We start from the raw sequence: 57,671 nt of genomic DNA, 5'->3' as shown, positions 1-57,671 counted from the left end.
ACGCACAATATGCAAATTGGTTCGCTCATTATTACCGCCAATATTGTAGACTTCGCCATCACGCCCTTGATGAATGACAAGGTCAATCGCACTGCAATGATCCTCCACATAAAGCCAATCGCGAATATTGAGACCATCCCCATACACAGGCAACGCTTCATCCGCAAGGGCTCTGGATATCATTAATGGGATTAACTTCTCCGGGAATTGATAAGGGCCGTAGTTATTGGAACATCGTGTGATATTTACAGGAAGTCCGAAGGTCTCATGATAAGCACGAACGAGCAAATCCCCGCCAGCTTTACTTGCCGAATAAGGACTGTTCGGAGCAAGCGGCGTCTCTTCTGTGAACAATCCCGTTTCCCCCAACGTTCCATAAACCTCATCGGTAGAGACTTGAACGAACTTTTTGACCCCGTGCTTTTTCGCCGCATCAAGCAAAACTTGCGTCCCCAGTACATTCGTTTTCACAAAAATATCCGGTTCCAAGATACTGCGATCCACGTGCGACTCTGCCGCAAAGTTAACGATAACGTCAACGCCTTGGCCAATTAAAGCGTCCATGGCCTTAGCTTCTGTAATGTCCGCTTTAATAAACTTATGATTGGGATTGCCTTCCACCGACTTCAGATTCTCCAGGTTCCCCGCATAAGTCAGTGCATCTACATTAATAATCTGGTAATTTGGATGCTGTTTCAGCATATATAAGACAAAGTTGCTGCCGATGAAGCCGGCACCGCCTGTAACGAGAAGTTTCATCTGAAGGAATCCTCCAATTATCTATTTTAAAAGTTAATTTCTGCGTTTTTGAATAAAGGGTGATTTTGATCCTTAGTGGAAAGAATTGGATTAGTTGTTGGCCAAGCAATACTCAACTCTGGATCATTCCATAATATGCCACGGTCATGATCTGGGGAGTAGTATTCGTCCACTTTATAAAAAACTTGGGTGTTTGGACTCAATGTACAAAATCCATGAGCAAACCCCTTAGGAATTAAGAGTTGTCGATTATTGTGTTCACTTAGAATTGTCCCAACCCACTGCCCAAAAGTAGGAGACTGTTTGCGAATATCCAAGACAACATCATAAATGGCACCGCGAATAACCCAAATAAGCTTGGTTTGCGCTTTTGGGTTTAATTGATAATGTAATCCGCGAATTACCCCAGCATCTTTGGATAAAGAATGATTATCCTGTACAAATTTATGTCTAATTCCATTATCAATCATAACGGATTCATTATAACTTTCCATGAAAAAGCCTCGTTGATCTATATGAACATCCGGCTCTAAAATCATTACTCCGTCTAGATACAACGGTGTTACTTTCATTTAGAAAACCTCCTCCAAATAATTGTACCAAGCTGATTATTTGCCCTTTATAATGAATTTTGAGAGCAAATAAGTTATCGGCAGGCTCACTACAATTACAATTAAGGGAACAATCTCAGCCGGCATATTAATATATTCAACAAGTATATGAAGAATTACCACGTTAATTAGATATTGGGCTAGGTAAACAACTGGAAATTTCAGGAATTTCAGCAATGTTATTTTTTCCCTAAATACAAACTTAGTATTAAAATAATAGGAGAAGAGAATTCCTAAAATATATGATATAGAATAAGAAATTTTATATTCAAAACACAAGAGAAGCAAGAGATAGGCTCCGTACGTTATGGCTGTATTTAGACCACCAACTATAACAAACTTTAGAAATGAGCTATTTAAATATCTCGTCCACAATGTAGGCCGGTCTTCCTCTACTTTCATCAAGTATCCTCCAAAGGTATTCTCCTATAATTCCAAGCATGGTCATAATAATTCCAAGCAAAAATGTTATCAAAGCAATAATGGTAGTCCAACCTTGGAGTTGAATCAATCCAAACAATGTGCTGATAACAACAAAAATCCCATATAAAAAACTAATTATGGCAGTCACTAATCCAATCAAGGACATTATTCGTATCGGCATATATGAAAAACTAACAAAGGAGTCTACAAACAGCTTCACTTTTTTTGAGACAGTCCATCTGGACTTCCCCAACTTCCTTTCTTGTCGGGTATAAGGTAGTAGATCCCGCTCATGTCCCAACCAATAGATCAAACTCATAATATTAGTGTTTTTTTCTTTAATATCTAAAATTTCTCTTACTACTTGTTTATCAATTAAAACAAAATCAAAGCCACCTCTAGGGTACCCTTTGAGTGCAAACTTCTCTAATAAGAAATAATAAGAGTTTGAAAATACTCGTTGAGAAAAGGACTCTTCCCGTTGAGCTCTAGTGGCAAGGACAACCTTCTTTCCAGATTTCCATTGGCAAATCATTTGTTCAAACAACTCAGGGGGATCCTGTAAATCAGCTGAGATTATTCCAACACAGTCACCAGTCGCATGTTCGAGTCCAGCTTGTATCGCAGCCATAGAGCCAAAATTGCGGCTTAATTTAATTACCTTAATACGAGGGTCTGTTTTTTTTGCCTCAAGTAATAACTTTAATGAAGCATCTTTAGAACCGTCATCTACAAAGACAAACTCCATATCGCAATCAGGTATTAGATCCTGAAGGCTTTGTAATTTGGGAACAGTGTACGGTATGTTTAGCTCATTATAATAGATCGGGACAACTATCGAAAATTTAAATCTATCGATACTCATTTATTGCCTCCACCACATGATTTGCATCGCTCATCTCAAGCACTGGACTAATGGGTATGCTAACGATTTCCGAGTGAATTTGTTCGGATACAGGGAAATTCAATTGTCCCCACTCCTTGTATGCTTCTTGCTTATGAGGAGGAATAGGGTAATGAATTAGTGTTTGAATCCCTTTATCTGTCATGTATTGCATAAACTTCTCACGTTCCTTCACCCTAACAGCAAACACATGCCAAACATGCGATTCTTCACCGTTCTCAACAATTGGCAAGACCAAATTGCTATTAGAAATATTATTAAGATAAAAACTTGCTATTTCTCTCCGGTAGGTATTATCTGCATCTAAAAATTTTAGTTTTTCCTTTAAAATAGGCGCTTGAATTTCATCTAAACGACTATTAAATCCTTTATAAATATTATGATATTTTTTATTAGAACCATAATTTCTTAATGCAAACAATTTTTTCTGTAACTCTTCATCATTTGTAGTAATTGCTCCAGCATCACCTAATGCTCCTAAATTTTTTCCAGGGTAGAAACTAAAAGCTGCTGCATCCCCCAAATTCCCCGTTCTCTTCCCTTTATATATAGCTCCGTGCGCTTGTGCACAGTCTTCAATAACCTTCAAATTGTACGTTCGAGCTATATCCATAATTGGGTCCATATTACAAGTTTGGCCATACAAATGAACAACCAAGATTGCTTTTGTTCTTGAAGTGATTTTCTCCTCAATTTTTGAAGGATCAATATTGTAAGTAAATAAATCGGGTTCAACCAATACGGGAGTCGCCCCATTGGCCGATACTGACAGAATGGATGCAATATAGGTATTAGATGGAACGATTACTTCATCTCCTTCTCCAATACCATACCCGTGAATAATTAGCTCGAGTGCGTCTAATCCATTTGCGACCCCTATACAGTACTTTGTCCCACAAAAGTCAGCAAATTTATTTTCAAAATCCTTAACCTCTTGCCCCAGGATGTACCAGCCAGAATGAAGAACCTCTCTCATACCGTGTAATATGGCTTCTTCGTGACGTAAGTTAATCTTTTTCAAATCAAGAAAAGGAATCACATCAACTCACCTGATTTCGTTGTTATTTTACTTCTTGCAATTTATTTTCCTCTACTACAAATTTTCTTCCGCATGCGTTACAAGAGAGCTGTTCGTCTAACTTTTCGCCACAGTTACAAATATAAGCTTTAAATCTGGCAGGGTTTCCATACCATAAAGTATTATTTGGAACATCACATGTAACCACCGAACCAGCCCCTATCATTGCATATTTACCAATTCTATTTCCAGCAATAATTGTTGCATTAGCGCCGATAGATACCCACTCTTCCAAAACCGTAGTTAGGAAGGTTTCGGGATACTGCTTGGATCTTGGCCTTAGGTCATTAGTAAAAGTTACATTTGGTCCAATGAACACATTATCAGCAATTCTTACTCCATCCCAGATATAGACTCCTGATTTCACAGTTACGTTATTTCCTAACACTACATCATTTTCGATAAATGTGTGGTCATTAATATTGCAATTATTACCTATTTTTGCTCCTGGTAGTACATGAGCAAACGCCCAAATACGTGTATTCTCACCTATTTGGTCTGATTCAACAATAGCATGAGTATGAGCAAAATAATTATTTTTCATCAGCCATATACCTCTACAAATTTTGAATAGTCTCTTATATAGTCTTCACTGTCATATAAATGAGATGCAAGAACTAACAAAACACAATCTGGTGTGAAATTGTACATTTCATGCCAATCATTAGGTTCTAACAGGAGGGCCTTTGAAGGACTGTCTAATACCACTTCTTTTTTTCGTTTAGTATCATCCAATGAAATGGTACAACTTCCAGAAACCGAGACAAGCAATTGCCTAGTCTTGTAATGTGCATGAAGCCCCCGATTTACACCATTAGCAGTTCCATAGATATAAAACACCCTCTTTATTTCAAAGGGAATTGTATTACTTCCTTCTACCACAGTTAATAGTCCTCGTTCATCACCAAACTCAGTGAGTTGAATAATCCTACTCTCATTTGCATTGTTATTCAATGTCATAAAGCACCTCAACTTGTATTTTTGATCATCTCGAGCCACGACCGTAAGGAACTACGCTAATAAACAAAGAAAACTATTCAATTAAAGATACTAAATATTTCCCATATTCACTATTAATCATTTTTCGACCAAGTTCTGCAACTCGGTCCTTTCCAATGAAACCCATAGAGTACGCAATTTCCTCTAGACAAGCAACTTTAAAACCTTGCCTTTTTTCTATTGTCTCCACGAAGTGCGAGGCCTGAAGTAATGATTCATGGGTACCCGTATCTAACCAAGCGAAACCTCTTCCAAATATTTCAACCTTTAGTTCTCCTCTTCTTAGATAAGCGTTATTAATATCAGTTATTTCGAGTTCTCCACGTTTAGAGGGTGATATACCTTTAGCTATCTGAATCACATCATTATCATAGAAATATAAACCGGTCACCGCATATTTTGACTTAGGTACCTCAGGTTTTTCTTCTATAGACACAACATTATGATTTTCGTCAAATTCTATAACACCAAACCGGGATGGGTCTTTGACTTTATAGCCGAATATAGTTGCACCTTTTTCGACTCGCGCTGCCTTTAATAACATCTCGGAAAATCCCTGACCATAGAAGATATTATCCCCTAATACAAGGGCTACACGATCATCTCCAATGAAATCCTCACCGATAATAAACGCTTGAGCCAGTCCATCCGGCGATGGTTGAACTGCGTACTTTATGGATATTCCTAAATCCTGACCATCACCTAACAGTTGTTCAAATCTACCTGTATCTTCAGGAGTTGATATAATGAGTATCTCTCTGATTCCTGCTAACATAAGAACAGATAATGGGTAATAGATCATAGGTTTGTCGTATATTGGAAGTAACTGCTTTGAAACCGATTTAGTTAATGGATAAAGTCTAGTCCCACTACCTCCTGCTAATACAATCCCTTTCATACTTAGCACACCCTTAATATAAATTTCATCAATAAAAACCAAACAAAAAACTACAGGAAACATTTATTCAGAAACTATTAGACTAAAATTGTCTATTCTAAAATAGAGATTCCTAGGATCATTAGGGGCATTCAAGCGTTCTGCATTTGATTCCAATGTTATAGTTGTTTCTCCTGGTTGTACTTCTATAGATTTCGAGTAAAGAAGTGGGACCGAGTTAATTTCAATTACTTCACTGAATGTAGCACTATTTATAACTAAAGTTGACTTTTTCTCTGTACTAGTAGATATATACCCTGAAAATGTTATTTTTTGGGGGCTATCGGAGGTATTGATGAAATCAATCTTACCTCCTTTATCACTCCATCTCCAGCTCGAATAATTGTCTTCTTCGACATCATAAAATCCGTCGTAAAAATTTGTGAGTACTGGGTGTAAAACAGCGTTGTGCTTATTTTCCCAGTCCCCTTTTATTTTCAAAATGTTCTTGTAGTCTCTGATGTCATAGAATGCTAACTTCCCATCAGTACTTACTATCGGGCTGATACCCAATAAACCTGATATCTCCTGCTCGAGTTTATTATCAGAATATCCATCCCTATTAAACATAATTCCACTAAAATCAGCATAAGCTATTGATTCTAGCAATCTATTCGCAGGCTCATTAGAAATTTCTCGAATAACTAAATCCTCCTTCGACCCTTTCATAGCGCCAAAGCTCCACCTAAGTTGACTTGTATGAAGATACGCTCTTAAGTGATCGTAATTTCCCATATTATTAACAGTAGGATGCTCAGGAAAGGGAATGTACGGAAGTTGAAAAACTGAATCGCCTTTATCTAGAATTTTCTCAATATGATTATAAAAATCCTTATCTATATTATATCTCTCTTTAAGAGACGAATAGTTTGGCACAAACTGTGGAGAGGTTTGGTCCCAAACAGCAAACAACAAAATCATTACTTGCATACATATTGAAAAAATCCGTTTTCTTTTCCCTATCTTATTTAATAAAAATTGGATTATAATTATTACAGTGTATATCGACATAAATCCAATAAAGGGTATGATTCGGTTATAACCTCTAATTGAGGGAGTAATAACAGCTGCAAAAACATAACTAAATCCACCTATTGTGGCAATCAAAACAGAGGCTATATTTAGTAAAGACATGTTACTAATATTGTTATTAATTTTTGGGGGACTATAGAATAGAACGGCAATCAAAATGATAAAGCCAAGACTCCCAATTATCCCAAGTGAAACAGTATGGTTTTCATTTACTAAGGGTGCTGATGCAGCATATTTCTGGGAAATATCACTAAATACATCCCATCGATGTCCTTGTATCGGCATTAATATCTGGTCAATTTTGAGTCCATATATTTCTGACTCTACTGAATGTCTGATTGATGCCTCATTATTTGGGCCATTAGATAGTTTGAATATAATTGAGGGCGCTAAATTAATGATAAGCGAGATAAGAATTAAGAAAACAGCTAAACAACCACTAATTAGAGTATTTGCTTTTTTGTTTTTTAAGAAACTTATAATAGAAGCCAAGAACCAAAAAAGACCTGCAAAAAAAGCATAATATGTTCCAGTAGAACCGAGTAATATGGAGATAAAAATAACTGCAATATTTTTTCGCTTATAGTCATTATTACTATAATTCAATAAATTAAAATTACTACTAAAAATCCAAAAAGAAACCAATATGGCAAAGGGTATCATAAAATAAAAAGAAAGAAAAATATGTCCGCCATTAGCTCTAAAAAAGTGATAAGGCATAAAGGCAAACATTATGCTTCCGATAAAACTCAAAGAGTACTGGATTTTTAGTTTTCTTAATACCAAATATGCAGATAAGTAAGTTAAATAGAATGATACCAAGTAAAATAAATTACTAACAATAGCATAATCGTTAGTGAATAATGATAAAACTTTTACAATCAGGAAATTAAAATTATCCCCACCTAAAGGATAATCATTCATATTTAAAGAGAATGGAGCACCTAACGATGGATTATTTATATACCAACCAAAATCCACTACCGATTTAATGAAACTACTAGCTGAAAGATAGTCTCCATCATATCCAAATGGAATATAAAAATCAGCTTTCCATAACTTCAATATCGCAAAAAGAAATAAACTGAAAAATACTAACCCACCAAGAAAGTTCCAAAAGTCTCTTCTGTTGTATAGCAATAATAACTACCACCTTAAGATTAATAAGATTTTGATCAAAAACCACAACCCACAAAACTAAACAAAGATCTCTAGATATGAATCTCTTGATGAGTTATACGTTCAAAAATAATAAAAAATTTTGTTCAAACTTTATTAGATATCTCACACAGCCAATCCATAATAATAGTTTTCACAAAGTGTAATAAATAGTAAGGTAACAATAAATGAAATAAATACAGTTATAAGTTGGATTATTCTTCTATAGTATTTAAATCATTTTAAGAAACTCATAGTTATCTTACTCAAGCAAGAATCAAGTATAACATCCATTTCTTTTTTTTGTAGATACTGTTTAGAAATAATTTGCCCAAACAACTCTAGATATATCTTAATCCCGATATTCATATTGACAACCTCACCACTTGCTACCCTGTCTATAAACTCTTTATATCCGTTGACGCATGCCAACATAGTATTATTCTCAGTCGTATAATTCAATATTTTTCCCATTAAACTTTTGGGCACTTGGTTATTAAATAGTTTTAGGATGATATCCCTAACTTCTTCGATCTCTTTATTATTGATTCCCACCTTAAAAACCAAGCTATCGGGAAACTCAGCAAAACTCCCTATATTAGTGGTTATAACTGGCTTCCCATGCCCCATGATCTTAAGCAAACTAGCGGAATTCTCCCCTTGCGTTGGATACCTCAAATTAATACACATATCTGAAGCGGAAATATATTTATCAAAATCTTTAAGGTCAACGTATCCAGTAAAAACAACTTGATTCTCGAGTTTGTACTTTTTAACAAGATCCTTTATTCCATATGAAGGTGAAACTTCTCCAACAACATAAAATTTCAGTTTTTTTATAATTTGCTTAGACTTGATAATCGAGAGGGCTTCAATAATCTTATCTATTCTCTTTGTGGGATTAGCATAACCCAGTGAACTAATCACAAAATCTCCTTGATCAATACCAAGTTCTTCCCGAGCCTCTTTTTTTTCTTTCTCCAAATCCTCAAACTTACTAATATGTGGTGCAGGAATAGGAACAACTTCAATAGGGACATAACTCGCTTGTTTTCTCAACAAATCTTTAGCAAACCTCGAATGGACTATTATGCCCGCAGAATGATCCAGAATTCTTAAATTAAGGGGGAACTGCAGCGAATTATTCTCCCAAATCGGACCTATTTCGCCATTCAAAAAGCGGTTAGCCTCATCAAGCCCTTCTTTCCCATGACAATATAACATTTCATCACGGTATCCATCTAAATTGCCTTGCTCCAATGTCTTAGCCGCAAAGAAATGATGAAGTGAATAGTCATGTAATACAACGATTCCAGGATATCTTAGTATAAATTCATAAATTTCCTTGTGTGCTGCATAGTTGTTTCCCATGTGATAAAGAACAGCACTATATTGCTTCTCGTTATATCTTCTAGGAAATTCAGAAAACTCTCTTATAACGAAGTTCTTTATAATATTGGTGTTTTCTACTTGAAATCCATTTTCGACGTATACTTCTATATCATAAAACTTAGACAACTCCGGTAATAAGTCTTCACTATAGTCAGAAATCCCTGATCGAATTGGGTTTAACGGCGAGAAAAAAGCTATCTTTTTTTTCAATTTTTATTAACCTACCTTATTGTTTCCGTTAGTCGATCTATAACACAATCCCAAGATATATCTTTAACCCCTTGATAGCCAACACGTCCTAAGTCCTTCGCTACTTGTTTGTGCTGATGTAAATAATCAATTTTTGATGAAAGTTCCTGGAGATTTGACAAAACAAACCCGCTTTCCCCATCCTTCACAAATTCCAAAACACCACCGGTATCATCCAAGGTAATAACAGGCTTTTGGGATAGATATGCTTCTAAAGTTACGTATCCATAATCTTCGTCATACGGTGCGAAATAAACGGCTAAACAATTGGCATATAACTCTAATAGTTGTTTGTCTTCCACAAACCCAAGAAATTTGACTCTATCGGTTAAACCAAGTTTGGAAGATAATCTCTCTAAATTCTCTCGTTCCGGTCCTTGGCCGGCAATTAGACATTTTATATCGGGATCCGTATCACTTAATGCCTCTAGTAACAAATCCACTCTCTTTAATTTGTCTAATCTCCCAACAGACAAGATATAATTATCAAACTCGTCGCAATGGTAAAAACCTACATGCTTTGGGGGATGATACAATACCTCCGACTCGATTTGATTAAATCTTTTCAATCGCTCTGTAGTATTCTGGGCTATCGTAAAAATTCGTTTCGATTCTGTAAGAGTATTGTGATCGTATCTACGAATTAGTTCCTTTATTGATAAGCTTTCAGGTGAATAATCATATTGACTATATTCTGTTCCAAACAAATCATAAACTTGTCTATACTGATGAACCAGCCAAGTCACCTTATTCACATGACTTATCCCGTATGACGGAAATTTAGTGCCGATAACCAAATCTATTTTTTCACCATTACTTTCGGATAAATCTATAAACTTCCAATTCATCATACTTTGAATTAGTTGTTCGTTAGGATACCATTTAAAGGGAAGAGCAATTATTTCCGCATTGTAATTTCTCTTCCGCAACTCATCCAACAGGGATTCAACCAGCAATTCTGCTCCCCCACGGACAAAAGGGACCTGTGAGTGACAAATAGCAATCTTTTTCTTCATCTTTTATACCGCCCGTCTTTTCCTAAAACATACGATTCTCGATAATGGAAGATGGTCAGAGACTCTGCCAGGATTCAAAAATTCTCCAACCTCAATTTGATCTAAAACCTCAAAACCATGATCATGAAGCTCATCAATTAATTCAAATTGATGCCAAAACACATCGTAAACATTAAAATCAGACCATTGGAGTGATGAGCGCAACTGCGTTTCTGCTTGAGTATTGGGAAAATCCGCAATAATTATTCCATCATCCGCAAGAAGGTCGTAAATTTTCTTGAATATTACTTTTCTATCTATAAAATCGAAGTGTCTGATGAACCTGAATACAGTAATAATATCGAACTTCTTTTCAGTATTAAAATCAAAAAAATCCTTCTTTACATAGGACACAGCCGTGGACAACTTATTTACGGAAGTAGCTATCATAAAAGATGAATTTTCAACCGCAGTAATTTCGCCCAATCCACTTAAAGTTCTAAGTATTCTCCCATCCCCAGATGCTATATCCAAAATATTATTACCGATCGTTCTAGGTGCGAAAACATCAATAAGCATTTGGATAGCTTTTCTTTCAAGCCTGTCATAGGTTCTCATAGGAAACTCAGCGAATCTTGACTCATCATAGTTAGCAGCAATAAACGAATCATTGTAATACTGGGTCATCCCCTCATGTCCCATTACCAAGAACTTACCTGCCTCATTAAGTTCATGTTGCCACTGCTTCAATGTTGGTGAGGGTAGTTGATATGACAATTCATCATATATCTTTAGGTAACTATTATCATATTGTAGATAACTAATATCAAAGAGCTCTTTACCCAATTCTTGGACGTTTCTTTTATAAGAATCATAATCTTTCACTAACAAGTTAAGACTTGATATCATATCAGAACAATCCGACAAGGAAACAACACCGAACTGGTAATTCTTAATGATATTTTTTAATCCAACATGCTCCGTGACTAGTACGGGAATTCCAAGAACTACGGATTCAACAATGGAGAGAGGACATGCATGGTTATTTTCTTTTGATGTATAAGGTGCAATCATAACATCAATATCACTATAGAATTGGGCCATATCCAAATGCCCATTATAAACCTCAATATTTTCGATAGAATTCTGTTGGATCAATTCTATCAATTCTTCATAACCTTCATATCTCCAAGCTAGTTTAAATCGATAATTCTTAAGTTGCTCGGCTACCGACAAAAGCAAATATACTCCCCGATCTTCCCAAATTTCTTTGGTAAGAGGAGAGGAAGCAAATCCTATAGTAAAACGGGAATCCTTCCTATTCATCTTTGCTGAACTAGAAATACTTTTGACTTTAGGTAGCATTAAATGAGATTGGAGACCTAGCTTCTCAAGCTCACACTTCGTATGAGTAGACTCAACAAACAAATATAAGTTTCCAATATCAATAGCATGTCTCAAGTGGACAAGATATCCTTCATTAGGATTCTGGAACCCCTTCATCCCCGTCATGGTGTATAAAGTTACAAACGATGATGACATGTAATTTCTTTCGAATAGATAATAGCCCTCTAAGCTGTCAGCAAATATGTGTATAATATCAGGCTTTTCCTTAAGCAAAAGATCCGAGAAATTCTTTCCCCAGTAATATACATCGTTCAGCTCATCATACACTTCTTCATTATCATCCAATTCTTCTTCCAAGGAGATAAACTTAAAAGTTTGCTCCTGATTAATGCTTTTAAAAGCTTGATAGTAAGCTTTTACTTCTTTTTTTATAGCTTCAATATCTTTTTCCTTTTTATAGGAAAAACAAAAAAAATAAACCTTTGGGTGACTTAAAATCACTTTGTTATTCGACATCGATTTTAACCCCCGCATTTATATTCATATTAACAAGTCCAATTGATTTAAAATCGTTTAGTACTCTAAAGAAGGTAACATCAATCATTCGATCAATGGTAACAGTCTCATTTGTCGATTGATCAGTTATCCCTAAAGTTAAGAAATAAGAACCTTCATTCAAAAAGTTAGGGAGGTTAAGTTCTGTTTTGATGACATTTCCCGCATCAATCTCTCCGACTTGTGCACCTAAAATCTTTGTGTTCGTGCCAAACACTTCAATTCCGTTTATCGTCTTAATAATCACCCCAAAGACTGGAGACGTTATTCTTTCATGAACCTCAGTTCTAATGAAAATCGTAAAGTTTTCCCCACTGAGAAAAACGTTAGATTCTTCCCCCTTATGATCTATCAATGCAAACTCAACTATTTTGGCCTTCCCGTTACCGTACCTTAGCTCTTCGGCCCTTTTTTCTGTCTGAGCTATGATTTGCATGTTCGCAGTCAGGGACATTTTTTGATAATAGTTCACGACTTCATTGGAACTGCCCTCGAATATTAGGCTTCCATCATAAATGATGCCTACCCGATCACAAAGTGCCCTCACGGCATTTAAATCGTGTGTTACGAGGATAATCGTTTTACCCAAGGCCTTAAATTCTTCGAACTTTGCATAGCATTTTCTTTGAAACACCTCGTCACCAACAGCAAGTGCTTCATCTATAATTAGTACATCCGGATCCACATGAATAGCGAGGGAAAAAGCCAACCTAACGTACATACCACTTGAATAGCTTTTCACGGGCTTATCGAAAAACTCCCCAATATCAGCAAACTCTTTGATCGATTCCATCTTGCTCTCGATTTCATGTCCTGGAATATTGTATAAATAACTATTATAAATCACATTTTGTCTACCCGTTAATTCAGGGTGGAAACCTGCTCCAAGTTCTAGCAACGCTGCTATTCTTCCATTAACATGAAATACTCCCTGAGTGTGATGCTTTGTTTGTGCAAGTATACTAAGAAGTGTGCTTTTACCCGATCCATTAAATCCGATAATCCCGTAGGTTTCCCCTTTGTTGACCTTGAATGAAATATTTTTAAGTGCCCAGAAATCTTGATGTTTTTTTATGATTCCTGCTGAAATTAATTCGGTCAACTTTGAACTATTCCGAGAGTATAGTTTAAACTTCTTAGATAATCCTTCACAAATTATCGCAACTTCATCATTAATCTCTTGGACGCTCTTGGATTTTTTGGCAATATTTATCTTCGTTATAAGCACTTTTGACCCATAGTTCTTAAACCAAGCGTCTCCCTCTCGCACCAAATCCCATTCAATATCAAGTTCTTTAAGTTTGGAATATATAATAAAGTTACACTTTAGCAGTACGCTCTCTCCAGGAGCAATGTTATAAGGAAGTTTCGTTCGAATCCCTTCCACTACTTCCCCCTTCTCATTCATGTAATGATATCCCATCAACACAGGATGATCCTTGCTATAGGCATACCAAACCTCATCACCTATATTAGTTACCATCAATGAAATAGAGCTCATTTTTCCTGAACTCGTATTAACTCGCGACTCTAGATGAAGGGGAACTATTCTTGCATTATATTTGGCCATTAGTTTTCAACCTACTTATGTTCATTCTTTCAAAGGCTTCGAGAACTTCCTTTTCCAGTTCCAAGTTATTCGGATCTTCCCTTAACGCAAGCAAAAGCAGATGATACTTCTCAATTTCGTTATAGTGATTGCCTGCGAAAAAGGCTAAATCCCTATAAACATTACTTTTCAATTCCACATTCAATTGTGATTTTAACATCTGCACCTGATCATGCAATTGTGATTTTAACATCTCCACGTGATCATGAATCTGTAAGTCCACCTTAGACTGCAGTTCATTCTCATAATACCGACGGATACTTTCTGCGTTAGAAGCAACAACTTCTTGAAGTGAACCCTTTAACTCGTCAATTATTTCATCAACAGTTTCCTCAGCTATCCTCTTAAAGGTTCCCTTTACAGTTTCAATTGTGTCTGATAAGTTGTGATCCACAATATAAAAATGATCAATAACTTTTTGATTGAAGTGAATCTGTCTCATAAAAATTGGACGTAAAAGTTTTCTTAAACCTTTTTTTACCATAATAATAAACTTCCCCAAGAACTTTCGGTGTGAGAAGTACTCCACTTCCAAAATATTATGGAACTCTATTAGTGGTTTCAACTGAGAAGTATTAGAGTTACTTGATCTGGTATCATTTTCAAGAAAATGATGGTCTACTTTATATAATATCCTTTCCTTGATGCGCTTCTTTAATTGCTCCTCATCAAAATTAAGATTTTCCATGGTTTACCTCCTACTTAAATCAGATCGGATATTTCATTTATCATTCTTTTATAAACAATCCAGCCAAATAGGAAGGTTACTAATGAAATCAATAACATAGCCATGATATTCACAATATCTCCACGCAACACTAAAGATTGATACGATTCAATAAAATAATAAAGAGGATTGAATGACATCGTCTTCTTCAATCCATCCGGTAGAATATCTAAAACATATACGATCGGCGTAAGCCAAAACCACACTTGGATAAAAATTGATGTGATCTGGTTCAGGTCTCTAAAGTGCACGTTAAATACGGATAGTATCAATCCAATGCCTGTGCAAAACACTTGTTGTAAAAGAATAATTAAAAAAACAACAATATAGTTTAGATGCAAATCATACCCTATACCAACGAGAACTAATAGTAATAAGGAATAATTAATAATCAGTTCTATAATGGATGAAACAGTTATGGAAAATACCAATATTGTTTTGGGGAAGTATATCTTCTTTACGATGTTTGCATTGTCAACAAAAACATTCTGAAACCTGGTTAGTGTATTATTAAAAATTGTCCAAGCGAGTATGCCCGAACTTAAATAAACGCTATAGTCAAATGTATTCGTCATACCGGGTAATTTGGCAGCCATGATTTGAGAGAAAACGGTAGTATAAATAAGAATATAAGCGATAGGAAGAATTAGGTTCCATAGCAAGCCAAATACCGAGCCTGCATATTTATTACGAAAATCCCTCTTTACCATATCCCAGATCATATAAAGGGTCCCACTATTCATAAGTTTTCTGACCATGCTTCTTTTCTAATCTCCTCAAGAACATCTTCCAGACTCTGAGTTAACTCAATGCTCCTTGCCCAAGAAGTATGCTCTATAATCTTTTTGTTACTCCCATAATATATGGGAATATCGATCGGTCGTAGTTTGCCGGGATCTACTTCGATTGTAATTTGTTTCGAAGATAATGAAATTAAGATTTCTAATAAATCAGAAATAACCACAGGTTTTCCAGAACATATATTATAGGTTTGTCCTTTCAAACCTTTACTAGCGATCAACTCATAACCTTTCACTATATCTCTAACATCTGTAAAGTCCCTTTTAGATGATAGATTACCTACAGAAATAACTGGCTTTTGGATTCCTTTTTCAATCATCGCGACTTGATAAGCGAAGTCAGGAACTACGAAGCCTCGTTTTTGTCCAGGTCCGATGTGATTGAATGGTCTAACATGGATAATATCCATATCAAATGCCTCATAAAATTGCCGAGCAAGCAATGCAACGCTGTGTTTCGATACCCCGTATGGATTGCTCGGATGGGGGTAAGATTCTTCTTTTATTGGAAATTCCATTTCGTTATAGAAGCCATACTCTTCCGAAGATCCTATACTAACTATCCGAATGTTTTTAGAAACATGCTTAACAGCTTCAAACAAGTACAACGCAGTCATAGTATTAGATAGAAAGGCGAGACTAGGTTGCTCCCAAGCAACTTTCACATTACTTTGTGAAGCCAGATGAAATATTACATCTGGCTTCACTTCATTTATTACTCGAACCCAATTATCTTTATTATCTAGATGTGTAACAACCAAGCCATCGATCATGTTAGTTGGCATAATAATATCAGAAGCTCTCGTTGTTCCAAATACTTTATAGTTTTTACTTTTTAGTAATCGAGCAAGGTGACGCCCCGCGAAACCGTTTACTCCAGTAATTAATGCCGTTTGCATAATAGGCTCCTTACTGCTTGTTTAATCTATCCAAATCACTATCCACCATCATTTTAACCAAATCCTCAAAGCCAACCTCCAGTTTCCATCCTAATGCTTTTTGGGCTTTAGAACTGTCTCCTAGAAGCAAGTCAACTTCAGCCGGACGAACAAATTTGGGATCAATGACCACATAATCTCTCCAATTCAACCCCGCATGACCAAAAGCGATTTCAACTAATTCTTGAACGGTGTGTGTTTCGCCTGTCGAAATGACGTAATCATCCGGTTTATCTTGCTGCAGCATAAGCCACATGGCTTTCACATAGTCACCGGCAAAACCCCAGTCACGTTTCGCATCAAGGTTCCCCATTCTAAGCTCACTTTGGAGACCAAGCTTAATTCTCGCAACCGCGTCCGTAACTTTACGGGTAACGAATTCAACACCTCGACGAGGCGATTCATGGTTAAAAAGAATGCCAGAACATGCAAACATGTCATAGCTTTCACGATAATTCACAGTGATCCAATGGCCGTACACTTTCGCTACGCCATATGGACTCCGTGGGTAAAAAGGGGTCGTTTCCTTTTGAGGAGTTTCAATAACTTTACCAAACATTTCGCTGCTTGAAGCTTGGTAGAACTTAGCTTCTGGCTTTGTTAATCTAACCGCTTCAAGGATATTCGTAACACCAAGAGCTGTCACTTGTCCGGTTAGGATAGGCTGCTCCCAAGACGTAGCCACGAAGGATTGGGCCGCTAAATTGTACACTTCATCCGGATTCGCTTTCTTTACTGCGTTAATCAGCGAACCTTGGTCCAGCAGATCTCCTTCAATAAACTCAATCTCATTTTTAATATGTTCGATATTCTCCATCATCGGTGTGCTGGTTCTACGGCGAAGACCGTATACTTTATAGCCCTTCTCAAGAAGCAGCTCGGCCAAGTAAGATCCGTCTTGTCCAGTAATCCCCGTAATCAGCGCGTTTTTAGCCATGTTTGATTATCTCTCCATTCAACGTGATTAATATAAATTATAAGTACTGCTCTAACTTCTGCATACGAAGTTCCTTAAGCAGCAATTTAACTTCTTGTGCTTTATCCTTACTACATATTAAAGTTACATCCTCTGTATCGACAATAATCAGATCTTCAATCCCTAACGTAGCGATTAATTTTCCATTACTTTCTATAATGCAACGCTTAGTGTCTAGATTCAATATATTTCCTTTAATCACATTCCCATTTTCGTCTAGTTCGTTGATTCGCTCCAACGCTGTCCAACTGCCAACATCATCCCATCCAAAGATACAAGGTATTACATAAATGTCTTTAACTTTCTCCATGATGCCATAATCTATCGATTGGTCCGGCATCTTGGCAAATTCGGATTCGATGACTTCTGACTGTTTGGAGGTACCGAACGCTGTTCGCATCGTTTCCAGAATATCATGCATATCCGGCATAAGTTTTTGGATATATTTTCGTATAACCTCAGTTTTCCAAACAAAAATACCACTATTCCAGTAATAGTTCCCTGAGCGCAAGTAGGACTCTGCCGTAGACAGATCTGGCTTTTCAACAAATTTATTTACTTTAAGGACATCTAACTCATTGATGACTTGCTTATCTTCAGAACTTTCTATATAACCATATCCCGTCTCAGGATACGTTGGTTGAATCCCCAATGTCACCAGACTCTTATTGTCCTGTGCAACCTCAACAGCTGTTTTCAATATTTTTACAAAACCCTCTTCGTTCTCAATAATATGATCCGAAGGCAGCACGATCATGGTGCTATCTGGAAACTTTTCTTCGATTAGAATAGACGCCAACCCGATACAAGGAGCTGTATTTCTCCCAACAGGTTCAATTATGATATTGTCATGAGGTAAATGTGGGATTTGAGCCTTTATAAGTTCAGCATATAAGCCGTTGGTTACAATAAACACCTGACTGATATCAACCAACTTTTCTAATCGAGCTATAGATTGTTGAATCATTGACTTATTCCCGGAAATGTTTAAAAACTGTTTAGGAAGGTTGGTTCTGCTTTTTGGCCAAAACCGTTCTCCCTTTCCCCCAGCCATTATTACACAAGTAATAGTCATGTTAACCTCCAAATTTCCATAAGTGGATATAGTCAAGTCTTTGCTGAATCAGCTTGCCGATCGCTTCTGGCGAGAAATTCTCTTTAATATATCTCTCACCATTGATTGCGATCTTCTGATAATAGTTCTTATCATTTACTAGCTTCTTCATGAAACTAGCGGCATGTTCAACACTCGGTTCAGCCCACTTTTGATAAGCCTTATATGGCCCTTGATCTTTTCCTACCTGAATCAACTCATAGTCAACTAAACAAGAATTTTGATGATTCATAAAATCAGTATTTGACGACCAATTTGTTCCAATTACAGGCTTTCCTAAATACATCGCCTCGGCTAACCCAAGACCAAAACCTTCGCTGCGATGCAATGATACAAAGCAATCTGTTAAGGAGAGAAGAGCATTCACATCGTTACGACTGATGGTTTCTTTTATTAAGTATATATTTTCATAGTTTGCTTTAAGTACGTCTAGATTCGCCAAGTCGTTCAGAGTGCTTTTATAGCAGTTCACTTTAATAACGAGCCCAACATTCATATCATCCGGCTGAAATGCAGCTTTAAATGCGTTAATCGCAGCTTCTGGGTTCTTACGATCCTGATAACTCTTCACATCATACATTGACAAAAACAAAAAAGTGTTATCAGGCAAGCCAAAATACTCCCGGTTGCGCGACTCCACAACTTTAACCTCAATAGAATGTGGGATCTTGACTACGGGAACCGGGCTTTTCATGGCAATGGAATCTGCGACAAAGGAGGAAGGAACCCATACTTCATCCACAAGGTTAAAACTTTCAAGCCATTCGTCGGGGAAGTCAGGAAGTTCCCAATGCCAGTACCCGATGTTATATCTTCCATTAAAAAGCGAGTTACCGAAATATGCGTAGATCTCCATCATCTGTTCCGCGTTAATATGAAATAAGTTAACATTGAATTCAGGTTGCACAATCTCCTTATGAGACCACGTAAGATCTGACATTCTCGCATTATTCGTACCTGTAAAATTAATAATCCCATAAGGAATATCTACAGCACTTAAATTCCTAGCTGCAATTCTACAAGACTCTCCGATCCCCATCTCTGCTCTGGCATATCCCACCAAATTAACCCCAACGGGAAAACTGGAATCCATTCGTCGTGAAGACTGGCTATCAATCGGAAAAGCTTTTTTCAGTAATAATCTTTTAACCTGCTGCCTAACGCCTGAAGGTAATAGGAACATTACTAATGGCTTAAAGAATACTGCGATTCTATACAATACGCGAAAAAACATATTTTTGATTTTAAACACCACCAAAATGTTAACAATTAGCATAAAGATGGAAATCTAGCTCCACATCTAACAATATGCTAAAATAATTGTCGTATCTATTCGCAAAGGAGATAAACACGTGTCGAAACCAGTATACGGGAAAATGGCCGCAGCGTCGAGAAATCGGGAAAAGTTACCTGCGGCGTTGTTGGTGTTGATGATTGGGTTGATTTTGTTCCTGGTTTGGGCGCCGTTCCAAGCAGGATTATTTAACGGGCTTGTCCTAGACTTCGAGAGACCCATCTATTGGGCGGTGCTTGTGGGAAGTCTACTCATGCTAGGCTGGGTCGCCGCCTTTTTCAAAAGTCTCAAGCTGGAAGATCAGCGGGATTGGACGACTCTGTTCGTTCTGCTTATTCCCATAACTTATATTATCGCACTGATTTCGGCAGCAAGCCAGTACTTCGCTTCCAATATGGTGCTGATTCAGTCGCTTTATGCCTTTATGTTTGTCATTTCATTGTATTTGCTGCAAAACCGCAAGTCGAACCTTGTCATTGAAACGACGGTAATCACCGTTGGATATATCATTGTGCTTTTTGGCTTATTCAACTGGCTGGGACAAGGAAGAACAGTATCGGCCATCGTTGGCTGGTTTTCAGGTACAGTCGCAAACGGGCAATATACCCAAGCCATTTGGGTGGATGCGAATGGCCCACGGCTCGCTTCCGTATTCCAATACCCGAATACATATGCGGCGTTTTTGATGGCATTTTTCTTTGTTGCTGTCTTCGCGATTACACGATCAAAAAAATGGTATAGCCAAGCTATTCATGCATTCATGCTTGTGCCGATGGCCCTCTCGATTCTACTCACGTTATCCCGGGGCGGCTTGGTTTTCTTGCCGATCGTATTTATCATCTTACTGTTGTTCTTGAAACCAGCTAAGCAGATTCTCTGGATCGTCTACTGTCTCATTGCCGGAGTGGGCACGCTGGTCATTGCCAAGCCTGTCACAGAGCTGGGGCAACAATTCCATCTGGGACAAATCGGCGACCCGGCCAAGGGCTGGTTTTACGTCCTGGCCGCTTCCATCGTGTTGGCTGCCATCGCTTGCTTGATTCAACGCTTTGTCGCTCCTCGATTGGAGAATGGAACAAGCAAATGGGCAGGCAAGAAGCTTGCCAGCTTGTGGCTGCCTCTGGTTTCGGTACTTGCGGTTGCTGTTTTAGCTGCGTTATTCCTCGGGACGAACCTGAAGCATATCTTGCCGGGGAACATCGGGGAACGTCTGGAGAACCTTAACCTGCAGCAGCACAGCTTCCTGGAACGGATGACTTTCTATAAGGATGCAGCGAAGGTTGTCAAAGACTATCCGATTATTGGGGCCGGCGGCGGCGCCTGGGCATCGATCTATGAAAAATACCAGAACAACCCATACACCAGTCGTCAAGCACACAGCTTTGTGATGCAGTACCTGGTTGAGGTAGGCCTCTTAGGCTTCCTTGTGTTGATCGCATTTTTGGCTTTTATTTTCTATAAGTATATTCGCGGATATATTCAAGCAGATGAGCAGAAACAAGAATCCTATTTCGTTTACTTTATCATTGTCCTCTCGATCCTGATGCATAGCTTGATGGACTTTAACATGAGTTATGTTTTCCTGGGCATCTTAGTTTTCCTTGGACTTGCTGGGATGGCAGCAGCGATGGACAACCAACCGGTCAAAAAATTCACCGTTAACCCGGGAACAATGCGAGGGTTGTACAGCACGATTATGGTGGTTGCTTCCCTGATTTTGATCTTTGTATCGATCCGGAATATTCAAGCTGTCAGTGCTGCAGCCAAGGGCAAAGAACTAATTACGACCAGCCAGGATTTCCAAGAGATTAAAGCTCCTTTGGATAAAGCGCTCAAAAAGCGCAGCGGCCAACCCGATGCGGTACTGTACTTAAGTTCTTTGTTGCAAGCTGGGTTTGATCAGACGAAAGACGAATCATTCTACAATCAGGAGTTGTCTCTCCTTACGAATGCGCTGAAAAAGGAGCCTTTCAACAAGGACATGTACAAACAACTGATTAAGCTGTACCAGTCCAAAGGCGAATACGACAAGGCTTATGAAGTATACCGTGATAATGCGGATCGATATGTATATGATATGAGTTGGTACGAAACCCTGATCGTTCAATCGTATGAGCTCGGATATCAAAAGCTGGGTGAGCAAGATGTCGCTCAGAAGGAGCAATATTTCCAAACCGGATTAGCCGCCTATCAGCATGTTGTCGATGGTGTAGAGCATCTGAAGACGTTGCCTAAGGGGCAAATGCAGGGAAATCCGTTTGAGATTACGCAGCCGATGGTCCTAAATGCTGGTAAAATGCAATTTATGATGAATGAACCGGCCAAGGCAGCTGAAATCTTCAAAGTTGGAATTAAGGATGATTTGTCCGATAGTACAAACCGCGAAATTGCCCGTTGGTACCTAGCTGCTTTGCAGAAGACAGGAGCTACCGACCAAGCGGTGTACGACCGATTGCTGAAGGTTGATCCATCCGAAAAGGCATCGATTGAGCAGTTAGCTAACCTAACATTCTAAATACTTACAGCAAAAAACCGGTCTCTCCTTAAGGAAAGGCCGGCTTTTTGTTAGTTTAAGCTATCCAAGATAATCTCTGACATATATTTAATTAACTCATCGCGAAGCTCCGGATTTTCGAGGGCGTAGTGGATCGAAGTCTTGATGAAGCCCAACTTCTCGCCGACATCGTGGCGGGTGCCTTCGAAGTGGTAGGCCAATACTCGTTCAGTTTCGCCGAGCCGTGAAATGGCGTCGGTTAATTGGATTTCTCCGTTAACTCCAATGCGCTGGTTGTCCAGGATGTCAAAAATCGCAGGTGTTAAAATATAACGTCCCATAATCGCCAGATTGGATGGGGCTTGGCCAACCTCTGGCTTTTCCACCAGTTGCTTCGCCTCGTAGACGCGATCCCGAACCGCCGCCGGATCAACGATCCCGTAACGGGATACCTCATCCCAGCTCACCGGTTGAACCCCTACGATGGAAGCCTGATGTTCACTATATACATCGATCATCTGCTTCAGGCAAGGGACTTCCGACTCCACAATATCATCGCCAAGCAATACCGCGAAGGGCTCGTCGCCGACGAACTTGCGCGCACACCAAATGGCATGTCCAAGACCTTTGGGTTCCTTCTGACGAATGTAATGAATATCCGCCATTTCCGATGATTTGCGGACCTCTTCAAGCAATTGGTACTTGCCCTTCTCGTTAAGGTTATATTCCAGCTCAAAAGAGGTGTCGAAATGGTCCTCGATTGCCCGCTTGCCTTTCCCTGTTACGATAATAATATCCTCAATCCCGGAAGCCACGGCTTCCTCCACAATATATTGAATCGTCGGCTTGTCGACGATGGGCAGCATTTCTTTGGGCATGGCTTTCGTGGCAGGTAAGAATCGCGTTCCCAGCCCGGCTGCGGGAATAATGGCTTTCCGGATTTTCATGAAATAATGGCTCCCTCGTACATAAATGATTTAACTAGTGTCATTATACCATATCCCAAATAGACCGTTAGCAAAAAGGACCCAGGGATTCCCCCGAGTCCAACTTAAGTTATACGAATATTGATTGTTGCAGATTTTAGTATGGAATTATTGGATCCAAAATTTCCGCCATGCGAAGCGCTGAGGAAGTTGTTCCTCGTTGCGGATGCGATTGCCCGGCTCCGGGGTGTGCAGGAGACGTTCGGTGCCGAACTCGATTTTGCGGTATTCGTGTTCGCCGTCGATTTCCAATTGTCCGTGTACACGAGTCACGACCGACTGCATCTCGAGGAAACCTTCAAACATCACTTTCACCCTCCTAAAGGTTTGTGAAAACTACGGCACAAGCGAGATTTAGACGGGGTTCAACTTACAATCGTCTAGTTTTTCAACGCGATCTGAACATCGCTAAAACCCGCTCTACAACTCGCTTGTTTACGCTTTCATTATAGCATATCGACAAGATTTTTATAAGCGATAAAGAAGGGTTATCGCCTCTTTGAACAGCGAATTCACAAACGTTCCACAAGTTGTATTTGATAGGAAAACAGATGTCTTTGCAGGGTGTTTTTCTTCAAGATTCTGGAATTTTTAGGATTGACTTTTTGTGTCACAAAATATTATATTTATTGTGTGGCACAGAAAGTGAGGTGGGTAAACTGAGCCCACGAACAGGGCGGCCAAAAGCGGAAAGTCCCAAGAAATACATTATCAAGGCACGTTTTGATGAAGAAACTTATAACGCCTTAATCGCTTACTGTGACAAGCATCAACTTACCGTCACCGAGGCGATACGGCTGGGGATCAAGAAGCTTTTGTCCGAACAAAAGTAAAGGGAAGCGGCGCAATCTCGCAAAAGAACCCGCCACTTCCCCCCAGAGGCAACCCTCCAAAGGAAGGCCGCATAAATATGCTACCATGTGCTGCCCTCCCTTTCAAGGCGCTGCCTCTCTATCAATAAGGAGGATGCGTATGCGTAGTCTGATTGAAGAGCTTTATACCGGGCATATTTTGCCGGACGAAATGATTGTCTCCCGAGATCCGAAGTATCGTCCTCTATGCCGGCAAATCTCGGAGCTTACGGAATCATGGCGTAAGAAGCTGACCGAAGAAGAATTTAGCGAACTGGAATACCTGATGGATCTGCAGGCACAAGCTAACGACATGCATTCGATGGCAGTGTTTAAATACGGTTTCAGGCTTGGCGCCTCCCTCCTCACGGAAGTACTCACCGGTACAGATGAGCTTGTCCGACATCCTTCCACCCCTTAAATCTCGAGCAAACCTTGGAAGATAGGAGCGAATCGGATGAGTACGAGTAATGTTGGGCTCCTCTGCAAAATAAGTTCGCAAACGTGTATATTTTGTATCGATTGTGATACAATGAAAGTAATTATTTAGGAGCCGTGCTTACAGGGCACGGCTCCGGGCAATAGCCGCTTTTAAGGGCGGCAGGCTGTGTAGGATCTCAGTACAAATAGACCGATTCCTTTGCCGAGGGCGGTCTATTTGTGTTTATGGAAGGAAAGTATCAGGACCATTAATGTCGCGAATGAGATCATTAGCGTTAATGCTTGATAAACTTCCATTTGGCATCCCTCCCTTCCTAGAGAATGAGAGGTAGCCGACCGCCCTTGCAAGCCTATTCTATTGCTTATCTAATATTATACCATACTTGTTAAGTAATGGTATTTTCTCGTGTTACAGCAAAAAGGGAGCCCCCTACGGTATAACTACCGCGAACTACGGGGACTCCCTTCGTTTTTTATTTTACCAACTGTCCGCGCGTGACACCAAGCTGGTTGGTCGCTTTGAGGGTTTTCCATACCTGGGTGCCGCTGATTTCTCCACGCAACGCTTTGTTGTAGAGGTCGATGACCTCATGCACCTGCTCCGGCGTTTCTTCGAGGAACTCAACACGGTATTTGGACACGCCCAGCTCGAGAAAATGATTCAGATACTCCGCGCCCGACTGTTCGATGGCGTTGTACACCGTGTTGCGGCAGCCTTCGTCCACGCGGACAGGGTGGGACATGCCGATCCGGTCCTGCAGGGAAGCGCGGTGCTTTTCACACGGGCGGCCGCAGTTGGTGTAGTCCGTTCCTTCACTGAGGAAGGTGCAGTACACGCAGTGCTCCGTATGGAACATCGGCAGATGCTGATGGATAACGATCTCCATGTCGGCCGTGGGGCTGACCCGGAGCAGATCGACCATCTGCTGGATGTTCAAGTCGTAGGACGGCGTCACCACGTCGCAGCCGACCTCCAGGAACAGCTCGGCCGTCAGGTGGTTGGCGATGTTCAGCGAAAAATCGCCGATCAACCGCGGATGCACGGCCGACGGGTTCTCTTGCCGGTGGCGCAGGTAGTAATACAGCGCCCCGGTGTTACGCACCAGCACCGCGTCGGGTTGGAGACGCAGGATGTTGTTGTGGTAGCCGTTTTCGCCCGGCATGTGGATGCGCGGCGTCGCCAGCGCAATCTGAGCGCCGGCTGCGCGAACGGCTTCAACGGCTGCCGGGAATTGCTTGATAAACTCGAAGTCGGCGTAGATGAACGATACGCCGGCTTCCAAGGCAGCCTGCACCTGCGGCAGGCTGCGGCACAGCGCGGCGAGCTGCGCTTCGCCGTGCTTCACCGGCGCCGCGGGCCCGCGGCCCTGCGCCTGCTGCGGTTGCCCCGCAACCGCAGCGGCTGCCGCCGCCGGCGCCAGCGGCGCCATCGACGCCCCGCCCACGGCTGGGGCGTCCAACACCCCCGCCGCCCGTGTGCGCGTCCACACGGGCGGCTTCGGCCGCTCGGCGGCGAGCAGCTCCACCGCCCGCCGGCGGATGCTGTTCAGCTCTCGGATCGGCAGGATGACGTCGCCATGCAGCTCCGCATCCAGCTTCTCGAGCTGAAACACCGTGCCGCCGAGACGCCCGAACTGCTCTTCGAGCAGGGCGGCGTCCATCGGCCGTTTTTGCGCGACCTCGAGCTCCAGCTCCGAGTCGACTTGCACCGTCGTTCCCTTCTGGACATCCGTCCAGAAGGTGTTCAGCAGCCCGCCGGCGTGGCCCACGGCCCGCACATGCACCGGGAAGACGCGGTACGGCTTCTCGGTCTCGTACGTCTGGCGCAGCCGCTTGTCGAGCGCCGGGTCGTTCGTCTTCCAGATGCGATCCCCGACGTGCACGCGGCGCAAATCCACGTCATTACGTCCCGGCACGATATCGACGATCCAACCCTCTCCGGCTTCGCCTTCCTGCTTCACGCCTTGACGGCGCAGGTCGTAGACGCGGCCGCCTTCTTCTTTTTGCGTCGGATCCCCGGCATCAAACACGATCCCGTCCCCACGCTTCAGCGGCGCCTCCAGCTTGCAGACGACGCCGTCGCGCAGCACCTTCTCTACGCGGCCCAGGTACACGCCCCGGCTTTTCGGGAACGTCCCGTCGACCAGCTTCTTATTGTTCGTCCCCTCCAGGAAGCCATGCGTAAAGCCGCGCGAAAAGCTCTGCTGCAGCTCACGGATCTCCTCCTTCGACGGACGCGTATCGTCCCCGTCAAAATAACGGTCAATCGCCTTCCGATATTTGCTCACCACGTTGGCAACGTACTCTGGACTTTTCAGCCGTCCTTCGATCTTAAAGGAGGTCACGCCCGCCTCAATCAGCTCCGGCATGATGTCGATCGCCGCCAAATCCTTTGGCGACAACAGGTAGGCGACATCGCCCATCGGCTTCTGCTCCCCATCGACGATCAGGTCGTACGGCAACCGGCACGCCTGCGCGCATTCGCCGCGGTTGGCCGAGCGCCCGCCCCACATTTCTGACGTCAGACATTGGCCAGAGTAAGACACGCATAGTGCCCCGTGCACGAACACCTCCATCGGCAGCTTCGCCTGTTCCCCGATGACTTTGATTTGCTTGAGGTTATTTTCCCGGCCCAGCACCACGCGCTCCAAATTCCACGGCTTCACGAACTCCACCGCTTCCGGCGAAGTAATCGTCATCTGCGTCGAGCCATGAATCGGAAAATCCGGCGACAACTCGCGGATCAGCTTCACCAACCCGAGGTCCTGCACAATAACCGCATCCACCCCCGCGTTGATGCACGCCTCAACCAACTCTTGCGCATCCCGCAGCTCGTCCTCGAACACAAGAATATTGAAGGTCAGGAACCCCTTCACCCCATAGCTATGCAAAAAAGCCATAATCTCCGGCAGCTCGTCCATCCGGAAATTGTTCGCCCGCGCCCGGGCATTAAACTTCTCTACGCCAAAAAAGATCGCGTCCGCCCCGTTCGCCACCGCCGCCCGCATGCAATCCCAATCGCCGGCCGGCGCCAGCAGCTCCACATCCTGCCGCGTTAACGTCGTCTTGCTCATGTATGTCCTCCCAATCCGGCCGCAGCCGGCGTCTATTCTACTTGATTGCAAAAATTCAAAATTTAAGCGAATTATCAACTTATATATTCTAGCAGACATTGCCCGTGCACTCTAGCTTTTCCATCCATTCGCAAGGAAAAACATGGCGCCCGCCTTCAGAGCCTTTATCCCCCTTCTGACGCCCCTTTTACACCATTATCCCTTTCGTTCAGAAAGAGGGATATCAGGGGAGGGAGTGACATGAGGAAGCCAGGTTCGCAAGCAATCTATTCTTTGAACGCAAGCATTCTCTGTCCCTAAGCTCTGACGTAACGGGATAATCATCAAAAAGCCCCCTCCAAACGCACCTCTCCTATCCGAAGCCAAGCCCACCCTTGTCTCACCAAAAAAAGAAGCCAACAGAAGACTCAGCTCCCATTGACCTCATGATATATATTTAACCGTTGCGCTTCGCCCGCGACGCATGAATGATTTCTGCCGCTTGGCGGATAATTTCGTCCAACGACGCTTCATCTGTGGCATCGTACTCATCGATATTCAGCCGCAGCACCGGGCAGGCATCAAACTCCTCGATCCACTTCGCGTACCGTTCATGCATATGCTCCCAGTAGGAGACGTCCGTCTGAATCTCCATTTCCCGACCCCGCAACTGGATCCGATTCAGAATGGAGGACAGATTCCCTTCCAGATAAATGAGCACGTCCGGATGCGGAAAATACGGCGTCATCACCATCGCCTCAAACAGACTCGTGTACGTCTCGTAATCTGTCTTGGACATCGTGCCTTGATCGGCATGCATTTTGGCGAAAATCCCGGTGTCCTCGTAAATCGAACGGTCCTGAACAAACCCGCCGCCCGCTTCAACGATTGCCTTCTGCTCTTTAAACCGCTCCGCCAGAAAATAAATCTGCAGATGAAAGCTCCAGCGCTCGAAATCCTGATAGAACTTCTCCAGATACGGATTGTTATCGACCTTCTCCATCGAAGTGCGAAAGCCAAGCCGGGCAGCCAGCGCAGTGGTCAACGTGGATTTACCAACGCCGACGGTACCTGCTACCGTGATTAAGGCGTCTTTAGGGATGTGCAATTCATGACTCATCTTTTATAAGTGCTCCTTTATCTTCGCAACGATCTGCTCAAAATGCTCCGGATGCTCCACAAAATCCAGCATATTGCCATCAATCGTAATCACGACCGTCTCCGGTTCACGCGCTTTAATCTGTGTAATCGCCGTTTCATAATCCTCGATCAACCGCTCCAGGTAGCCGGGATCGATGTCCTGCTCAAAGCTGCGGCCGCGTTTTTCGATTCTCTTTAACAAGGTCGCCAGTTCCGCCTGGATATACACAATTACATTCGGTTTTGGCAGATCGTCGGTCAGCAGATGATAAATCTGCCGGTACTTCTCCCGTTTGTCCCCTTGCAGCGTCCGCTGGGCAAAAATCCAGTTTTTATAAATATGATAGTCCGACACGACCGGCATCCCTCGGGACACGTAGTTTTTTACCGTATCCTCCAATTGCTTGTACCGGTTGCACAAAAAGAACATTTCCAGCTGAAACGCCCATTCCTCGATATTTTGATAAAACTTGTCCAGGAACGGATTCTCCTCCACGATCTCCTTCAACAGCGGAAAGTTAAACCGCTCCGCGAGCATCGTGGCCAGCGTGGTTTTTCCGGCTCCGATGGCGCCTTCTACGGCGATAAACGGGCATGGCTTCTTCACTTCATGGTCCTCCCACATCTCACTTGCCTGAAAATAGACTAGAATATTGTATCATAGATTAACCTAAATCGTGGGTAGAACTTGCCGAAAATAAGAGAACCGTGAAGCTCTGCATCGAAAAAACCGTTCGATCTCAGAGCAACCCGGCTCCCTAACTCATTATCCCATCAGCTAATGCGTCACCAATGGTCTGAAATCATCCCGACTCGACAGGTCCGCATGGTAAAACGCCACATCCCCATCCTTCAACGTGAAGCGCCGACCGTATGGGTCTACCACACTCCGCGCAAAACCTTCCATGCCCGTCCACTGGTTCATCAGCGGCGCGTGAATGTATTGAAGATACGGCTTCCCCAGCTCCCCGTTTCGCACCGTCTCGATGTTGAAGTTCACCACGATATAACCTTTTTTCAAAAAGATCTCCGACCGATCTGTCAACCCGCCATGCGTCCGTCCATACTCCGCTACGTTCGTCCCCGCCGGGACCGCGTATAACTCGGCTGGCAGGCTGTACTCGCCGTACCATCGTTGTACTGCGGCATTCACCCGAGCAGGGTCAACGCCTGCAGGGATTCCTGACTTCGGGCCGATCAGCGTGCGAACGCCTTCCGGTAACCGCAGCAGGCTCAGGCTGCCGACAGGAGTTTTTTGCATCGATTGCTTCTGGATGAACCGCTGCACGAACTGGCTTCGTCCGATGCCGGCCACCTGGTCAAAGGTGTAGTCGTGATCGTATTTATAGAGCGCGGTATCCGTGAGCTCCTCGATCGGCACATTCCGCAGGCGTTCGTTAAGAATCACATAGCGCTGCACCTGGTCCAAGGGGGATCCGATCCGAACATAACTCCGGTTGCCGGTATGGTAATACAGATCGACGGGCTGGCGCTTTCCGCTTTCGGCATCGATGAAATCAAACGAGGGGGTGATCACGATTTGATCTAAGGGCCCAAACATATTCCCTTTGGTTTTTAGATCAAATTTGAAGTGATAACCCGTTTTGATGACTGCGTTTTTGTAAAGCGGATGACTGCCAGGTCGGATGGGCAGCGTATACTGTGGCGTATTGCCTCTTGGGGCTCCATCAATCCCGTTGAGTCCAACCCAGTAAGCAGCCCCGGTGGGCACCGGGCTTCCCGGAGCCGTCCGAAACACACCTTCCCAGTTGTAATCGGCAATATCCGTCACTTTGAAATCGAACACCCGTCCAATCACATCAACCGGCACGGTGCCGTAAGCGATATGATGCGTGAGGTTCAAGTTGGCATTCGTCTGCTCCGTCGCTCCGGCTGGCGCATTATGTGCAATGGTGCGGAACTCCACGGTATAAAACCCTTCATCCACCCAAACAGGCAGATAGAAGTCAAACTGCTCCCGAGTCTTGTCCACTTCGATCCAGGTATTTTTCGGATAAAATCTCGCCTTCGCTCCCTCATAAACATCAAACGGGAAGCGAACTTGCTTGCTGCCGATATACTTCAAATAGTCCCTGTTTCCATATCCCAAGTAGTTGGTATGTTGGCCACTGTTAGGCATGGTGACGGTAAACGGTCGATCCAAAATCACAGCCGACCGCCCCGCCGCGGGCGTCGTCTTCTGATTATGCGCCTTGTCGTCGGAGACACCGGGGTATATCACTACGGGCGTATGTACAGTTACACTGTTGATCCCGTTAATAGGGAAGCTTTTGTCCGCGCCGCCATTGATGTTGCCGCTCATCAGCCCGTAATAGATCGTGCCGGTACTAGGCTGGTTCGCCTTATTCGTCTTGCTAGTCGGGATCACATGACCTGGACTATACAGCACATTTTCGTTGATTTGCGGTGCTGAGGGAATCTGGCCGGGCCGCGCCCCCGATCGACTCGTTTCAGCGCCATTCATAATGGTACTTCCGTTAAAGATCAAGGTATCATTCTTGACCTTCACTTCTTCCACGGCATTCTCAGCAAAAGACTTCAAGTCCTCCCCGCTCACATCCGGTCTTTCCGTTCCCCCAGATTTACTTCCGGGAGGCGCTTCTACCGGATTTTCTGGATTCGGCGGCGTAAACCCATGTGATAGATGCGTTGAATAGGTTGGTGGCGTGTACCCTGAAGGCTGTATCCGAATGCCATTGCCTTCAAATGCGTAATTCTGCAAAGCCGCCTCATTAATTTTGTACACCTCGAGATTATCGATAACCCAATAGGAATATTGACGCTCAACGGTGTACGTTTTCGTCACGGTTTCGGTGTCCGTCTGTGGATCAGGCTCTGTATGGGTTGTGCCGTCCGGCCCTTCCACCTCTTTGCCAGGGTCCCACGTTAGCGTGTACTCCCGGTTAACCGTAATCTCAAAGGTACATTTCCCAGCCATCTCAACAAATCGATTCTTGGACAAGTAGCTTTTGGCCATAACGTTCCCGTACAGGCTTTCCGAAGTCGGAATCCCATCCAGCACGTTAAATCGCTCCGCCCCCCGACGATCCGCCTTAATGACCGCACTCACGGCGGGGTCATTTAACGGTACATCGATGACATTACCGCTGGGGGACGGCTGCGTGCATTGAGGTATTGCTGGTGGTGGTGGCCCTCCTTTCTTTTCGTAGTAGTAGTAAACATACCAATTTGTAAATGTACCATCATAAACAAACCCATCTGGATCCCCTGTGGGGTGGGTTGGCCCTCCCAGCGGTTCTTCATCTGTCTTTTTTTGATACCCTTTATATTCATAGTTAGCGGGTGCTTCTCTGTGCTTAGCTTCAAAACGCTGGTTAAGGACAAGCTTATGCGTCTCATTTTTAAATCCATCAATTCCATCGAGCGGTTGGCCGGTAGTTGTAAAGTATTTGATGATCGCCTGTCCTTCTGTAGGCTCCAGTTCAATTTTAATGAGGAAAGGAAAGTAATATCGGAAGCCTACTACATTATCAGCAAGATCGGGCCGACCCTCGGAAGTTACTTCTGGACCTTCATAAGCTGTGAGTACACCATTTACTTGAACAGTGAAGTTAACTGTTTCCGTATTAAGTCCCTGTACATTGCCTATTATAGCTGCTGTGTAATTTACACTTACGGTGTCTTTAGCACTTTGCCATAATTGATGATAACGCGCATTGTAATATACTTGCTCTGCCCCCGTAGTGATGCCCGGAGTAACGATGTTCACGTTCAGGTTTTCATTAGGATTAAACGCTTTGACTTCTACCTTTTTTATCTTTCTTCCACTAACAGAAAATTCGTAATCATAGGGGATATTAATATGATCCCCCGGCCTTCCTTCTTTCGTCCACGTTACCCCATCTGAATATCGCCATATTTCATAGTAATAGTTGCCTACGCTATATTTGATATTGGGATTATCCTTATCTGAAGTTGTTTGTAGATCGGCACTTGCAATCAAAGGATACAAAATGCTAATAACGAGAACACCCACAAATGAAAGGATTCTCTTAAATTGTGTTTTCATACTGACATCACTTTCTTGTTAAAAGGGACTTTTAAGGAGCTCAACATAATCCGATGTAAAACCCGTTATGCCGATATATTGCACCTGACTTAATTTAAATTTTTTGTAATTTTTATCATTATCAATATAGTAGTCATATGTTGAGGTAGTATGATAAGTCCTTGTAATCGTTCCATCCGAATTTTTGATTTTTAGAGCTTCAATATCAGTGCGAAATTTACGGTAAGAATCACCCGTCAAATAGAAAATAGATGCATCTCCTACTGAGTATCTTATCCGTACTCCTGTATTCGTCCCTTGCGTCACTTTCCAAACATCATAGACGATGATATTTCCAATTTTTAGCGGGAGGTCATCTATTGTAAATATACGTACCGCCTTTTTCCCGTCTAATGTTCCGTAAGATAGCCACTTTTTATATGAGTCGAGACTGGTCGTTGTGACTTCAATATCCTCAATATTCGGAATCTCTTTGGAACCAATCCACACCCAATTCGCAACCTGATCCCAGCTTACACTTTCCCCTAAATTCTCACTGACAAATCGCAGCGGTACATAAGTACGCCCTTTAATTGCTTTGGCTGCGGTATCCATAGCCACGGACTGACCATCGACTAACGCCTGTTTGCTGCCGATTGTCAATTCGATGGATTTGTCTCCCTTGGTGTATTTCACCTTTTTCTCAGCTCCGTTAAACTCCACCTTTGCTCCTAAAGCTTCCCCGACACCACGCAATGGTACCTGGACGCGGCCATTCTCCATAAAAGGATCTCCGCCTTGGAATTTTATTTTGCGGCCATCAACAAGAACGGCCAGATTCGGCTTTCCTTGGATAGCAGCAGCCATTACACTATCACCGCTAAGTACAACCCCAAAGCAGATACTTCCAGCCAACAGAAAGGTAAGAATTTTCTTCAACTAAACTCTCTCCTTCAATTCCTTTTTCAGGCTCATACAAATTGCTGCGAAACCACCAACAACGTACAAAATCGTTAACCACATTCAGACACCCTTCGCGCCGGCAGCCTTTTTCGCCGCCCAACATCACTCCCCCGCTTGTGGTTCACACCTCACACAAAGGAAAAATATGTATCTTCACTTATTCGCTGCCATTCTCCGAATACCTCCTTTCTTCTTGCTTTTCTGATAAATTCATCCATTTAAAACAAAGAAAAAACACACCTCGCCATCGAATAGATGTCAAGGTGTGCTTCACCTGGCTCTTATTATAGTCCAGATCCTGTAAATTGAAAAGACACCTTATTCCTTCCTCAAGAATAAAGGCATCATGGGCGCACCACCGCCAGAATCATACGCCGGAACGTATCGCGGATCTCTTCCTCATAATTATAATTCCGTGAACATTCTGCAATTCCAATCCGGCCCCCTTCAGCATGCTCTAAAAATCGTTTAACCCGTACAGTCTGATCCGTTCCACGCAATGCCGCGGTTCTTCGTCGGCGGCGTTATGGTAATGGCCTTAAATACGTAATCGCATTCGGCTCGCCGCCGCTCCACGATCCGCTCCCCCTCTTACGCTACCGTATCAATATAGTTTCTCCGTTATGGCCTTTGCCGTCAATTCCCGATATTTCAAGGCCTCGTCTTTGATTTTGAGCGAAACGCCTACATTCAATATATCGATAATGGCCAGCTGAGAAATTTTCGCCGATAACGAACTACCCTGAAGCGGATTTTCCCGCCCCACCATCAGCAACACGATGTCCGCCAACTTCGTGATCGGGGATCTTGCATTGCTAGTGATGACGATAATTTGAGCGCCAGCTTGTTTCGCCAGGTTCAGGCTATCGATCGTATCTTTCGTACTTCCCGAGATGGAAATTCCCACGGCTACATCACCTACCCCCATCAGGGATGCCATCATCGCCTGAAAGTGAGTGTCGGTTCTTGCCAGGCTGCGTTTGCCGATCCTCGAGAAACTGTGTGCGGCTTGTTGCGCCGTCAACCCCGAAGAACCCACACCAAAGAAGTGAATGTTGTCCGCCTGATGCAGCAGTGAAATGGCTTTCTCCAATTGCTCGGCGTTGACTAGCTCCGAGGTTTGTTCCAACGTCCCGATGTGCATCGAAATGATCTTTTTGTTCAACGTCAAGGCGTCGTCCTCTTCCGTCACTTCATGATAAAGCCGATCGGAAGGCTTGACCAAATCCTGCGCAAGCGATAGCTTAAAATCCTGAAAACCATGGAATTTCAGCTTCCGGCAAAGCCGGAGAACCGTCGTCTCTCCGACATTGGCACGTTCCGCTAGTTCCGTGACCGAATGATAAATTACGTCTTGGGCATTATCCAATATATATTGTGCCACTTTCTGTTCAGTTTTCGTCAATCCGCCGAAATGGCTGCGAATCGACAGCAGCGTTTTTCCCGTTCCTTGTTCGCTCAACAAGCAAATTCCCCTTTCAGGCGCGATACCTTACCAGTCACTACGTTGCGATTTCCTTGAAATGAAATGCTCTACTAATAACTTATACATAAACTCCGGAAAATGGCAAATATAATCACAACTAGATCAACTAGTTTTATCTAAAAATCAAAGAATGCGGCGGCGGCTCCGATAACGCCTCCGTCATTACCCAGTTGTGCCGCTACAATTTCAACTTTGGGCGCTTGCTTGAATACGGGAAGCAAGAATCCAGCCAATTCAAGCCGCACGGGGGCAAGCAAAAGTTCCCCCTGCTTGCTGACCGCCCCCCCGACGACAATTCCCTCCGGGTCAAAAAGATGGACCAGATTTGCCAGACCGACCGCGATGTTGCGGGCGTATTCTCCGAGAACTTCCAGCGCAGGTCCATGCCCTGCTCCAGCGGCGGTAAACAAAGCTTCCGGCGAACTCAGCTCCTTATCCGCGGGGCTCCCTAAACTTCGGACCATGCCCATAAGGGCCGTTACGGAGGCGTATTGTTCAAAGCAGCCCGATCTGCCGCAATTGCACGGCCGGCCGTCTCCCGCGATGACATGGTGGCCGATCTCTCCCGCATAGCCGTTACGCCCCCGGTAAGGTCGACGGTTGATCACGACGCCGCCCCCTACGCCGGTTCCCAAGGTGATGCAAACAAAATCCCGCCACTGCCGGCCAGCCCCTACCCAGGCTTCGCCAAACGCCATGGCGTTTGCATCGTTATCGACCAAGACGGGGAGCCCGGTCAGCGTAGCAAGACGGTTGCCCAAATCCATGCCTGCCCACCCCGGCAAATTCGCGGTAGCTCCAGCGACTACGCCCCTGGTACTGTCGACCTGACCTGCCGTTCCGATACCCGCACCGCGTACAAGCCAACCTTGTGCAGCAGCCTCGTCCGCTAGCATCCTGACGACGCCTCCGATCCGTTGCAGAATCGCCTCCCCACCTTGATGAGCCTCTGTCGGAACGCTCATTCGCCGGAGTATCTTGCCTTCTCGATTGACGATGCCAGCTTTGATGTTCGTCCCGCCGAGATCGAGACCAATCGCTACCTCGCCCTCTTCATATTTCGCTTTCATCTGCCTTATCCCTCCCCGTCTGAAGGTTCGAGGACCAGCCCAAACCCAACTTCGAACATGCGGTGCCACGGTAAAGTTACATTGCTGATCTTAATGTCCGTTGCTACTTGCCCGCGCAGGTAGACGGAGGCAAAATGGTTCAGCTGATCTTCGATGTGTTGGCAAACCTGGTCCTGCACGTGGGAGAGTTCGAAATAGCTTGCCCCTAATACCGGGAGAACCTCCTCGCAAACCTGCCGACGAACCAAAGCCTGGTAACCCCAATCTTCAACCAGCCTGTATGCATAAAAATGCCGGCTGGCCGCTTGGAATTGGTGGAAGCCTGCTTCACGCTCTTCTGCTTCCTCCGCACGGTTCTCCCCGAACCAGTAATAGGACGCGATCACGGCATGCGCGATCACGGTTCCCAACGAGTTGCCCGAGGTATTCCACGCCGCATAGCCCTGCAAACGTCCGAGCAAGCCGAGACGATAAAGTTGCTTCATGAGCAAATCATCCCCTCCGTTGCATAAGGCCACATCCGCCAGCATGACGAGACGCCCACGCTCCAGGTAATATTTCATCGTTTGAGCGAACTCGCGCGTGTTCACCTCGGAAAAATAGGCTCGGTTCCGATCCCGAATCGGCGTATCGGTTTCTGCCATTTCCGCCTGGGAAACGGGCGGAGAGTGGACCATAAGGATCGCGTCTGCCTCTCCCGAAGCATCGGCCATGAAGGCACCTGCCGCCATGAAATGGGCTTTGATGCTTTCGTTTAAACTGCGATCCTCGTATTTGGGTATGCACATCGGACCTTGAGTTGAAGAATATCTGACATATATCGCGGGTGTATGATGTTTCAAGGCGCAAAATACACGGGCAAACAGGGTACATCCAATTTCATCCGCTCCCGGGTAAATCGCTACCCGCTCCGATAATCCAGCCGTTTCCACCCGTACGCCAAGCTTTCTTTGTTCCATGGCGCTGAAACCGTACTTTGCATTATCATCAAGCGGGATGATCAAATAATCGAGAACTCCAGACTCTACCAGCGCAATGGAAGCTTCGTTGACGTCCGAGTTCACGCGGCGACGTTTGCGGTAGTCGCGTTGCACTTCTTCCGGAATCGCGGCTAACACATCATCCAGTCGGCGCTGCTCCTCATCGGTCAATGAAGCCGTGTCCTGCTTGTCGATCAGGCAGCCCCATTCGAAAATTTCCCGACCGAATTGATCGTAATACTCCGGTTCTTCCTCACTGCTTGAATATGCGGGTACCCTAGTGATCAAATTAAAGCCATAAATGATCAAATCCGGTCGTACCGCCTTCAAGCGATGAAACAATTGCAAGCGGGTTATACAAGTCACTGCATCGTCTTGGTGTAGACGGGAAGGCACGATGCCGCCGTGTACGAGCATGTCGATCGAAGCGATTAGCACGTCCGCATCCCGACATTGCTCCTCCAGCCAAATCTCCAACTTTTTTAGATTCGCACGCTGCTTTTTGTCACCGAGAAGCTCTGCCCCAGGAACGACCATTTCGATATCAGTCATGGCGGCTAGTTGCTGTGGGTAGAGCAGATTGCAAGGTCTTTCGTCCAACGGCAAATACACTAACTTTGTCGTCATTGAATTACACCAACCTCAGACTGTATATTGGGTGAATATCATGAACATGCACGCTTGTTCGGATGTTATTCTTTAACTGCTCCGGCGGTAATCCCCCGGATAAATTGCTTCTGCATCAACAGAAACAGGATGATCATGGGAATAAGGGACATGACCGAACCTGCCATGATTGCCGTCCAATCGATATCCCGAGAACTCCGAAACAAAGCCATCCCCACCGGGAGCGTCCGCATCCGGTCGCTATTCGTGACTAGCAAAGGCCATAGCAGGTTATTCCATGCGGTGTTGAATGTAAAAATGGCTAACGTCGCCATCGCGCCGCGGTTCATGGGAACGACGATTTTTCGAAAAGTATGGAGTTGAGAACTCCCGTCGATCTTCGCGGCTTCAATCACCGCGTCCGGCATGGATAGCATAAACTGGCGAATCAGGAAAATACCGAAAGCGGTTGAAATCTGCGGTAAAATTAAGCCTTGATACGTATCAATCCAACCGAAACCCGATACCATCCGGAACAAAGGAACCATTGTCGCTTGGAAAGGAATCATGAGCGTGATCAGAAACAACATGAACAATACGTTTCTGCCAGGAAACTTCAGTTTCGCGAAGGCATACCCTGCCATGGTACACAGCAAGACAGTTACGACCGTGATCAAAAGCGCCACAGCAATGCTATTCGCATAATACCTTCCGAATGGAATCATCGAAAATACTTTCTCATAGTTGGCGAAGTCAAGCGAATCGGGAATCCACTTTGGTGGGAGACGAAACACTTCGCTCCCCGGCTTAAACGACGTAGAGAGCATCCACGCCAGTGGAGCAAGATTCAACACAATCCCTGCGCCGAGAAACAGGTATACTAACAGCAGCTGTATTTTCTTTTTTCGAAATTCTCCCATGGCACGTACCTCATTCTTCTTTCTTGTAAATCAACTTAAATTGGATCAGGGAAATGATCAATAGCATAAAGAGAAAGATATAGGACAAGGCGGAGGTGTAACCCAATTTCAAATACCTGAAGTTGGAGAAAATCTGAAACACGATCGTTTCGGTGGATTTGATCGGGCCGCCATTAGTCATGACATAAATTTGGTCAAACACGTTGAATGCGCCGATAACTCCATAAATTATTAAAAAGGCAAACGTATCCTTCAACCCGGGTAGAGTAACATGGATGATGGCTTTAAACCCGCCGGCACCGTCGATTTTGGCCGCTTCGTATAAATGCTCGGGGATTTTTTGCAAAGCTGCTAGATACACAATCATCGAAAAACCCATTCCCTGCCAGATGCTGGTAACCACTATGGAATACATGGCGATCCGTTTGTCGGTTAGCCAGCCTACCGCTTCGAAGCCCATCTCGCCCAAAACAAAATTCAGCAAGCCTTTTTCATTGTAGATCAGCGTCCAGACGAGAGCAACAACAACCATCGGCGTAATCACAGGGATAAAATAGGAGATTTTGAAAAAGCTTTGCAGTCGTGGCAAGCGGTCAATGGCAAGCGCTAGAATCAACGCCAACACCATCCCCCCGGCCAAGCTGACCACAGCAAACTTGATCGTATTGGCAAGAGCCCGATGAAAGTCGCTGCTCCGCAGGATTGCCGAATAGTTATCGAGCCCGACGTATTTGGGACTTTGCAATCCATTCCAGTTCGTGAAGCTCATCAAGAAGCCGTAGACCATCGGAATCAGGCTGAAAATAATCAGCAAGACGACAGGAATAAGAACGAATAAGTAGGCTTCCTTACTCTTTCCGATCTCTTTGATGAGCCTCGGTTGTTGCGAACGCCGATTTCGGTTAGATTTCGCTACCCGTGGTACACTCATTGTGACCCATCCTTTCAGATAAAGGCGGGTACACTTCATACCCGCCTAAACGATTCAGAGACGTTGGACCTTAATTCAAGGTTTACTCTTGCGCCAATATTAGGTTCACCTGTTCCGCCGCCTCGTCCAAAGCCTCTTGTGGAGTGGCTTCGTTCATGACCACCTTGACTACGGCATCCGAAATCGTCTGGCTGATTTCTTGCCAAGAGCTGACGATCGGATTTGGCTTTCCGTTTTCGACCGCCTTTTTAAACACTTCCATTGGTACCTCGTTGCCGAAGAACGGATCTGGCGAATTGACTTCCTTGGAATCGAGAGCCGGCAAATACCCCGGTGCCGCTCCCGAAGTTTTATAGACTTGGATCGCGTTCTCTTCTCGGCTCAGAAACTCGATGAATTTCCAAGCTTCTTCTTTATGTTCCGACTTTTCGAAGATGCTAAGATAAGTGCCCCCAATGTGCGTGCCGTATTGTTTGTGGCTTAGGGCGTCAGTAATTCTCCATTTGCCTTCCTGCTCCGGATTACTGTTTTTAATCAGGCCCATAACATAGGGGCCGTCTTGGAACATGGCAATCGTGCCATCTTTAAGTCCGGCAACGTAACTGCCGCGGTCCGGCGTCCAATTGATGCCGATTTTATGCTTGTTGACCAGATCAGCGTAAAATTGCAGTGCTTCCACCCCTTCTGGACTATTGAACGCCGCTTGCTTGTTATCGTCCGTCAGCACCTTTCCTCCGTTCGCGTACAGGAAAGGTTCAAAGTGATACCAGTCCGGCATAACCAAAAACGCATATTGATCGGTTTTGCCGTCCCCATCCAAATCCTTGGTCAATTTTTTTCCGATTTCAACGAGTTCGTCCCAGTTCGAAGGCGGCACGCTAACACCGGCTTCTTCTAACAAATCGCTGCGATAATACAACGAGTAGGAATCAAAATCGTAAGGAATGCCAAATAGTCCCTGATCGGTTGTCGCTGCTTCAATCATGCCTTCGCTATAAACAGCTTGGATGTCTTGTCCATTCACTTTACCGCCGGATAGAGAGTTAAGATCCGCGAACAGACCAAACACGGTATATTTCGGATTCCACATCAGTCCTGAGGTAGCAATATCTGGAGTTTCCCCGCCAGATGCCGCCGCTGCCATCTTATCCCAGAAGTTATCCCACGGCTGCTCCTGAAAATCCACTTTAATATTCGGGAATTCCTCTTCGAATTTGGGAATCAAGGGTTTGATCGGCGTTGTTGCCCCATAATTGTCCCAAACGGTAATCGTAACTTGCTCTTGCGCTCCTAATTCGTTTCCCTCGCTACCGGACGGCTTCGCTTCCTCTTTTCCTCCAGAACAACCTGATAGTGCAGATACTGACAACAACATGGACAACAACATCACTGAAAGTAATTTTTTGCTTTTCATTGTAACCCTCCCTTTATGGATTCCTAATGTGTAAATAATTGCCCTTGATTCCTGAATCGAAGCGGTGCATCCCCCCTCTCAAGGCTCCGTCTCCATTCCCTTATTTCTCGACATCCGTCTTGTTGTCTTTGAACTCGGATAGCGCTTCAGCGAAATTGCGTGTTATTAACTGGGGTCTTGTAATTGCCCCGCCGACAACTACGGCGAAGGCCCCCTCGTTCAAGCAGCGAAGCGCCTGTTCCGGGCTGCGAACCCTTCCCTCCGCAAGGACAGGAATTGTGGCCTGTCGGGACAGATCGGCTATCAATTGGTAGTCGGGATCCGTCCGCTGAGGGCTATAAGACGTATATCCTGACAGCGTGGTTGAAATGAGATCGAAACCTAGTTGTTCTGCCATAAGCCCTTCTTGGACGTTGGATACATCGGCCATAAGCAGTATTTTGCTGCGAGCTCGTATTTCATGAACCAGCTCGGCCAATGTAACCCCGCCCGGCCTTTGGCGTGACGTGGCATCCAAGGCCACGATATCCGCGCCAGCGGATATCACCGCATCTACCTCCTTCAAGGTCGGAGTAATATACACGCTGGAATCGGCATAATTCCGCTTCCACAATCCGATCAATGGAAGTTTACTGACGCGTTTAATTGCCTCGATATCCGCCGGCGTATTGGCGCGAATCCCAACTGCTCTGCCTATTTCTGCGGATAGTGCAAAACGGGCCATATACTCACTTCCAAAAAAAGGTTCGCATTCAAGAGCCTGGCACGAAACGATCAAACCACCTTTGAAGGAGTTGACTATGGGATGAGACATATAAATAACCTCCGATGTTATGGTTTAGTTCTTCTTAATTAATATTTATGGAGAATAAATTCCCCATATCCCTCTAAAAAAATGATATCCTATTTGATTCGATCGAAACAAAAGAATATTATCTCCAATTAATTATGAAACAGAGGTTTTTTTCTTTATTATACGATTAGAATATTTATTTGTAAACTAAATTTAATTCCGCGCATCGATCGTGGAGGAGGATCCGTTCCTGAGCAAATTTTATCAGAATACGAGGAATGGGCTTTCCAGCTGGAAATGTTCTTTTTATGCAACCGGTACAAGCAATTGGAGGATACGGTCAAAAACTATGTGTCCCGAGGGCTGCCGGTCGTGTCGGACTATCATATTTATAAAAACTGGATTTTTGCTCAGCGGACGCTGCAAGGGGACAAACGGGAGAAGTACCGGCAGATTTATCATTTGCTGACTGACGATCTGCCAAAAACCAATGTTATTGGCACGAGGAGTTTTTCATTGACCCCGATTCTCGATGGATCATGATCCGTAAATATCAATCTCAAGCCTGCATGTTCTGCCACACTCTGGATAACCTGCTCTATTATCATGAAAAATTTATTTGTCCTTCTTGCATCCAGGAGCTTCGCCTTCAGGCTACCCTGGAACTCAGCTCACCACCTGCTTCGCCGGGAAATGAGGAGGTTGCGGCAACCGCATCCGCAGATAATAGGGGGCCGGGTCGTCCCACCAAGGATATCGCTGCAAGAAAACGAGGTCGAAAACGCGGTAAAGCCTACGAACGGCTATTGGAAGTCATGCGCACCCACCCCAACTCCACACAGAGCGAATGGGCCAGAAGGATAGGCATTTCCCAGAGTCGGGTGAGTCAACTACTCCAGGAAATAAGACAATCCGATCCAGCTATGAAAACGATGAATAAGGATAGCTAAAACAAAAAAGCTCCTTCCTCGAGAAAAAGGAGCAGGGATTCCTGTCTTCGGACCGATCAACGTGCGAACCCCCTCCGGCAACTGCAGCAGGCTCAAGCTGCCGACGGGTGTTTTTTGCATCGACTGCTTCTGGATGAACCGCTGCACGAACTGGCTTCGTCCAATCCCGGCCACCTGGTCAAAGGTGTAGTCGTGATCGTATTTGTAGAGCGCGGTATCCGTCAGCTCCTCCATCGGCACATTCCGCAGACGCTCATTTAGAATCACATAGCGTTGGACCTGGTCCAAGGGGGATCCGATCCGAACATAACTCCGGTTCCCGGTATGGTAATACAGATCGACGGGCTGGCGCTTCCCGCTTACGGCATCGATGAAATCAAACGAGGGGGTGATCACGATTTGATCTAAGGGCCCAAACATATTCCCTTTGGTTTTTAGATCAAATTTGAAGTGATAACCCGTTTTGATGACTGCGTTTTTGTAAAGCGGATGACTGCCAGGTCGGATGGGCAGCGTATACTGTGGCGTATTGCCTCTTGGGGCTCCATCAATCCCGTTGAGTCCAACCCAGTAAGCAGCCCCGGTGGGCACCGGGCTTCCCGGAGCCGTCCGAAACACACCTTCCCAGTTGTAATCGGCAATATCCGTCACTTTGAAATCGAACACCCGTCCAATCACATCAACCGGCACGGTGCCGTAAGCGATATGATGCGTGAGGTTCAAGTTGGCATTCGTCTGCTCCGTCGCTCCGGCTGGCGCATTATGTGCAATGGTGCGGAACTCCACGGTATAAAACCCTTCATCCACCCAAACAGGCAGATAGAAGTCAAACTGCTCCCGAGTCTTGTCCACTTCGATCCAGGTATTTTTCGGATAAAATCTCGCCTTCGCTCCCTCATAAACATCAAACGGGAAGCGAACTTGCTTGCTGCCGATATACTTCAAATAGTCCCTGTTTCCATATCCCAAGTAGTTGGTATGTTGGCCACTGTTAGGCATGGTGACGGTAAACGGTCGATCCAAAATCACAGCCGACCGCCCCGCCGCGGGCGTCGTCTTCTGATTATGCGCCTTGTCGTCGGAGACACCGGGGTATATCACTACGGGCGTATGTACAGTTACACTGTTGATCCCGTTAATAGGGAAGCTTTTGTCCGCGCCGCCATTGATGTTGCCGCTCATCAGCCCGTAATAGATCGTGCCGGTACTAGGCTGGTTCGCCTTATTCGTCTTGCTAGTCGGGATCACATGACCTGGACTATACAGCACATTTTCGTTGATTTGCGGTGCTGAGGGAATCTGGCCGGGCCGCGCCCCCGATCGACTCGTTTCAGCGCCATTCATAATGGTACTTCCGTTAAAGATCAAGGTATCATTCTTGACCTTCACTTCTTCCACGGCATTCTCAGCAAAAGACTTCAAGTCCTCCCCGCTCACATCCGGTCTTTCCGTTCCCCCAGATTTACTTCCGGGAGGCGCTTCTACCGGATTTTCTGGATTCGGCGGCGTGAACCCGTGCGTTAAACTCGTCGAGTAGGACGGGGGAGTATACCCAGTAGGCTGTATTCGAATGCCATTGCCTTCAAACGCGTAATTCTGCAAAGCTGCCTCATTAATTTTGTATACCTCGAGGTTATCAATAACCCAATAGGAATATTGACGTTCGAGGGTGTATGTTTTCGTCAGGGTCTCCGTATCCGTTTGGGGATCCGGCTCCTTATGGGTTGTGCCATCCGGCCCTTCCACCTCTTTGCCAGGGTCCCACGTTAACGTATACTCCCGGTTTACCGTAATCTCAAAAGTACATTTCCCGGCCATCTCCACGAATCGATTCTTTGACAAGTAGCTTTTGGCAAAGACATTCCCATATAAGCTTTCGGATGTAGGAATCCCATCCAGCACGTTAAATTGCTCCGCCCCCCGACTATCCGCCTTAATGACCGCACTCACGGCAGGGTCATTTAACGGTACATCGATGACATTGCCGCTGGGGGTGGGCTCCGTGCATTGAGGTGGTGTCGGTTCTGTGGGATTACCTGGATCTCCCCCACCAGTTCCTACGGTTATTGTAGCTGAACCGTATAACCAGTATGGTCCTTTTTTCCATTGGGCTGTGATAATGGCGGTTCCTTGCGATTTCGCTGTCACTTTTCCGTTCCCATCAACTGTTACCACACTAGTGTTACTAGAAGACCAAGATGTCTCGCTAGCCGAAGTAACATCAAACCATTTATCGCCCCAGTCGGACATGTTGTACTCTAAGGTGTTAACTTGAGCCTTCAAGTCCTGGGTTTGGCCTACCTGCAATGTCGCATTTTCTAAAACTCTCATCCGTTTCTTTTCCACTACATATCCCTTGTAGTTCACAAACATAGGGATGTAGTACTCCGCCATATATTTATCTGCCCCATCTGCTCGAGTTGCGTATCTATATTTATCAGAATAATTTAATGGGTATCCTGTAGAAACTTTAATTGTAGCTGTCGTACTTCCAGCGTTAAATCCAGGTTTAGAGCCGATGGGTTCATAACTATCTGATTCTCTCCATTCCATATCTTCAATTTGTAAATCCCTTATGTACGTTTTCGAAAATGTATTTTTTAAGCTATCCTCCATTAAATCAGGAGCATATACTTCCATGTTTAACTCGAAATCCGTACGTTTCTTTAAAGGAACCGCAGATTGACCACTACTATGAGTTCCCGTCTCGACTCGTGTTCCATTATCAAAAGTAGCAGCCCAAATGTCAGTATCAGTTTGTACCCAAATAATTTTAGGTCTAGCTACGTCACTTCCTTTGACTAACACTTTTATCTGCTGCATTTGTGCAGGTCCATTGGGAGTTACTTCAATGTTATCTGAAGGATAACCATTTATGAACGCTGCTTTTGACTGATTAGGAAATGTGGAGAGTATAAGTAAAAATACAAGTAAAATGGCCACGCACCTATTCAATGTTCAGCCACTCCTATTATTTATTACTAAAAGACGCGTACGAACCATCATCTGTTGTTATACTATCTCTTAATTCACGGGATGAATCTAAAAAAACCTGAACCCACATTGTAATCCCATTAGGGTTGTTGTGCTCTTTAAAATATTTTTTTGACTCGAGATGAGGTAAAGTTTGATACCCGTATTTATCCATAATGCTTTGATTAAGAATTCTGCTCCCAGCAACAATACCATCTCGAACACCGTTCATATAATGCCCCACGCTAAAATCTTGGGCTTTCGGATAAATAGTGATATGAATGAAAGCTCGGTATACGCCTGGTTCGTCTAGTCTACTATTATAATCCGATTCCTCTACAAACATAGGCGCATAAATACTGTCGATGTTCTTGAAGTCTTCCGTATCAACAACGATATAATGATGCAGTTTTAAACTACCAGCATTATTTCGAAATGTGAGCGTTTTTTCTACAACATCGTTTAACGAAGTATTGCCGGTTGTGAAGGGGCTAATCGTCTCCAGATTGGTATGTTCTGTACCTACTTGTCTCAATTCCTGCAACCCCAAAAAACTCCCCGCTTCTCTACTACTTACCTGTTCATAATTCTGCAAAATGATGGCGGTCTCCGCGCGGGTTGCTTTCTTATCCAATCCAAAGGTACCGTCCGGATACCCGCTCATCAACTTAGTCCCTAAGGCAACGGCAACATAGGAAGACTTCGACTCAGGGATCCCCGGTTTAAAATATTCTCTTACCGGGATTACCGTTGTTTTAGTGTCCTCCAACGCCTGTTTAAAGTCAGCGCTGTTGGCTGCCAGGCCCGATGTCATCCACTTGGCCATTTCAAAGCGGGTGATCGGCGTATTCGGCTGAAACCCATTTGGATAGTCGCTAGGCTGAATAAAACCAAGGGCTACTGCACGTTCGACTTCAGGTTCGCTCCAATGCCCCGCTAAATCCGAAAACGAGTGCCTTGACGCCTCTGATTCCCCCGATTCCTTTGCTTTAGCTACCCGTGCCAATAAGGCAGCAAACTCAGCTCGAGTTACGGTTCCATTGGGTTTAAAGGTTCCATCTGCATAACCTTTGAAATAACCGTTAGCTACGGCCAAATCAATCGCCGCTTTAGCCCAATGCCCCTCCTTAACGTCTGGGAACCCTCCGGAAGCGGCATGAAGATGAGGCTTACCCGGAATCAGGCTGATCAACATCAATCCAACCAGCCCCATGACCAGCATCTTTTTCACATTCATCACTCCCATACCTAGTTTTCAATTTTCCCGTCAAAGGAAAAATATGTATCTTCACATATTCGCTTCCACTTTCCAAAAACCTCCTTTCTTCTTGCTTTTCTGATAAATTCATCCATTTATTGCAAATAAAAAACACACCTCGCCATCCCAAAAGATGTCAAGGTGTGCTTCACCTGACCTTATTATAATCCAGATCCTGTAAAATGAAAAGACACCTTACTCCTTTATCAAGAATAAAGTGCCTTGGCTTATTTCACATAATGAAATATGTATCGCTCGCCTTGGCTTAGCTAAACCAGGTCTTAATCATGATCGCATCCGATGCCAAAAAGACCAGCAAGCTGATAATCCCGAAAGCGATCGCGAACAGGTTCTTCTTCGGACGCTCTCTCAACAGGCGGATCACGCCAATAAAAATCACAATCGTAAACAAAATCATAAAAATATCGAACCCGTTAAAATTCGTTGTTTTTGCTGTTTCTTCCGCTGCCTGGAGCAACATCGCGAAACCTCCTCTTGAAATCCACGAAATCACAACTCTTCTTCTATGTTATCTTCCCTCTGGTTCGGATGCAAGAGGAAAGACAAGATTTTGTCAAAGTTTTCGCTGAATTTACGTGTTTGTTGCCGGATTTAAGCTTTATTTTATGCAGGATATCATTGACAAATACATTATCACCAGATCTTTAGTTGTTCATAAGGAAGTTTTATGCCCGAAAGCCCCCTTACTTTATTTACGCTCTCAGGCTTCTATGGTACCATGAAAAATAACCTTATTCATAGTTTTATTGTCGGAATTAATGAACGGGATCCATTGAGGATTCTTTACCCAAACGTAACATAGGGAGGTTATCGCATGGCTTATGAACCGATATGGACCAAAGAGCCGGAGAAATTAAACAAATTCGAGTTCGTCAAATTGGAAAAAGACGGGCTGGACGTCATCCGCACGATTATTGAGGAGTACGCGGTGAAAGGCTACGACTCGATTCCAGCTGACGATATGGATCGTTTCAAATGGGCCGGCGTATATCAGCAAAAACCAAAGGATGGTCACTTCATGATGCGCGTGCGCATCAATACCGGTATTATGACCACGAAGCAAGCACGTGCGCTGGCGGAAATTTCTCGCTTGTACGGCCGCAACCTGGTGGACGTGACGACACGTCAAGCCATTCAATTCCACTGGCTGCGGGTGGAGAACTTGCCGGATATTTTCGAGCGTCTAGATAAGGTTGGTCTGTATTCGTTTGAAGCCTGCGGTGACTGCCCGCGTACCATCGTAGGGAATCCGCTCGCCGGGATCGACAAGGATGAATTAATCGATACGACGGAGATCGTGGAGGAAGTGAACCGATTCTTCCTGCTAAACCGTGACTTCTCCAACCTGCCGAGAAAATATAAAATGTCGATCTCCGCAAACATCTACAATAATGCGCAAGCGGAAATCAACGATTTAGCCTTTACACCAGCGGTCAAGGTGATCGACGGAAAAGAGACCATCGGGTTCCATGTCATGGTAGGCGGCGGTTTATCCGCGAAGCCGCATTTAGCGAAACCGCTGGATATTTTCGTCAGACCGGAGGAAGTGCTGAAGGTTGCGATTGGAGTCACCACGATTTTCCGCGATTACGGCTACCGGGAGAAACGCCACCACGCTCGCCTGAAATTCCTCGTCGCCGACTGGGGACCGGAGAAATTTAAAGAGAAGCTGATCGAGCTGGTTGGTGAGCTGGAGTCGCGCGGGGAAGATAAAACCGTCGGCTGGCAAGCTGCCTATTTCGACGGGGTGCACCCGCAGAAACAGGAAGGCCTCAATTATATCGGCCTTAATGTACCGGTTGGCCGGTTAAACGCCGATGAACTGGAGCAACTGGCCGATGTAGCTGACCAATACGGCGAAGGCAAAATCCGCACCACGATGTCGCAAAATATTTTGATCAGCGGCATTCCGGACGACAAGGTGGAAGAAGCGCTCAAAGCGCCAGTTCTTCAGCGGTTAACTCCGTTTCCGAAGCATTTTATGAGCCGGACCGTTTCCTGCACAGGCAATGAATTTTGCAACTTGGCCATCGTTGAAACGAAACGCCGTGCCGCTGAAGTTGCAGAATACCTGGACCAGCATGTCGAACTGGACGAGAAGGTTCGCATCCACTTTATCGGTTGCCCGAATGCCTGCGGCCATAAGCATATTGCCGATATCGGCTTGCAGGGTTCCCTGATCAAGACGCCGGAAGGTATGGTCGATGCATTTGATATCGCCGTAGGCGGTACATTGGGCGGTGGGGCAAACGGACCGCAAGCCCAGTTTAACCAAGCGCTTAAAGGCCGCGTCAAAGGCGACCAAGTCGCATATGTCCTCGAGCAGTTGCTATTATTCTATAAAACGAATCGCAATGCCTCCGAATCCTTCCATGATTTCGTTCGGCGCGTCGGAGTTCCGGCATTCCAAGAACAGCTGAACCAAATTTTAGCTGCGGGAATCGCCTCTTAAGTAGAGATGCTTGAGCATCTTCACTCGACATCTATTGAACTAGACTGGTACCCTATGGGGGCCGGTCTAGTTCTTTCTTTTGGCCCTTTTTGCACGATTATCCCTTTCGTTCAGAGTGTGGATCAAGCGAGACTGGGAGTGCCGTGTGAAAAGGGCATGCCTTACTTTCTGTATCTCATTTCCACGATCTGATGCAACGGGATAATCCTCAAAAAGAGGGGGCCAAGAGGGGATCGGACAGCTATATTGTCCTCGTTTATCGATCAAGCCAAAAAAGGAGCAACCTCTAAACAGAGACTGCTCCTTTTTCTTCTAAACGACTTCCCGATCTTTCTCTTCGACTTGGTTGAGTTCCGCGGTGCGTTTCGTATCCCGCTTGAGAATCGGCGCCAGATATCGTCCGGTATAGGATTTGTCTACCTTCACGATGTCCTCCGGCGTGCCGGTAGCGATCACCGTTCCTCCCCCGCTGCCGCCTTCCGGCCCTAGGTCGATCAAGTAGTCGGCCGTCTTGATCACGTCCAGATTGTGCTCAATCACAAGCACCGTCTCGCCGGAATCAACCAGGCGATGGAGCACCTTGAGTAATCGGTCGATATCGTCGACATGCAAGCCGGTTGTAGGCTCATCGAGAATATAAATCGTTTTGCCGGTGCTGCGGCGATACAATTCCGAAGCCAGCTTCACACGTTGGGCTTCCCCGCCAGACAACGTCGTTGCCGGCTGCCCTAAGGTCACATAACCTAAACCAACGTCCATCAGCGTTTGCAGCTTGCGGTGAATTTTCGGGATGTTCTGGAAGAACTCCGTAGCATTCTCGATCGTCATCTCCAGCACATCGGCAATGCTCTTGTTTTTATATTTGACTTCCAGCGTCTCGCGATTGTATCGCTTGCCTTTGCAAACTTCGCAAGGAACGTAAACGTCCGGCAGAAAGTGCATTTCAATTTTGATGATCCCGTCACCTTTGCAGGCTTCGCAGCGACCACCTTTAATGTTGAAGCTGAAACGGCCTTTCTTGTAGCCGCGTACCTTCGCTTCGTTCGTCTGCGAGAACAGATCGCGAATATCGTCAAACACTCCGGTGTACGTTGCCGGATTGGATCGCGGCGTGCGCCCAATTGGAGACTGGTCGATGTCGACGACCTTCTCCACATGCTCAAGGCCTTTGATCTCCTTGTATTGGCCTGGACGCACTCTCGCCCGGTTCAAGTCGCGAGCCAACGTTTTATACAAAATCTCGTTAACCAGGGTCGACTTACCGGAGCCGGATACTCCCGTCACCGCCGTAAACACCCCGATCGGGACTTTCACGTTGATGTTCTTCAGGTTGTTTTCTTTGGCTCCTTTGATCTCTAACCAGCGGCCATCCGGCTTCCGTCGAGACAAAGGTACCGGGATAAACTTCTTCCCGCTCAAATATTGCCCCGTTAGGGAGCGCGGATCGTTCATGATTTCCTGAGGAGTCCCTTGTGAGATCACTTGCCCCCCGTGAATCCCTGCCCCAGGCCCGATATCGATGATATGGTCTGCAGCAAGCATTGTATCCTCGTCATGCTCCACGACGATTAACGTATTGCCAAGATCGCGCATGTGAGTCAACGCTGAAATCAGCTTATCGTTATCCCGTTGATGCAGCCCGATACTAGGCTCGTCCAGGATGTAGAGGACACCCATCAGGCTCGAACCGATTTGTGTCGCCAGCCGAATGCGCTGTGCCTCGCCGCCAGACAAGGTGCCAGCCGCGCGACTCAGCGTCAAATAATCCAAGCCGACGTTCACCAGGAACCCAAGTCGGTTATTGATTTCCTTCAGGATCAGGTTAGCAATGGATTTTTCCTTATCCGTCAGCTCCAAGTTTCCAAAGAACTCTTGGGCTTCGCCGATCGACAAAGACGTCACGTGAGCGATGTTCTGATCATTTACCGTTACGGCCAGAACCTCTTTCTTCAGACGGTGACCATGACAGGTACCACAAGGCTTGGATCCCATAAACTGCTCGATGAACTCGCGGATCCCCTCTGAGGCCGTTTCCCGGTAACGCCGTTCCAAGTTAGGGATAATCCCTTCAAACGTGACATAGGCATCCCGGGTCATGCCAAAATCGTTCTCATAGCGGAACCTTACCTTCACATCACCTGTGCCATAGAGCAACTTGTCCATCTGATCTTCCGTTAATTCGGAAACCGGTACATTTTGCGGGATATTAAAATGCTCACATACCGATCTCAAAAACTGTGGATAGTAGTTGGAGGTGCCGCCCGCCCAAGCCTCAAATGCGCCTTCCTCAATCGATTTGGAAGGATCCGTGATGAGCAAGTCCTTGTCGATGATCATTTTCACGCCAAGTCCGTCGCACTCTGGGCAAGCCCCGTACGGACTGTTAAACGAGAACATCCGCGGCGACAGCTCTTCGATGCTGAATCCGCAAATCGGGCAAGCATAGTTCGAGCTAAAGCGAAGCTCCTCTTGGCCAATAATATCCACGAGGATTTGTCCGCCGGACATTTTCAGCGCCGTTTCGATGGAATCGGCCAGCCGGCTGCGTGCATCTTCCTTCACTACGATCCGGTCGACAATGACCTCGATGGTATGCTTCTTGTTCTTTTCCAGTTCAATATTTTCCGACAAATCGCGCTGCTCACCATCCACACGAACCCGAACGAAGCCTTGCTTGGCGATTTCGCTGAACAAGCTTTTGTGCTCGCCCTTTTTGCCGGAAATGACAGGAGCTAAGATCTGCAATCTCGTTCGCTCCGGATATTGCATAATACGGTCCACCATCTGCTCAACGGTCTGCGACGTAATCTCAATACCGTGCTCCGGGCAATGCGGATGCCCGATCCGGGCGTACAACAGACGCAGATAGTCATAGATTTCCGTAACGGTCCCTACCGTCGAACGCGGGTTGCGGCTCGTCGTCTTCTGGTCGATGGAGATGGCTGGGGACAATCCTTCGATCGAATCCACATCCGGCTTATCCATTTGCCCCAAAAACTGTCGGGCGTACGCAGACAACGACTCCACGTAACGGCGTTGCCCTTCGGCATAAATCGTATCGAAGGCAAGCGATGACTTGCCGGAGCCGCTTAACCCCGTAAGCACGACAAACTTGTCGCGCGGTATTGTGACATCTATGTTTTTCAGATTGTGCGCTCTGGCGCCTTTGATGACTATGTTCTCGCGACCCAACAACTTCATCTCCCTTTTATAGATGTTGTTTAAAAATCGGCTTCCCATCACGATGCTATTCATAGGAGTATTTCGACATCGAATCTTGAATTCAGTCGGTCGCTCCGTTGCTCACGTAGCCCCACCTACGCTCCGCTACTCACTCCCTCCTTCATCCAACCTTCTCGGTGCTAAAAACCCGATTTTTAAACTTGATTTAACTTCTCTTCTCCAAAAATCGGCTTCCCATCACGATGCTATTCACATAGGGTTGGTTTGCCGACGCCCCACTCCCAGGGCGCCCGGATTCTAACGGAACGTAGCGACGTTATTCGTTGATTTCCTGGATATTTCCCGTCCTAACGGAACCCAGAGACCTTATTCACCAGCTATAACGACGTTTAGTGCATTATCAAGCCAAATAGCGTCTCCTCGTTCCGTTAGAACGAGAAACCTTGCTCTCTAGAGCAAATAAGGTCTCTCCGTTCCGTTACATCAACTTACAACCTAAGAGCCCCGTATCAGCCGCCCCAAGCCAAGTGCCATAGGTCAGCGCTCTTGTTTGGCTACCCTATGGCTGGCTCATATTTGCTAAACGGGGCAGCAGCTCGCCTACGCTTATGCCTCTGCCCGCAACTCCAGGATCGCATCACGCAGCTCAGCCGCACGCTCGAATTGCAGGTTCTTGGCCGCTTCTTTCATCTCGGCCTCGAGACGAGCGATCATCGCTTCGCGGTCGCGCTTGGACATCTTGCCTTTGGCATCGGCCAGATAATCCGCTTTGCTCTCTGCGACCTTGGTCGCCTCGATCACATCGCGGACTTTCTTGCGAATCGTCTGCGGCGTGATGCCGTGCTTCTCGTTGTACGCGATCTGAATGCTGCGCCGCCGCTCGGTTTCCTTGATCGCCTTATCCATCGACTCCGTGATCGTATCAGCGTACATCAGCACGCGGCCATCCGCGTTCCGTGCAGCCCGACCGATCGTCTGGATCAGTGAGCGCTCCGAACGGAGGAAGCCTTCCTTGTCGGCATCCAAAATCGCCACCAGCGAAACCTCTGGCAAATCCAGACCTTCCCGCAGCAGGTTGATCCCGATCAGAACATGGAACGTTCCCAACCGCAGGTCGCGCAATATACTCATCCGCTCCAGCGTTTTAATATCAGAGTGAAGATACCTTACCTTGATACCAACTTCCTTGAGGTAATCGGTCAAGTCCTCAGCCATCTTCTTCGTTAACGTCGTTACCAGCACGCGTTCGTCTTTAGCGATGCGGTCACGGATTTCTCCGATCAGATCATCGATTTGCCCCTTCGTTGGCCGCACCTCAATGACCGGATCCAGCAGGCCAGTCGGACGAATAATCTGCTCGACCATCGTATCGCAATGCTCCAATTCGTAAGGGCCTGGCGTCGCCGAGACATAAATCAGCTGCGTCGCCTTCTCCTCGAACTCCTCGAATCTTAGGGGCCGGTTATCCAGCGCCGACGGCAAGCGGAATCCGTGTTCAACCAGCACATTTTTACGCGCCTGGTCACCATTGTACATTGCCCGGATCTGCGGCAGTGTGACGTGAGACTCATCGATGACAATCAACATATCGTCCGGAAAATAATCCAGCAACGTATACGGCGTCGCCCCCCGCTCACGGAATGTTAACGGACCGGAGTAGTTCTCGATCCCGGAGCAGAAGCCGACCTCTCTCATCATCTCGATGTCGTACCGCGTCCGCTGCTCCAGCCGCTGCGCCTCCAGCAACTTGCCTTGCGCGCGGAGCTCCGCCAACCGCTCTTCCAGCTCACGTTCGATGTTCTGGAGGGCAATCTTCATCGTTTCTTCCTGGGTCACGAAGTGAGACGCCGGGAAAATCGCCACATGCTCCCGCTCCCCAACCAATTCGCCGGTCAGCACGTCGATCTCCGTAATCCGCTCAATCTCATCGCCAAAAAACTCCACGCGGATCGCCTTCTCCCCATGGGAAGCCGGGAAGATCTCAAGCACATCGCCGCGCACCCGAAACGTACCGCGTACGAAATTGATATCGTTCCGTTGATATTGGATATCCACCAGCCGGCTTAAAATTTGATTACGCGGCTTCTCCATCCCTACCCGCAGAGACAGCACCAAATTACGGTACTCCATCGGCGAACCGAGACCGTAAATACACGACACACTCGCCACAATGATGACATCCCGCCGCTCGAACAACGCGCTGGTCGCCGAGTGCCGCAGTTTATCGATTTCTTCATTAATGCTGGAATCTTTCTCAATGTAGGTGTCGGAGGAAGGAATGTAGGCTTCCGGTTGGTAGTAGTCGTAGTAACTGACGAAGTAATCAACAGAGTTTTTGGGGAAAAATTCACGAAATTCGCTGGCCAGCTGCGCTGCCAACGTCTTGTTGTGCGCAATGACGAGGGTGGGTCGTCCGAGCTTCGCTATCGTATTCGCGATCGTAAACGTTTTACCCGTCCCCGTGGCCCCGAGCAGTGTTTGGTGCTTTTTCCCAGCCAGCACGCCTTCCACCAATTGACGCACCGCCTCCGGCTGGTCGCCTTGCAGCGTATATTCGGAGATCAGCTCGAATTTATTGTCGCTAACCACGATTTCACTCATTGTCCAACATCACCCTATCGTCTAAAATGGAATACTAGAGGCGTCATTTGACATTATTTTTATTTATGACATGAGTTTGGTTACTCAAGAAGTTTGTTTCTACATATAAACTAGGATCGTCATCCTTCCGATGAATAAACCAAGCTTAACGCCTGCGCCCTTCCTAAATTTATCAAAATAGGAATAGGTGTTCCCATGTATTATACCTTTTTCATCCTATAGATGCAAACGGTAAGTCGAAGATAGGAGTTGTTCATATTTCATGGATATTGCAACGTTGGTAGGCATCATTGTTGGTCTCGCCGCCCTTGTTGGCGGATTTACGCTCGAAGGCGGTCAATTAGGCGGTCTGTTGCAGGTTACAGCCGCTTTAATTGTGTTTGGCGGCACCTTTGCTGCCGTGTTGATCAGCTTCCCGGTTGCCAAGCTGCGAACGGTTCCGAAGGCGCTGGCACTGGCGTTTATGAGCAAATCCCCGGCACAGGACGACGTGATCGAGGATATCGTGGACATGTCCTCCACTTCCCGCCGTGAAGGCGTATTGGCTTTAGAGAAGAAGGCGGCGGAGCATCGGGATCCTTTTTTGCGCGAGGGGATTCAACTGGTGGTGGATGGAACAGATCGGTCAATGGTACGGCAAATCATGGAGCTGGAAATCGATGCGGTATCAAAAAAATATGACGGCTACGCCAAAATCTTCGAATCGGCCGGCGGATACGCCCCAACAATGGGGATCATCGGTACGGTGATGGGGCTTATCCACGTCCTTGGCAGCTTATCCGAACCAACCGCATTGGGGCCTTCGATTGCGCTTGCTTTTACGGCAACGTTGTATGGGGTAGCTAGTGCCAACCTGATCTTTCTACCGATCGCCTCCAAAATTAAAGCGCGCGGCGATGACGAAATCGACCGGATGGAAATGATGTTGGAAGGAATCTTGTCGATCCAAAACGGCGACCATCCACTGCTTGTCCGTCGAAAGCTGGAATCCTATACTGCGGAAACCGCGCGTCTTCTGTCGGATAACGGTCCGGCAGAGAAACCGGTCAGCTTCGGAAGCAGCTCTCGCATTCAAGCCTCCGAGGAGAATGAATTATGAGATTTTCCAGTAAATCGGAAAAAATGAACGAGCCGGACGTTTCGACGCGTGAATCTCGCCGACGTGCACGCCGCTCAGTGCGGAGCGATGCGAAGGACCGCTGGATGATCACCTATGCGGATTTGATTACGCTGTTGTTGATTTTTTTCGTGATGATGTACGCCATGAGCCGGTTAGACGTGGAAAAATATGAGGTCGTGACCTCCTCCCTCCAGCACACGTTCAAAGGCGGCGATTCCATCCTGGAGTTAGGCAGTGGAATTACAGGGACGGCTGACCGGTACACTCACAAAAATCCGCCGGCATCAGCCGATAACGGCAACAAGCAAGGCGAAGGACAAGGCACGACAGGACAAGCGGACAGCAGCGGACAGGCTCCGTTGACGGAACGGGAGCTTGCTTTTCGCAAGCAGGAGGAAGAGCTAGCCAACTTGATGAAGCTCATTGAGAGTTACATCAAGGACAATTCGCTGGAGGATCAAATCCACGTGGCTGACTTGCCTCAGGGCATTTCGATCACGTTAAGCGACCGGTTTCTGTTCGACACCGGCAAAGCCGACCTCAAAAGCGGCTCCGCCAAAACGCTCGCCAAGCTAGCCAGCTTGTTCCGGCAACTCGACACCGTGATCAGTATCGAGGGCCATACCGACAACCTGCCGATTGTGTACGCGTCGGAGTTCAAAGACAACTGGGAGCTGTCGGGGGCAAGGGCACTTTCGGTGTTGCGGTTTTTCGTCGACAAGGAGAAGCTGGATCCGCAGCAATTCCAATACGCCGGCTACGCCGACACCCGCCCCGCCGCCGACAACGACACCCCCGAAGGCCGCCAGAAGAACCGCCGGGTGGAAATCACGGTGTTGCGGCAGTTGCAGCAGTAGGGGGGATGTGGAATGGGACTACGTTTGTTTGAGCGTCCGCAATGATGCTGGCGCTCTTTTCCCTTATCCCGCGCTCTAACGGACCGGAATGACGTTATTTGCTATTTCCCGGACGATTTCCCCGGCTAACGGACCGGAATGACCTTATTACTTGTTTTTTCGTTATTTATGTCTGATATCACGCCAAATAACGTCACTGGA

44 protein-coding genes and 1 pseudogene (1 of these 45 running past the window's edge) are annotated in these 57,671 nt (G+C 45.5%); 6 read left to right on the top strand and 39 right to left on the bottom strand.

What is annotated here, in order from left to right; translation table 11 throughout:
* The 19 genes from rfbB to M3G15_RS10540 all read right to left on the bottom strand — a co-directional run.
* Positions 1 to 759, bottom strand: partial view of a dTDP-glucose 4,6-dehydratase gene (gene rfbB / locus M3G15_RS10630; protein WP_260070877.1) — the 5' portion only. It extends 264 nt beyond the left edge of the window; the window shows 759 of its 1,023 coding nt (coding positions 1-759); its start codon is at positions 757 to 759; its stop codon lies beyond the left edge, outside the window.
* Between the two features lie 26 nt (positions 760 to 785).
* Positions 786 to 1,331 carry a dTDP-4-dehydrorhamnose 3,5-epimerase gene (gene rfbC / locus M3G15_RS10625; protein WP_260070876.1) on the bottom strand — a complete coding sequence of 182 codons (546 nt, stop codon included), beginning with the start codon at positions 1,329 to 1,331 and terminating at the stop codon, positions 786 to 788.
* Between the two features lie 36 nt (positions 1,332 to 1,367).
* Complete coding sequence (locus M3G15_RS10620; RefSeq protein ID WP_260070875.1) at positions 1,368 to 1,772, bottom strand: GtrA family protein; 405 nt, start codon at positions 1,770 to 1,772, stop codon at positions 1,368 to 1,370.
* On the bottom strand, positions 1,723 to 2,658 hold the full coding sequence (locus M3G15_RS10615) for a glycosyltransferase family 2 protein (RefSeq protein ID WP_260070874.1): 936 nt from the start codon (positions 2,656 to 2,658) through the stop codon (positions 1,723 to 1,725). The genes M3G15_RS10620 and M3G15_RS10615 overlap by 50 nt, the downstream gene beginning before the upstream one ends.
* Positions 2,645 to 3,736, bottom strand: a complete 1,092-nt coding sequence (locus M3G15_RS10610) for a DegT/DnrJ/EryC1/StrS family aminotransferase (protein WP_260070873.1) — start codon at positions 3,734 to 3,736, stop codon at positions 2,645 to 2,647. The genes M3G15_RS10615 and M3G15_RS10610 overlap by 14 nt, the downstream gene beginning before the upstream one ends.
* A 22-nt stretch (positions 3,737 to 3,758) precedes the next feature.
* A complete protein-coding gene (locus tag M3G15_RS10605) occupies positions 3,759 to 4,319 on the bottom strand; it encodes an acyltransferase (protein WP_260070872.1) in 561 nt (186 codons plus the stop codon).
* Positions 4,319 to 4,729 (bottom strand): sugar 3,4-ketoisomerase, encoded by a 411-nt coding sequence (locus M3G15_RS10600; RefSeq protein ID WP_260070871.1) that lies wholly within the window; start codon positions 4,727 to 4,729, stop codon positions 4,319 to 4,321. The genes M3G15_RS10605 and M3G15_RS10600 overlap by 1 nt, the downstream gene beginning before the upstream one ends.
* A gap of 79 nt (positions 4,730 to 4,808) precedes the next feature.
* Positions 4,809 to 5,672, bottom strand: a complete 864-nt coding sequence (gene rfbA, locus M3G15_RS10595) for a glucose-1-phosphate thymidylyltransferase RfbA (protein ID WP_260070869.1) — start codon at positions 5,670 to 5,672, stop codon at positions 4,809 to 4,811.
* A gap of 63 nt (positions 5,673 to 5,735) precedes the next feature.
* The gene (locus tag M3G15_RS10590) at positions 5,736 to 7,883 is read right to left on the bottom strand and encodes a DUF6311 domain-containing protein (RefSeq protein ID WP_260070868.1); all 2,148 of its coding nucleotides are present in this window, start codon (positions 7,881 to 7,883) and stop codon (positions 5,736 to 5,738) included.
* A 255-nt stretch (positions 7,884 to 8,138) separates the two neighbouring features.
* Positions 8,139 to 9,503, bottom strand: coding sequence for a glycosyltransferase family 4 protein (locus tag M3G15_RS10585; protein ID WP_260070867.1), 1,365 nt, complete (start codon positions 9,501 to 9,503; stop codon positions 8,139 to 8,141).
* A gap of 11 nt (positions 9,504 to 9,514) precedes the next feature.
* Positions 9,515 to 10,558, bottom strand: coding sequence for a glycosyltransferase family 4 protein (locus M3G15_RS10580; RefSeq protein ID WP_260070866.1), 1,044 nt, complete (start codon positions 10,556 to 10,558; stop codon positions 9,515 to 9,517).
* A 3-nt stretch (positions 10,559 to 10,561) separates the two neighbouring features.
* On the bottom strand, positions 10,562 to 12,400 hold the full coding sequence (locus M3G15_RS10575; protein ID WP_260070865.1) for a methyltransferase domain-containing protein: 1,839 nt from the start codon (positions 12,398 to 12,400) through the stop codon (positions 10,562 to 10,564).
* The gene (locus M3G15_RS10570) at positions 12,390 to 14,009 is read right to left on the bottom strand and encodes an ABC transporter ATP-binding protein (RefSeq protein WP_260070864.1); all 1,620 of its coding nucleotides are present in this window, start codon (positions 14,007 to 14,009) and stop codon (positions 12,390 to 12,392) included. The genes M3G15_RS10575 and M3G15_RS10570 overlap by 11 nt, the downstream gene beginning before the upstream one ends.
* On the bottom strand, positions 13,996 to 14,736 hold the full coding sequence (locus M3G15_RS10565) for a hypothetical protein (RefSeq protein ID WP_260070863.1): 741 nt from the start codon (positions 14,734 to 14,736) through the stop codon (positions 13,996 to 13,998). The genes M3G15_RS10570 and M3G15_RS10565 overlap by 14 nt, the downstream gene beginning before the upstream one ends.
* A gap of 14 nt (positions 14,737 to 14,750) precedes the next feature.
* Complete coding sequence (locus M3G15_RS10560; RefSeq protein WP_260070862.1) at positions 14,751 to 15,533, bottom strand: ABC transporter permease; 783 nt, start codon at positions 15,531 to 15,533, stop codon at positions 14,751 to 14,753.
* Complete coding sequence (locus tag M3G15_RS10555) at positions 15,515 to 16,474, bottom strand: GDP-mannose 4,6-dehydratase (RefSeq protein WP_260070861.1); 960 nt, start codon at positions 16,472 to 16,474, stop codon at positions 15,515 to 15,517. Before M3G15_RS10555 ends, M3G15_RS10560 begins: the two co-directional genes overlap by 19 nt.
* Before the next feature lie 10 nt (positions 16,475 to 16,484).
* Positions 16,485 to 17,450: a GDP-mannose 4,6-dehydratase gene (gene gmd, locus M3G15_RS10550; RefSeq protein WP_260070860.1), complete on the bottom strand. Its 966-nt coding sequence runs from the start codon at positions 17,448 to 17,450 to the stop codon at positions 16,485 to 16,487.
* A gap of 37 nt (positions 17,451 to 17,487) precedes the next feature.
* Entirely contained in the window at positions 17,488 to 18,564 is a 1,077-nt protein-coding gene (locus tag M3G15_RS10545) for a mannose-1-phosphate guanylyltransferase (RefSeq protein WP_260070859.1), read from the bottom strand.
* Position 18,565: 1 nt separating this feature from the next.
* The gene (locus tag M3G15_RS10540) at positions 18,566 to 19,879 is read right to left on the bottom strand and encodes a glycosyltransferase family 4 protein (protein ID WP_260070858.1); all 1,314 of its coding nucleotides are present in this window, start codon (positions 19,877 to 19,879) and stop codon (positions 18,566 to 18,568) included.
* A gap of 76 nt (positions 19,880 to 19,955) precedes the next feature.
* On the opposite strand from M3G15_RS10540, the gene M3G15_RS10535 reads away from it, so the two are divergent.
* A complete protein-coding gene (locus M3G15_RS10535) occupies positions 19,956 to 22,412 on the top strand; it encodes an O-antigen ligase family protein (RefSeq protein ID WP_260070857.1) in 2,457 nt (818 codons plus the stop codon).
* A 50-nt stretch (positions 22,413 to 22,462) separates the two neighbouring features.
* Here M3G15_RS10535 and galU read toward each other — a convergent pair whose 3' ends face one another.
* Together galU and M3G15_RS10525 are read right to left on the bottom strand one after the other, a co-directional pair.
* A complete protein-coding gene (galU, locus tag M3G15_RS10530; RefSeq protein WP_260070856.1) occupies positions 22,463 to 23,338 on the bottom strand; it encodes a UTP--glucose-1-phosphate uridylyltransferase GalU in 876 nt (291 codons plus the stop codon).
* 147 nt (positions 23,339 to 23,485) lie between these two features.
* On the bottom strand, positions 23,486 to 23,683 hold the full coding sequence (locus M3G15_RS10525; RefSeq protein WP_260070892.1) for a hypothetical protein: 198 nt from the start codon (positions 23,681 to 23,683) through the stop codon (positions 23,486 to 23,488).
* A gap of 666 nt (positions 23,684 to 24,349) precedes the next feature.
* On the opposite strand from M3G15_RS10525, the gene M3G15_RS10520 reads away from it, so the two are divergent.
* Positions 24,350 to 24,649, top strand: a complete 300-nt coding sequence (locus M3G15_RS10520) for a DUF6809 family protein (RefSeq protein WP_260070855.1) — start codon at positions 24,350 to 24,352, stop codon at positions 24,647 to 24,649.
* Positions 24,650 to 24,882: 233 nt separating this feature from the next.
* Here M3G15_RS10520 and M3G15_RS21670 read toward each other — a convergent pair whose 3' ends face one another.
* The 13 genes from M3G15_RS21670 to M3G15_RS10460 all read right to left on the bottom strand — a co-directional run bounded on the left by M3G15_RS21670 (position 24,883) and on the right by M3G15_RS10460 (position 42,076).
* Positions 24,883 to 24,966 carry a putative holin-like toxin gene (locus M3G15_RS21670; RefSeq protein ID WP_368017499.1) on the bottom strand — a complete coding sequence of 28 codons (84 nt, stop codon included), beginning with the start codon at positions 24,964 to 24,966 and terminating at the stop codon, positions 24,883 to 24,885.
* A gap of 176 nt (positions 24,967 to 25,142) precedes the next feature.
* Entirely contained in the window at positions 25,143 to 27,743 is a 2,601-nt protein-coding gene (locus M3G15_RS10515; protein ID WP_260070854.1) for a U32 family peptidase, read from the bottom strand.
* 436 nt (positions 27,744 to 28,179) lie between these two features.
* Positions 28,180 to 28,842, bottom strand: a complete 663-nt coding sequence (locus tag M3G15_RS10510; protein ID WP_260070853.1) for a deoxynucleoside kinase — start codon at positions 28,840 to 28,842, stop codon at positions 28,180 to 28,182.
* Between the two features lie 3 nt (positions 28,843 to 28,845).
* A complete protein-coding gene (locus tag M3G15_RS10505; protein WP_260070852.1) occupies positions 28,846 to 29,487 on the bottom strand; it encodes a deoxynucleoside kinase in 642 nt (213 codons plus the stop codon).
* A gap of 153 nt (positions 29,488 to 29,640) precedes the next feature.
* Positions 29,641 to 31,953, bottom strand: coding sequence for a DUF5704 domain-containing protein (locus M3G15_RS10500; protein ID WP_260070851.1), 2,313 nt, complete (start codon positions 31,951 to 31,953; stop codon positions 29,641 to 29,643).
* A 978-nt stretch (positions 31,954 to 32,931) separates the two neighbouring features.
* Entirely contained in the window at positions 32,932 to 33,831 is a 900-nt protein-coding gene (locus tag M3G15_RS10495; protein ID WP_260070850.1) for a copper amine oxidase N-terminal domain-containing protein, read from the bottom strand.
* Between the two features lie 628 nt (positions 33,832 to 34,459).
* The gene (locus M3G15_RS10490; RefSeq protein WP_260070849.1) at positions 34,460 to 35,317 is read right to left on the bottom strand and encodes a MurR/RpiR family transcriptional regulator; all 858 of its coding nucleotides are present in this window, start codon (positions 35,315 to 35,317) and stop codon (positions 34,460 to 34,462) included.
* Positions 35,318 to 35,457: 140 nt separating this feature from the next.
* Positions 35,458 to 36,411 (bottom strand): ROK family protein, encoded by a 954-nt coding sequence (locus M3G15_RS10485; protein WP_260070848.1) that lies wholly within the window; start codon positions 36,409 to 36,411, stop codon positions 35,458 to 35,460.
* A 5-nt stretch (positions 36,412 to 36,416) separates the two neighbouring features.
* Positions 36,417 to 38,018, bottom strand: a complete 1,602-nt coding sequence (locus M3G15_RS10480; RefSeq protein ID WP_260070847.1) for a DUF4127 family protein — start codon at positions 38,016 to 38,018, stop codon at positions 36,417 to 36,419.
* Positions 38,019 to 38,083: 65 nt separating this feature from the next.
* Positions 38,084 to 38,917, bottom strand: coding sequence for a carbohydrate ABC transporter permease (locus M3G15_RS10475; RefSeq protein WP_260070846.1), 834 nt, complete (start codon positions 38,915 to 38,917; stop codon positions 38,084 to 38,086).
* A gap of 10 nt (positions 38,918 to 38,927) precedes the next feature.
* The gene (locus tag M3G15_RS10470) at positions 38,928 to 39,848 is read right to left on the bottom strand and encodes a carbohydrate ABC transporter permease (RefSeq protein WP_260070845.1); all 921 of its coding nucleotides are present in this window, start codon (positions 39,846 to 39,848) and stop codon (positions 38,928 to 38,930) included.
* Between the two features lie 82 nt (positions 39,849 to 39,930).
* On the bottom strand, positions 39,931 to 41,262 hold the full coding sequence (locus M3G15_RS10465; protein WP_260070844.1) for an ABC transporter substrate-binding protein: 1,332 nt from the start codon (positions 41,260 to 41,262) through the stop codon (positions 39,931 to 39,933).
* 100 nt (positions 41,263 to 41,362) lie between these two features.
* Complete coding sequence (locus tag M3G15_RS10460) at positions 41,363 to 42,076, bottom strand: N-acetylmannosamine-6-phosphate 2-epimerase (RefSeq protein ID WP_260070843.1); 714 nt, start codon at positions 42,074 to 42,076, stop codon at positions 41,363 to 41,365.
* Between the two features lie 208 nt (positions 42,077 to 42,284).
* Between M3G15_RS10460 and M3G15_RS10455 the strand changes: the two are divergent.
* Positions 42,285 to 42,586 (top strand): annotated as a pseudogene (locus M3G15_RS10455) (deoxynucleoside kinase); the annotation flags it as partial.
* 359 nt (positions 42,587 to 42,945) lie between these two features.
* On the opposite strand, the gene M3G15_RS10450 reads toward M3G15_RS10455, so the two are convergent.
* The 3 genes from M3G15_RS10450 to M3G15_RS10440 form a co-directional block, all read right to left on the bottom strand.
* Positions 42,946 to 45,336: a DUF5704 domain-containing protein gene (locus tag M3G15_RS10450; RefSeq protein WP_260070842.1), complete on the bottom strand. Its 2,391-nt coding sequence runs from the start codon at positions 45,334 to 45,336 to the stop codon at positions 42,946 to 42,948.
* A gap of 640 nt (positions 45,337 to 45,976) precedes the next feature.
* The gene (locus tag M3G15_RS10445; RefSeq protein ID WP_260070891.1) at positions 45,977 to 47,200 is read right to left on the bottom strand and encodes an S-layer homology domain-containing protein; all 1,224 of its coding nucleotides are present in this window, start codon (positions 47,198 to 47,200) and stop codon (positions 45,977 to 45,979) included.
* Between the two features lie 301 nt (positions 47,201 to 47,501).
* Positions 47,502 to 47,717: a DUF2759 family protein gene (locus M3G15_RS10440; protein ID WP_016314089.1), complete on the bottom strand. Its 216-nt coding sequence runs from the start codon at positions 47,715 to 47,717 to the stop codon at positions 47,502 to 47,504.
* A gap of 354 nt (positions 47,718 to 48,071) precedes the next feature.
* Here M3G15_RS10440 and M3G15_RS10435 point away from each other — a divergent pair, with 354 nt between their 5' ends.
* Positions 48,072 to 49,709 carry a nitrite/sulfite reductase gene (locus tag M3G15_RS10435; protein ID WP_260070841.1) on the top strand — a complete coding sequence of 546 codons (1,638 nt, stop codon included), beginning with the start codon at positions 48,072 to 48,074 and terminating at the stop codon, positions 49,707 to 49,709.
* A 312-nt stretch (positions 49,710 to 50,021) separates the two neighbouring features.
* Here M3G15_RS10435 and uvrA read toward each other — a convergent pair whose 3' ends face one another.
* Complete coding sequence (gene uvrA / locus M3G15_RS10430; protein ID WP_397376609.1) at positions 50,022 to 52,910, bottom strand: excinuclease ABC subunit UvrA; 2,889 nt, start codon at positions 52,908 to 52,910, stop codon at positions 50,022 to 50,024.
* A 588-nt stretch (positions 52,911 to 53,498) separates the two neighbouring features.
* Positions 53,499 to 55,493 carry an excinuclease ABC subunit UvrB gene (gene uvrB, locus M3G15_RS10425; protein WP_028539046.1) on the bottom strand — a complete coding sequence of 665 codons (1,995 nt, stop codon included), beginning with the start codon at positions 55,491 to 55,493 and terminating at the stop codon, positions 53,499 to 53,501.
* Between the two features lie 262 nt (positions 55,494 to 55,755).
* On the opposite strand from uvrB, the gene M3G15_RS10420 reads away from it, so the two are divergent.
* Positions 55,756 to 56,592 (top strand): flagellar motor protein, encoded by an 837-nt coding sequence (locus tag M3G15_RS10420; RefSeq protein WP_085170276.1) that lies wholly within the window; start codon positions 55,756 to 55,758, stop codon positions 56,590 to 56,592.
* Positions 56,589 to 57,470: an OmpA/MotB family protein gene (locus M3G15_RS10415; RefSeq protein WP_260070839.1), complete on the top strand. Its 882-nt coding sequence runs from the start codon at positions 56,589 to 56,591 to the stop codon at positions 57,468 to 57,470. The genes M3G15_RS10420 and M3G15_RS10415 overlap by 4 nt, the downstream gene beginning before the upstream one ends.
* Positions 57,471 to 57,671 lie beyond the last annotated feature (201 nt).

The organism is Paenibacillus sp. p3-SID1389 (assembly GCF_025151705.1).
Lineage (GTDB): Bacteria > Bacillota > Bacilli > Paenibacillales > Paenibacillaceae > Fontibacillus > Fontibacillus phoenicis.
Note: the sequence above shows the minus strand (reverse complement) of the source record. Positions and strands in the feature narration are given on the sequence as shown.

Excerpts from the sequence above, each read along its gene's own strand:
- M3G15_RS10620 (WP_260070875.1), bottom strand. The coding sequence starts at position 1,772 with ATGAAAGTAGAGGAAGACCGGCCTACATTGTGGACGAGATATTTAAAT.
- uvrA (WP_397376609.1), bottom strand. The coding sequence starts at position 52,910 with ATGAAGTTGTTGGGTCGCGAGAACATAGTCATCAAAGGCGCCAGAGCG.
- M3G15_RS10575 (WP_260070865.1), bottom strand. The coding sequence starts at position 12,400 with ATGTCGAATAACAAAGTGATTTTAAGTCACCCAAAGGTTTATTTTTTT.
- gmd (WP_260070860.1), bottom strand. The coding sequence starts at position 17,450 with ATGGCTAAAAACGCGCTGATTACGGGGATTACTGGACAAGACGGATCT.
- M3G15_RS10460 (WP_260070843.1), bottom strand. The coding sequence starts at position 42,076 with ATGTCTCATCCCATAGTCAACTCCTTCAAAGGTGGTTTGATCGTTTCG.
- M3G15_RS10525 (WP_260070892.1), bottom strand. The coding sequence starts at position 23,683 with ATGTTTGAAGGTTTCCTCGAGATGCAGTCGGTCGTGACTCGTGTACAC.
- M3G15_RS10580 (WP_260070866.1), bottom strand. The coding sequence starts at position 10,558 with ATGAAGAAAAAGATTGCTATTTGTCACTCACAGGTCCCTTTTGTCCGT.
- M3G15_RS10510 (WP_260070853.1), bottom strand. The coding sequence starts at position 28,842 with ATGAGTCATGAATTGCACATCCCTAAAGACGCCTTAATCACGGTAGCA.
- M3G15_RS10475 (WP_260070846.1), bottom strand. The coding sequence starts at position 38,917 with ATGGGAGAATTTCGAAAAAAGAAAATACAGCTGCTGTTAGTATACCTG.
- M3G15_RS10445 (WP_260070891.1), bottom strand. The coding sequence starts at position 47,200 with ATGCTGGTCATGGGGCTGGTTGGATTGATGTTGATCAGCCTGATTCCG.
- M3G15_RS10480 (WP_260070847.1), bottom strand. The coding sequence starts at position 38,018 with ATGACGACAAAGTTAGTGTATTTGCCGTTGGACGAAAGACCTTGCAAT.
- M3G15_RS10540 (WP_260070858.1), bottom strand. The coding sequence starts at position 19,879 with ATGCTAATTGTTAACATTTTGGTGGTGTTTAAAATCAAAAATATGTTT.
- M3G15_RS10545 (WP_260070859.1), bottom strand. The coding sequence starts at position 18,564 with ATGACTATTACTTGTGTAATAATGGCTGGGGGAAAGGGAGAACGGTTT.
- M3G15_RS10505 (WP_260070852.1), bottom strand. The coding sequence starts at position 29,487 with ATGTGGGAGGACCATGAAGTGAAGAAGCCATGCCCGTTTATCGCCGTA.
- M3G15_RS10440 (WP_016314089.1), bottom strand. The coding sequence starts at position 47,717 with ATGTTGCTCCAGGCAGCGGAAGAAACAGCAAAAACAACGAATTTTAAC.
- rfbA (WP_260070869.1), bottom strand. The coding sequence starts at position 5,672 with ATGAAAGGGATTGTATTAGCAGGAGGTAGTGGGACTAGACTTTATCCA.
- M3G15_RS10615 (WP_260070874.1), bottom strand. The coding sequence starts at position 2,658 with ATGAGTATCGATAGATTTAAATTTTCGATAGTTGTCCCGATCTATTAT.
- M3G15_RS10415 (WP_260070839.1), top strand. The coding sequence starts at position 56,589 with ATGAGATTTTCCAGTAAATCGGAAAAAATGAACGAGCCGGACGTTTCG.
- M3G15_RS10420 (WP_085170276.1), top strand. The coding sequence starts at position 55,756 with ATGGATATTGCAACGTTGGTAGGCATCATTGTTGGTCTCGCCGCCCTT.
- M3G15_RS10605 (WP_260070872.1), bottom strand. The coding sequence starts at position 4,319 with ATGAAAAATAATTATTTTGCTCATACTCATGCTATTGTTGAATCAGAC.
- M3G15_RS10435 (WP_260070841.1), top strand. The coding sequence starts at position 48,072 with ATGGCTTATGAACCGATATGGACCAAAGAGCCGGAGAAATTAAACAAA.
- M3G15_RS10470 (WP_260070845.1), bottom strand. The coding sequence starts at position 39,848 with ATGAGTGTACCACGGGTAGCGAAATCTAACCGAAATCGGCGTTCGCAA.
- M3G15_RS10560 (WP_260070862.1), bottom strand. The coding sequence starts at position 15,533 with ATGGTCAGAAAACTTATGAATAGTGGGACCCTTTATATGATCTGGGAT.
- galU (WP_260070856.1), bottom strand. The coding sequence starts at position 23,338 with ATGAAAATCCGGAAAGCCATTATTCCCGCAGCCGGGCTGGGAACGCGA.
- M3G15_RS10565 (WP_260070863.1), bottom strand. The coding sequence starts at position 14,736 with ATGGAAAATCTTAATTTTGATGAGGAGCAATTAAAGAAGCGCATCAAG.
- M3G15_RS10515 (WP_260070854.1), bottom strand. The coding sequence starts at position 27,743 with ATGAGCAAGACGACGTTAACGCGGCAGGATGTGGAGCTGCTGGCGCCG.
- M3G15_RS10520 (WP_260070855.1), top strand. The coding sequence starts at position 24,350 with ATGCGTAGTCTGATTGAAGAGCTTTATACCGGGCATATTTTGCCGGAC.
- M3G15_RS10450 (WP_260070842.1), bottom strand. The coding sequence starts at position 45,336 with ATGAGAGTTTTAGAAAATGCGACATTGCAGGTAGGCCAAACCCAGGAC.
- M3G15_RS21670 (WP_368017499.1), bottom strand. The coding sequence starts at position 24,966 with ATGGAAGTTTATCAAGCATTAACGCTAATGATCTCATTCGCGACATTA.
- rfbC (WP_260070876.1), bottom strand. The coding sequence starts at position 1,331 with ATGAAAGTAACACCGTTGTATCTAGACGGAGTAATGATTTTAGAGCCG.
- M3G15_RS10555 (WP_260070861.1), bottom strand. The coding sequence starts at position 16,474 with ATGCAAACGGCATTAATTACTGGAGTAAACGGTTTCGCGGGGCGTCAC.
- M3G15_RS10485 (WP_260070848.1), bottom strand. The coding sequence starts at position 36,411 with ATGAAAGCGAAATATGAAGAGGGCGAGGTAGCGATTGGTCTCGATCTC.
- M3G15_RS10465 (WP_260070844.1), bottom strand. The coding sequence starts at position 41,262 with ATGAAAAGCAAAAAATTACTTTCAGTGATGTTGTTGTCCATGTTGTTG.
- M3G15_RS10570 (WP_260070864.1), bottom strand. The coding sequence starts at position 14,009 with ATGGCCAAATATAATGCAAGAATAGTTCCCCTTCATCTAGAGTCGCGA.
- uvrB (WP_028539046.1), bottom strand. The coding sequence starts at position 55,493 with ATGAGTGAAATCGTGGTTAGCGACAATAAATTCGAGCTGATCTCCGAA.